At 34.2% G+C, this 57671-nt stretch carries 51 protein-coding genes and 4 pseudogenes; 32 read left to right on the forward strand and 23 right to left on the reverse strand.

Translation table 11 applies throughout. The features are described from left to right. Positions 1-74: 74 nt before the first annotated feature. From ACQKOG_RS03850 to ACQKOG_RS03860, 3 genes are all read right to left on the reverse strand, one after another. Positions 75-731 (reverse strand): GAP family protein, encoded by a 657-nt coding sequence (locus ACQKOG_RS03850; protein ID WP_427445112.1) that lies wholly within the window; start codon positions 729-731, stop codon positions 75-77. 13 nt (positions 732-744) lie between these two features. After that, positions 745-1503: a MerR family transcriptional regulator gene (locus tag ACQKOG_RS03855; RefSeq protein ID WP_370083502.1), complete on the reverse strand. Its 759-nt coding sequence runs from the start codon at positions 1501-1503 to the stop codon at positions 745-747. A gap of 65 nt (positions 1504-1568) precedes the next feature. Beyond that, positions 1569-1712, reverse strand: a complete 144-nt coding sequence (locus tag ACQKOG_RS03860; protein WP_370083504.1) for a hypothetical protein — start codon at positions 1710-1712, stop codon at positions 1569-1571. Between the two features lie 179 nt (positions 1713-1891). On the opposite strand from ACQKOG_RS03860, the gene ACQKOG_RS03865 reads away from it, so the two are divergent. Further along, positions 1892-2560 (forward strand): DUF4097 family beta strand repeat-containing protein, encoded by a 669-nt coding sequence (locus tag ACQKOG_RS03865; protein WP_427445117.1) that lies wholly within the window; start codon positions 1892-1894, stop codon positions 2558-2560. A 599-nt stretch (positions 2561-3159) separates the two neighbouring features. Here the strand turns inward: ACQKOG_RS03865 and ACQKOG_RS03870 are convergent. The 3 genes and pseudogenes from ACQKOG_RS03870 to ACQKOG_RS03880 all read right to left on the reverse strand — a co-directional run. Beyond that, the gene (locus tag ACQKOG_RS03870) at positions 3160-3435 is read right to left on the reverse strand and encodes a gamma-type small acid-soluble spore protein (protein ID WP_370082536.1); all 276 of its coding nucleotides are present in this window, start codon (positions 3433-3435) and stop codon (positions 3160-3162) included. Positions 3436-3728: 293 nt separating this feature from the next. Continuing rightward, complete coding sequence (locus ACQKOG_RS03875; RefSeq protein WP_370082538.1) at positions 3729-3848, reverse strand: YjcZ family sporulation protein; 120 nt, start codon at positions 3846-3848, stop codon at positions 3729-3731. 225 nt (positions 3849-4073) lie between these two features. Beyond that, positions 4074-4145, reverse strand: a pseudogene (locus ACQKOG_RS03880) (YjcZ family sporulation protein); the annotation flags it as partial. Positions 4146-4317: 172 nt separating this feature from the next. Between ACQKOG_RS03880 and ACQKOG_RS03885 the strand changes: the two are divergent. Together ACQKOG_RS03885 and ACQKOG_RS03890 are read left to right on the forward strand one after the other, a co-directional pair. After that, positions 4318-5850, forward strand: a complete 1533-nt coding sequence (locus ACQKOG_RS03885; protein ID WP_370082540.1) for a thiol-activated cytolysin family protein — start codon at positions 4318-4320, stop codon at positions 5848-5850. Positions 5851-6465: 615 nt separating this feature from the next. Next, positions 6466-8403 carry an LTA synthase family protein gene (locus tag ACQKOG_RS03890; protein WP_427445121.1) on the forward strand — a complete coding sequence of 646 codons (1938 nt, stop codon included), beginning with the start codon at positions 6466-6468 and terminating at the stop codon, positions 8401-8403. A 101-nt stretch (positions 8404-8504) separates the two neighbouring features. Here the strand turns inward: ACQKOG_RS03890 and ACQKOG_RS03895 are convergent. Then, positions 8505-8658: pseudogene (locus ACQKOG_RS03895) on the reverse strand (MarR family transcriptional regulator); the annotation flags it as partial. A gap of 746 nt (positions 8659-9404) precedes the next feature. Here ACQKOG_RS03895 and ACQKOG_RS03900 point away from each other — a divergent pair. Beyond that, the gene (locus ACQKOG_RS03900; protein ID WP_427445124.1) at positions 9405-10859 is read left to right on the forward strand and encodes an alpha/beta hydrolase family protein; all 1455 of its coding nucleotides are present in this window, start codon (positions 9405-9407) and stop codon (positions 10857-10859) included. 388 nt (positions 10860-11247) lie between these two features. Here ACQKOG_RS03900 and ACQKOG_RS03905 read toward each other — a convergent pair whose 3' ends face one another. The 4 genes from ACQKOG_RS03905 to ACQKOG_RS03920 all read right to left on the reverse strand — a co-directional run bounded on the left by ACQKOG_RS03905 (position 11248) and on the right by ACQKOG_RS03920 (position 15768). Continuing rightward, entirely contained in the window at positions 11248-12549 is a 1302-nt protein-coding gene (locus ACQKOG_RS03905; protein WP_427445127.1) for a dienelactone hydrolase family protein, read from the reverse strand. A 567-nt stretch (positions 12550-13116) separates the two neighbouring features. Continuing rightward, entirely contained in the window at positions 13117-13548 is a 432-nt protein-coding gene (locus tag ACQKOG_RS03910) for a DUF3021 family protein (protein WP_370082548.1), read from the reverse strand. 12 nt (positions 13549-13560) lie between these two features. Then, positions 13561-14010: a LytTR family DNA-binding domain-containing protein gene (locus ACQKOG_RS03915; protein ID WP_370082550.1), complete on the reverse strand. Its 450-nt coding sequence runs from the start codon at positions 14008-14010 to the stop codon at positions 13561-13563. Between the two features lie 816 nt (positions 14011-14826). Then, complete coding sequence (locus ACQKOG_RS03920; RefSeq protein WP_427445132.1) at positions 14827-15768, reverse strand: DMT family transporter; 942 nt, start codon at positions 15766-15768, stop codon at positions 14827-14829. Positions 15769-16542: 774 nt separating this feature from the next. Here ACQKOG_RS03920 and ACQKOG_RS03925 point away from each other — a divergent pair. From ACQKOG_RS03925 to ACQKOG_RS03940, 4 genes are all read left to right on the forward strand, one after another. After that, positions 16543-17457 (forward strand): Nif3-like dinuclear metal center hexameric protein, encoded by a 915-nt coding sequence (locus ACQKOG_RS03925; RefSeq protein WP_427445134.1) that lies wholly within the window; start codon positions 16543-16545, stop codon positions 17455-17457. A gap of 304 nt (positions 17458-17761) precedes the next feature. Next, entirely contained in the window at positions 17762-18298 is a 537-nt protein-coding gene (locus ACQKOG_RS03930; protein WP_370082554.1) for a PadR family transcriptional regulator, read from the forward strand. A gap of 24 nt (positions 18299-18322) precedes the next feature. Further along, a complete protein-coding gene (locus tag ACQKOG_RS03935; protein WP_427445138.1) occupies positions 18323-20062 on the forward strand; it encodes a DHA2 family efflux MFS transporter permease subunit in 1740 nt (579 codons plus the stop codon). A 594-nt stretch (positions 20063-20656) separates the two neighbouring features. Beyond that, positions 20657-22135, forward strand: a complete 1479-nt coding sequence (locus ACQKOG_RS03940) for an Lsa family ABC-F type ribosomal protection protein (RefSeq protein WP_370082558.1) — start codon at positions 20657-20659, stop codon at positions 22133-22135. 321 nt (positions 22136-22456) lie between these two features. Here the strand turns inward: ACQKOG_RS03940 and ACQKOG_RS03945 are convergent, their stop codons facing one another. Then, the gene (locus ACQKOG_RS03945; protein WP_402874825.1) at positions 22457-23305 is read right to left on the reverse strand and encodes an MBL fold metallo-hydrolase; all 849 of its coding nucleotides are present in this window, start codon (positions 23303-23305) and stop codon (positions 22457-22459) included. Between the two features lie 646 nt (positions 23306-23951). Here ACQKOG_RS03945 and ACQKOG_RS03950 point away from each other — a divergent pair. Together ACQKOG_RS03950 and ACQKOG_RS03955 are read left to right on the forward strand one after the other, a co-directional pair. Then, positions 23952-25931: a cation:proton antiporter gene (locus ACQKOG_RS03950; RefSeq protein WP_427445142.1), complete on the forward strand. Its 1980-nt coding sequence runs from the start codon at positions 23952-23954 to the stop codon at positions 25929-25931. Positions 25932-26283: 352 nt separating this feature from the next. Further along, positions 26284-26727 (forward strand): CoxG family protein, encoded by a 444-nt coding sequence (locus tag ACQKOG_RS03955; RefSeq protein WP_370082564.1) that lies wholly within the window; start codon positions 26284-26286, stop codon positions 26725-26727. A gap of 222 nt (positions 26728-26949) precedes the next feature. Here the strand turns inward: ACQKOG_RS03955 and ACQKOG_RS03960 are convergent, their stop codons facing one another. Next, positions 26950-27729 carry an alpha/beta fold hydrolase gene (locus ACQKOG_RS03960; protein WP_370082617.1) on the reverse strand — a complete coding sequence of 260 codons (780 nt, stop codon included), beginning with the start codon at positions 27727-27729 and terminating at the stop codon, positions 26950-26952. Between the two features lie 604 nt (positions 27730-28333). Between ACQKOG_RS03960 and ACQKOG_RS03965 the strand changes: the two genes are divergently transcribed. The 5 genes and pseudogenes from ACQKOG_RS03965 to ACQKOG_RS03985 all read left to right on the forward strand — a co-directional run bounded on the left by ACQKOG_RS03965 (position 28334) and on the right by ACQKOG_RS03985 (position 32376). After that, on the forward strand, positions 28334-28771 hold the full coding sequence (locus ACQKOG_RS03965; RefSeq protein WP_370082619.1) for a hypothetical protein: 438 nt from the start codon (positions 28334-28336) through the stop codon (positions 28769-28771). After that, a pseudogene (locus tag ACQKOG_RS03970) lies at positions 28696-29286 on the forward strand (IS110 family transposase); the annotation flags it as partial. The gene ACQKOG_RS03965 and the pseudogene ACQKOG_RS03970, both read left to right, overlap by 76 nt. 607 nt (positions 29287-29893) lie before the next feature. After that, positions 29894-31321 carry an ABC transporter permease gene (locus ACQKOG_RS03975; RefSeq protein ID WP_427445146.1) on the forward strand — a complete coding sequence of 476 codons (1428 nt, stop codon included), beginning with the start codon at positions 29894-29896 and terminating at the stop codon, positions 31319-31321. Between the two features lie 10 nt (positions 31322-31331). Then, positions 31332-32018, forward strand: a complete 687-nt coding sequence (locus tag ACQKOG_RS03980; protein ID WP_427445149.1) for an ABC transporter ATP-binding protein — start codon at positions 31332-31334, stop codon at positions 32016-32018. Positions 32019-32064: 46 nt separating this feature from the next. Beyond that, positions 32065-32376, forward strand: a complete 312-nt coding sequence (locus ACQKOG_RS03985) for a hypothetical protein (RefSeq protein WP_427445152.1) — start codon at positions 32065-32067, stop codon at positions 32374-32376. Between the two features lie 369 nt (positions 32377-32745). Here ACQKOG_RS03985 and ACQKOG_RS03990 read toward each other — a convergent pair whose 3' ends face one another. Further along, the gene (locus ACQKOG_RS03990) at positions 32746-32907 is read right to left on the reverse strand and encodes a hypothetical protein (RefSeq protein ID WP_427445154.1); all 162 of its coding nucleotides are present in this window, start codon (positions 32905-32907) and stop codon (positions 32746-32748) included. A gap of 354 nt (positions 32908-33261) precedes the next feature. Between ACQKOG_RS03990 and ACQKOG_RS03995 the strand changes: the two genes are divergently transcribed. Continuing rightward, a complete protein-coding gene (locus ACQKOG_RS03995) occupies positions 33262-33924 on the forward strand; it encodes a response regulator transcription factor (RefSeq protein ID WP_370082578.1) in 663 nt (220 codons plus the stop codon). Then, positions 33917-35377: a sensor histidine kinase gene (locus ACQKOG_RS04000; protein ID WP_370082580.1), complete on the forward strand. Its 1461-nt coding sequence runs from the start codon at positions 33917-33919 to the stop codon at positions 35375-35377. The genes ACQKOG_RS03995 and ACQKOG_RS04000 overlap by 8 nt, the downstream gene beginning before the upstream one ends. A gap of 162 nt (positions 35378-35539) precedes the next feature. Here the strand turns inward: ACQKOG_RS04000 and ACQKOG_RS04005 are convergent, their stop codons facing one another. After that, the gene (locus ACQKOG_RS04005; RefSeq protein WP_370082582.1) at positions 35540-36046 is read right to left on the reverse strand and encodes a MarR family winged helix-turn-helix transcriptional regulator; all 507 of its coding nucleotides are present in this window, start codon (positions 36044-36046) and stop codon (positions 35540-35542) included. 157 nt (positions 36047-36203) lie between these two features. Here ACQKOG_RS04005 and ACQKOG_RS04010 point away from each other — a divergent pair, with 157 nt between their 5' ends. Further along, a complete protein-coding gene (locus ACQKOG_RS04010; protein ID WP_427445159.1) occupies positions 36204-37214 on the forward strand; it encodes a quinone oxidoreductase family protein in 1011 nt (336 codons plus the stop codon). Positions 37215-37563: 349 nt separating this feature from the next. Then, positions 37564-38061, forward strand: coding sequence for a S4 domain-containing protein (locus tag ACQKOG_RS04015; protein WP_370082586.1), 498 nt, complete (start codon positions 37564-37566; stop codon positions 38059-38061). Between the two features lie 191 nt (positions 38062-38252). Here ACQKOG_RS04015 and ACQKOG_RS04020 read toward each other — a convergent pair whose 3' ends face one another. Further along, on the reverse strand, positions 38253-38375 hold the full coding sequence (locus ACQKOG_RS04020) for a hypothetical protein (protein ID WP_370082588.1): 123 nt from the start codon (positions 38373-38375) through the stop codon (positions 38253-38255). Between the two features lie 495 nt (positions 38376-38870). Between ACQKOG_RS04020 and ACQKOG_RS04025 the strand changes: the two genes are divergently transcribed. Beyond that, entirely contained in the window at positions 38871-39695 is an 825-nt protein-coding gene (locus ACQKOG_RS04025; protein ID WP_427445164.1) for a hypothetical protein, read from the forward strand. 1066 nt (positions 39696-40761) lie between these two features. On the opposite strand, the gene ACQKOG_RS04030 is transcribed toward ACQKOG_RS04025, so the two are convergent. Continuing rightward, positions 40762-41397 (reverse strand): CotG/ExsB N-terminal domain-containing protein, encoded by a 636-nt coding sequence (locus ACQKOG_RS04030; protein ID WP_427445167.1) that lies wholly within the window; start codon positions 41395-41397, stop codon positions 40762-40764. 233 nt (positions 41398-41630) lie between these two features. Here ACQKOG_RS04030 and ACQKOG_RS04035 point away from each other — a divergent pair, with 233 nt between their 5' ends. The 7 genes from ACQKOG_RS04035 to fic all read left to right on the forward strand — a co-directional run bounded on the left by ACQKOG_RS04035 (position 41631) and on the right by fic (position 49988). Then, positions 41631-42722 (forward strand): CotH kinase family protein, encoded by a 1092-nt coding sequence (locus tag ACQKOG_RS04035; RefSeq protein WP_427445170.1) that lies wholly within the window; start codon positions 41631-41633, stop codon positions 42720-42722. Between the two features lie 679 nt (positions 42723-43401). Beyond that, positions 43402-44073, forward strand: coding sequence for a lipoprotein BA_5634 family protein (locus ACQKOG_RS04040; protein ID WP_427445173.1), 672 nt, complete (start codon positions 43402-43404; stop codon positions 44071-44073). A 397-nt stretch (positions 44074-44470) separates the two neighbouring features. Further along, positions 44471-45178 carry an ABC transporter ATP-binding protein gene (locus tag ACQKOG_RS04045; RefSeq protein ID WP_370082601.1) on the forward strand — a complete coding sequence of 236 codons (708 nt, stop codon included), beginning with the start codon at positions 44471-44473 and terminating at the stop codon, positions 45176-45178. A 2-nt stretch (positions 45179-45180) separates the two neighbouring features. Further along, a complete protein-coding gene (locus ACQKOG_RS04050; protein WP_427445177.1) occupies positions 45181-47160 on the forward strand; it encodes an ABC transporter permease in 1980 nt (659 codons plus the stop codon). Positions 47161-47245: 85 nt separating this feature from the next. Then, complete coding sequence (locus ACQKOG_RS04055; protein ID WP_427445180.1) at positions 47246-47944, forward strand: response regulator transcription factor; 699 nt, start codon at positions 47246-47248, stop codon at positions 47942-47944. 1 nt (position 47945) lies between these two features. Further along, positions 47946-49184 (forward strand): HAMP domain-containing sensor histidine kinase, encoded by a 1239-nt coding sequence (locus ACQKOG_RS04060; RefSeq protein WP_370082607.1) that lies wholly within the window; start codon positions 47946-47948, stop codon positions 49182-49184. Positions 49185-49385: 201 nt separating this feature from the next. After that, complete coding sequence (gene fic, locus ACQKOG_RS04065; RefSeq protein ID WP_427445184.1) at positions 49386-49988, forward strand: protein adenylyltransferase Fic; 603 nt, start codon at positions 49386-49388, stop codon at positions 49986-49988. Positions 49989-50097: 109 nt separating this feature from the next. On the opposite strand, the pseudogene ACQKOG_RS04070 reads toward fic, so the two are convergent. Beyond that, positions 50098-50214 (reverse strand): annotated as a pseudogene (locus ACQKOG_RS04070) (RNA-guided endonuclease TnpB family protein); the annotation flags it as partial. 239 nt (positions 50215-50453) lie between these two features. On the opposite strand from ACQKOG_RS04070, the gene ACQKOG_RS04075 reads away from it, so the two are divergent. Then, complete coding sequence (locus tag ACQKOG_RS04075) at positions 50454-51473, forward strand: DUF418 domain-containing protein (RefSeq protein WP_370082611.1); 1020 nt, start codon at positions 50454-50456, stop codon at positions 51471-51473. Positions 51474-51583: 110 nt separating this feature from the next. On the opposite strand, the gene ACQKOG_RS04080 is transcribed toward ACQKOG_RS04075, so the two are convergent. The 3 genes from ACQKOG_RS04080 to ACQKOG_RS04090 all read right to left on the reverse strand — a co-directional run bounded on the left by ACQKOG_RS04080 (position 51584) and on the right by ACQKOG_RS04090 (position 53050). Next, positions 51584-51970: a DUF3021 family protein gene (locus ACQKOG_RS04080; RefSeq protein ID WP_370082613.1), complete on the reverse strand. Its 387-nt coding sequence runs from the start codon at positions 51968-51970 to the stop codon at positions 51584-51586. Positions 51971-51985: 15 nt separating this feature from the next. Then, on the reverse strand, positions 51986-52501 hold the full coding sequence (locus ACQKOG_RS04085; protein ID WP_402870449.1) for a hypothetical protein: 516 nt from the start codon (positions 52499-52501) through the stop codon (positions 51986-51988). Positions 52502-52582: 81 nt separating this feature from the next. Then, a complete protein-coding gene (locus ACQKOG_RS04090) occupies positions 52583-53050 on the reverse strand; it encodes a LytTR family DNA-binding domain-containing protein (protein WP_402870451.1) in 468 nt (155 codons plus the stop codon). A gap of 269 nt (positions 53051-53319) precedes the next feature. Here ACQKOG_RS04090 and ACQKOG_RS04095 point away from each other — a divergent pair, with 269 nt between their 5' ends. From ACQKOG_RS04095 to ACQKOG_RS04110, 4 genes are read left to right on the forward strand one after another with little or no spacing between them, the layout of a single operon-like run. After that, positions 53320-53970, forward strand: a complete 651-nt coding sequence (locus ACQKOG_RS04095) for a copper amine oxidase N-terminal domain-containing protein (protein ID WP_370083392.1) — start codon at positions 53320-53322, stop codon at positions 53968-53970. Positions 53971-53982: 12 nt separating this feature from the next. Further along, positions 53983-54225 (forward strand): hypothetical protein, encoded by a 243-nt coding sequence (locus ACQKOG_RS04100; protein WP_370083393.1) that lies wholly within the window; start codon positions 53983-53985, stop codon positions 54223-54225. Positions 54226-54238: 13 nt separating this feature from the next. Further along, positions 54239-55138 carry an FAD:protein FMN transferase gene (locus ACQKOG_RS04105; protein ID WP_370083394.1) on the forward strand — a complete coding sequence of 300 codons (900 nt, stop codon included), beginning with the start codon at positions 54239-54241 and terminating at the stop codon, positions 55136-55138. Continuing rightward, a complete protein-coding gene (locus tag ACQKOG_RS04110) occupies positions 55139-55690 on the forward strand; it encodes a ferric reductase-like transmembrane domain-containing protein (RefSeq protein ID WP_370083395.1) in 552 nt (183 codons plus the stop codon). A gap of 56 nt (positions 55691-55746) precedes the next feature. Here the strand turns inward: ACQKOG_RS04110 and ACQKOG_RS04115 are convergent, their stop codons facing one another. Further along, positions 55747-56982, reverse strand: a complete 1236-nt coding sequence (locus ACQKOG_RS04115; RefSeq protein WP_370083396.1) for a sensor histidine kinase — start codon at positions 56980-56982, stop codon at positions 55747-55749. Further along, the gene (locus ACQKOG_RS04120; RefSeq protein ID WP_370083397.1) at positions 56982-57653 is read right to left on the reverse strand and encodes a response regulator transcription factor; all 672 of its coding nucleotides are present in this window, start codon (positions 57651-57653) and stop codon (positions 56982-56984) included. The genes ACQKOG_RS04115 and ACQKOG_RS04120 overlap by 1 nt, the downstream gene beginning before the upstream one ends. Positions 57654-57671: the final 18 nt, after the last annotated feature.

Below are 57671 nucleotides of genomic sequence, written 5' to 3' on the forward strand. Positions count from 1 at the left end.
CCCTCCGTTTTGATCAATCTTTTTTTCAAAACGGATTCTTTTTATTTATTTTTAAGGGGATTTTATTTAACGCCCTACAAGTAATCCAGGCTATTGAAAATTAGGATGATTCCAACAATACACATTATCCAAGAAAGGGCTGACCCTGTATTATTTGCTATTTTTACCCGAAGTTTTTTAAGAGGTTTTTGCATCCTCCAACCAAACAGGAGATAGAAGAGAAACAGCAAGAGAGAAGGCATCACCATGATAAAATTGTATCCAGCTAAAATAGAAGACCATTCCATCCATGATAGATTAGAAGTAGTCATTATTCCAATTGCTGCAAAATAAGGGAATGCCGTACCTACTTCAATTAATGAAGTAGTGAATCCAAGAGCTACAATTGAAAGAATGCTTTTTGATTTTGGAGAAGGCAGGTCTGAATTTTCCTTTGTTGGAACATAAAAACTTGCGATGAACAAAATTGCTCCAATAATAAAGACTATCCAGCTTACAATTCGATTTTGAAATACGCCAGAAATAATCTCAAGCAAAAAACCTAATCCTAACATGAATGAAACTCCAACAGCAAAATAAAATCCTGCAACCGTCAATAAATAAATCAATAAACGTTTATTAAGTTTCTCTTTATCTGTTAAAAGTAAATATACCGTTACCCCTAATGTGGCAGGGCTTAACGTATCCAGTAAAGCCAAACCTCCTATCAGGAGAAGTAGTTCTGTACTCACTGTTCTTTCCCCCTTATTCCGGTTGAGGATTATTCTTTTCAGCTATAAAAACTACATATGCCTCGTTCAACAACTCAAGTACATCCTGATCAATCGGATATAATCCCAGTTTCTCTGACTGCTTTTGCGACATCCTTATTTCCCACAGCTTATCTAAAAATTCATCCTCACCATCAAATTCCTCTAAACGCTTTTCATCCATTCTTCTAATGATATTTTGAACTTTGGTTGATTTAGGACCGTCCTTAATATAACGCTTTAACTGACCTATCAGAGCAATCCATTCCAGTGAATCAGAACTGTCACTTGTCATATTGGGAACCTTTTTCCATAGCTTTATTTCTCTTTCTTTAAATATAGATTCTCGATAATTCTGCTGTATTTCTTTATCTTTACTGGATAATTGCATGATCTTCTGAATCGCAACCCAGTTTTCTTCACCTTCTATAGCAATTCCATGTATCAATTCCCGTAAAGACTGCTCTATTTTCTTTAAGTTTTCCTGTTCGTTTATGACAAAAGATAATTGACTCTTTAGACTATCCGACCAATCCCAATCACTAGAAGCGAGCATGTTCTGAATCTCATTTAAGCGAAATCCAATCTTTTTTAAAAATTGAATCTGCTGTAGTTTTTTTATTTCATTATTCGTATATAAACGATGACCACCTTCTGTTTTGGATGTTGGTTTTAATAATCCGATTTTATCGTAGTGACGCAGTGTTCTTACTGTAACACCTGTCAGCTCTGCCACTTTGTTAATGTGTATCAACTGATAAACCTACCTTCCTGTACGTTAATACCTTATTGTTAACAACTGTTTTATTCATTCCACTTTTATTCTTCTTTACTAGAAAGAGATTTAAGTAAGTACCCTGCTCCCAAGCCAATCAGTACACCAGGAAATGCATGATCCATAGCCAGTCCAATACCAGCACCTATAATGACACATCCATAAATAATTATATCTCCCTGTTTCATCTAATCCTCCTTATTTTTCTAATTTATTTAGATATTGCAAAAAGTAGTTACTTAACAGTATACAAAATGACGTAACGTAAGCTTCAAGGTTTTTTACCTTTATTAATTAATTTATAGAAACCTTGAAACTGACGAGGGGTCAGCTTCTATAATGGTATCCAAAGAGAGGAGTGGTGAATATGAAGAAATACTGTATAGTTATGTCGGTTATTCTTACTATAATGTTTTTAAGTGCCTGTGTGGGAGGGGAGGAAAGCGAAGACATTCAAATGGCTTCCCTTAAAGATATAGATAGCATTTATATAGAAAATGGAAGTGTCAATTTAGATGTAGTATCAGCGGATATAGAAGAATTGGAGGCCAACTTATTTTTATATGACAATGGTCCGGGAATTGTAATGGAAAAAGGGAAACGAAAATTAACGATTCGATTAAAAAATGATATAAGCCGTCTGTTTAAAATCGGGCGGATGCCTCATTTGGAAGTTCGAGTTCCTACTGAATTCAAAGGGGAAATCATTGTTAATGGCTCTTCTGGTAACGTCGTTGGAAAGAATCTGCAAACGCATGATCTCCAAGTTAATGGTAGCAGTGGTAGCGTAAAACTTGACTTCCTTGACTTTCATAGTGAGGTTCACGTTACTACAACAAGTGGAAAAGTGGACATTGCATTGAATGAGGATGAACCTAATGCCACGTTCCTTCTCAAATCTAACAGCGGAAGACGTTCAGTTGGCATTGTATTAAATGATAAACAACAAAGCAAAAAAGAAACAAAAGGAACGTCTGGGACTGGAGATTATGAAGTGCAGTTGGAAACCTCTTCAGGAAATATATCATTGAAATAAATACGGATACTTCTTCAAAGTTAATGCATAGTTAAATAACATGAGACCTTTGAATGAAGTGCGTTTTGTAGAGGACACTATAAGTGTAAGTGATAAATTTAAATGAAATTGATTTGACCTAGCTCCGAATGAGAAAGCCCATGCAGGGTGTAGCCCGTCGTCTTTAGACATGGGATGAAAGTTGAGGTCAGACAAGAGGTAGCTTTTACTTATCTTAATTGTCTGAAAGGGTGTTATACTCCATGTATAGATAAGTAAAAGTCTTTAAAACACGCTCGTTAATTGAAAATTGGATATTGTATAAAGTTCGATAGCCTAATACATGCTATTGGTAAAACAATATGAATTAAAAAATGTCTGCTAATGGTGGAAGCAGGCTATCCCGAAGCTAATGAGTATGTAAAAAACATTACAATATAAAAAAATAATAAATAATAAAACTTTACGGCGAGTTCGTTACGGATAGGCATTACAAAAATTTTATTTTAACCATACTAAAGTAAACAGAAAAATTAATATTCTTCGGGTTGATATAGGGATGATGAGAAAGATAGAAAAAAACGGAAAAAAAGGGTGCCGGTTGAGGATGATAATTTAACTTATTTTGTACCGTTTTCGTTTCCATATCGACCAGAAGCTTGTTTTTTGTTAGCTTCTGCTTGTTGGATTTGTTGTCTAATTTGATTAACATCAGTCTCATTCCCAAATTCTTGGTTCATCGAATTCATTGCTCCAGAAGCTTGTTTTTTGTTAGCCTCTGCTTGTTGGATTTGTTGTTTAATCTGATTAACATCAGTCTCATTCCCAAATTCTTGGTTCATCGAGTTCATTGCATTTGGGGTTTTTTTGTTAAAGTTTTGGTTGTTGTTATTCATGGATTTCTCCAAGCATTATTTAATAGCGGTATCATCTTTGATATATAACTTTCAACCATGGAGTTGTATTTAAAAGTAAAAGACTTAAACAATTAAAGATCATAATGAGAACTATAAACTTAGTCACATAAAGTTTGGCTTTTTATTATGTCTTGGGAGGTTGAGAATGATATTGAAAGAGGAAATATTAAAGGGTCACCGGAGGATTGTGACCCTTAGTACCGATTCGAAGGTGAAAGGTATAATTAGTATTACCTTACAATAGTTATGAGCATTATAGGCGGTGTTAGGTATTAATAACCTTTAGTCATGAAAGTAGCGCCTACAATAATTAAAAGAATGAATAGAACAACAATTAGCGCAAATGCTGAACCTGTGCCATAACCACTACCACTACCATAGTATTCAGACATAGTAATTTCCCTCCTCTCTATAATTTTATAATATGTAAAGTTTTCAAAAGGGATTGCGATATTTATCTACTTACAAAATTTAATTTTAAAAATAATTTTCAAATATTTTAATGATAAAGAGGTCACTCTTGTAAAAGTGACCCTTAAATAAGGTGATTTAAAGCTAAATAAGCTTTACCCATTATTCTCGCTATTTGTGATAGGTATTAACAATGGCTCTTTAGATTAATACAAGAAAGTAGCGCCGATAATAATTAAAAGAATAAATGGAACGACAATTAGAACGAATGATGAGCCACCATAATCTTAGATGTCACACAGTAATTGTTAAGTCTATAGTAGTTAAAATCGGAAATTAGAATATACTATTTTTACTATATATACTCTTCGGCAAGTTGGGTATGAAACTAAACTACTGTATTTTAAAAATTAATTTCGTGGTATAATTTCCTAAAAAAGGAGTGGTTTTTTGGGAATTCGAAATTATTTTAAAGTAATAAAAATTCTAGTATGTTTATCTGTTAGTTTATGCATCATTAATTACCCGATTATTTCCTTTGCTGCAACACTTGATCCTAATGTAGCTAGTGAAAAAAGCAACTCTAATGACATTGATACTGGTATAGCAAACTTGAACTACAATAACAGAGAAGTTTTAGCGGTGAATGGTGACAAGGTTGATAGTTTTGTCCCAAAAGAAGGTATTAACTCAAATGATAAATTTATAGTGGTTGAACGTAACAAAAAATCACTTACAACTTCACCGGTAGATATTTCAATTATCGACTCTATGGCGAATCGTACATATCCAGGAGCATTACAACTTGCCAACAAAGCTTTTGTGGACAATCAACCTAGTTTATTGGTGGCCAAAAGAAAACCGCTAAATATTAGCATAGATTTACCTGGCATGAAAAGGGAAAATACTGTGACTGTGGAAAACCCAACATATGGTAATGTATCTGGAGCAGTAGATGAATTAGTATCTAATTGGAGTGAAAAATATTCAACAACCCATACTTTACCTGCAAGACTACAATATTCAGAATCTATGGTTTATAGCAAATCTCAAATAGCAAGCGCTCTGAATGTTAACGCCCAAGTTCTTGATAATTCTCTGGGAATTGACTTTAATGCAATTGCGAGTGGAGAGAAAAAAGTGATGGTTGCGGCATATAAACAAATATTTTATACCGTAAGTGCAGAACAACCTAACAATCCATCAGACCTTTTTGATGATAGTGTTTCTTTTGAAGAGTTAACTCGTAAAGGGGTAAGTAATAATGCTCCTCCCGTTATGGTATCAAATGTAGCGTATGGCAGAACAATTTATGTGAAATTAGAAACAAACTCTAAGAGTAAGGATGTACAAGCTGCTTTTAAAGCCTTACTGAAGGATGTCAATACTAATGTAGAAACTAGTGGACAGTACAAAGATATTTTTGAAGAAAGTTCCTTTACTGCTGTAGTATTAGGTGGAGATTCACAAAAGCATAACCAGGTTGTCTCAAAAGACTTTAATGATATTAGAAAAATAATTCAGGATAATGCAGAATTTAGTCTTAAAAATCCAGCATACCCAATATCCTATACAAGTGTTTTCTTAAAGGATAATTCAATTGCTGCTGTCCATAACAATACAGATTATATCGAGACGACAGCTACAGAATATTCTAAAGGCAAAATCATCCTTGATCATTATGGTGCATATGTTGCTCAATTTGAAGTAGCTTGGGATGAATTTTCATATGATGAAAACGGGAAAGAAGTACTAACCCATAAAACGTGGGATGGAAGCTGGAAAGACAAAACAGCTCATTTCTCTACAGTAATACCACTTCCGCCTAATTCAAAAAATATAAGAATTTATGCAAGAGAATGTACAGGTCTTGCATGGGAATGGTGGAGAACGATTATTGATGAATACAATGTTCCATTATCTAATGAAATAAATGTTTCAATTGGAGGAACTACATTATACCCAACAGGTAATATTAATTAGGTATAAACTTCCGCCCTGGAAAAACAAACGGCTGAGGCTCTTGTTACACAAGAACTTCCGCCGTTTTTATTTCCTCAAACATCTAGCCGGATTTATGAACACCAATGACTCTACCGAGTGCAATTCCACCATAATGGTAATCCCTTTTTTCTATGAACTGAATATGAATTTAATACTCGATTTATTATCAAAAGATTTACTCCGAGATATATTTAACCTTAAATGTTCAATAACTCTTGTTTAAATTTATTGAAACTAAAGCTTACAAAATTATAAGTTTCATGTAACCAAATTTAATTGTTAAAACTAAAATTGTGTTTTAAAATTGCTATTGTTGAAAATAATGAGGTATTCTTATGGTTTAAAATCCCCCGTAAATGTTAGTTGAAAAACGCATATGCGGAGGTTTTTTACGAAAGGTGATTTACACTAGTAGGGAGAAATGTACTAGCTGTCTGCAATTATATTTTACAACTTGACAGAAGTCTATATGGGGAGTAGTATACAATAGCTACGAAAAAGATACTGTGAAATAATATATTTTGAATGCAATATATACTTATAATCTAAGTTAATATACATCTAGATTTAAAAGTAAGTAAACGAGGTGCAAAAATGAAAAATTTTTTAAGTAAAAAAGATAACCTATTAAACAAATTTTTAGGGATATATTTATTAGCTGTTTTAATGTTATGGATTAAAACATACATCGCTCAAACAGCACAATTTAAACTAGGAGTAGAAGGATTCCTTCAACATTTCCTTTTACTATTAAATCCACTAGGTTCAGCAATGCTGTTTCTAGGAATATCATTTTTATTTAGAGGAAAGAGAAAATATACATCACTAGTTGTAGTGTATACTCTGATGTCTATTCTTTTATATGCCAATATTGTATATTACCGATTTTTTAGTGATTTCATTACATTACCTACAGTTACCCAAACGCAGAACTTCGGAGATTTAGGTGGTAGTGTTCTTACTTTAATAAAGCCTTATGATTTCTTGTTCTTTGTGGATGTATTCGTAATGTTTTACTTACGATTCTCAAGAAAAATACAAAAAGATAGCAATCGTTTTGGATATAAAAAAGCAACGGCAATCATTACTTTTGCATTAGCAATATCAATCCTAAATTTAGGACTAGCTGAAGCTGATCGTCCGCAACTATTAACTCGAGGTTTTGATAGAAACTATATTGTGAAATATCTCGGAATGTATAACTATACGATTTATGATTCAGTAGAAACGATGAAAGCATCTTCACAGAGAGCTTTGGCGGATAGTAGTGATATTACAGAAGTGATGAACTATACAAAATCCAACTACGCCAAACCTAATACGGAATATTTTGGTAAAGCAAAAGGAATGAACGTTATCTATTTACATTTAGAATCATTCCAAAACTTCCTTATCGACTATAAGTTAAACGGTGAAGAAGTTACACCATTTTTAAATTCATTAACAAAAGATAAGAATACATTGTATTTTGATAATTTCTTCCATCAAACAGGTCAAGGTAAAACTTCCGATGCAGAATTTATGCTGGAAAATTCTTTATTTGGATTACCACAAGGATCTGCTTATATTACAAAAGCACAAAATACGTATCAAGCAGCCCCTAGTATTTTAAAAGATTATGGTTATACATCTGCTGTATTCCATGGTAACAACGGAAGCTTCTGGAATCGAAATGAGATTTATAAATCATTTGGATTCGAGCACTTCTTTGATGCTAGTTATTATGACACGGGTTCTTCAGAAAACATGGCTGAATACGGATTGTTAGATAAACCATTCTTTAAACAATCTGAAAGTATGTTAAGTTCGTTACCACAACCTTTCTATACGAAATTAATTACGGTAGGGAACCATTTTCCATATAAAATGGATCAAAGCTTAGTTACAATTGATAAAGCTAATACTGGAGATTCAAGTGTAGATAATTATTTCCAAACAGCACGTTATGCAGATGAAGGGATCAAACAAGTATTCGACCAATTAAAAGAATCAGGATTATATGATAATTCGATGATTGTTCTTTATGGTGACCATTACGGTATTTCAGATAATCATAATGATGCGATGGAACAAGTCATTGGAAAAGAAATTACACCATATGAAAATGCTAATTTGCAACGCGTACCATTATTTATCCATGTTCCAGGAATGCAAGGTGGAACTAACCATACTTATGGTGGCCAAACAGACCTTCTTCCAACGTTATTACATTTACTAGGAATTGATACGCAAAAATTTGTTCAATTTGGTTCCGACTTATTATCAAAAGACCATGATGAAGTTGTACCATTTAGAAATGGCGGTTTTGTCAGTCCTACTATTTATTCGGTTAATGGGAAATTTTATGATAATAAAACAGGTTTACTACTAGATGATAATCAATTAGAGTATGCGAAAACTCTTAAAAATAATGTAGATCGTAAATTAGAATTATCTGATAAAGTTGTGAATGGTGACTTATTGAGATTCTATACGCCAACAGATTATACTCCGGTTGATCGTTCTAAGTATAATTACTCGAAAGATAAGTAAACTTTTACAGCGGAATTAGGAAATTTTACATCAGAAAAGCGCGGGAAATCAATGTTTCTAAAATTGATTTCCCGCGCTTTTTAAGGTTTTGACCAGTTTTATTCCAGCCTCTTGTTTGGTTTCTGAAAACTTTTGATTAAGCCTTTTTCCATGAGTTTCTTAGCTATTTTACTTATGGCACTTCCTATAAGGACTCTGTAAGTTTTGTCACGTTGGGATCTACATTTTTTCAATACATTCGATACAGTATACTTTATAAAACTGAAACTTAAATCTGCTGGATAAGAATCCATTTTGAATAATTTTTTTCAAAGGGGTTCTTTTTAATTTATCGTAAATTAAGGGTTTATGAGGTGTATTTGATTAAACTTTACTTATAGTTACACTCGAAAAGATTAAATAAGTAATAGAGAGTATTTCAGCTTGAGCAGTTTACACAAAGTACTTTAAAAGACTTATTTTAAGGTTGAGCTGTTTTTTATTAAAGAGTAGGCACCTACCTAACACTTTTCTATCCCAATTTCATAAACTGTGCATGATATTAACCTATTCATTAACTTCTTTCAGCAATATTTTTTTGTATTGAAAGTGCGACGGCAGTTACAATTATTTTCTGTACCGAAAGCATAGCGAAAGGTACGAAGTCTCCCATTCCTATAGTTGTGAGATGAAGCGGGTTTAAACTTACTTTTCAGCAGGTGTTCAAACATTCGCTGAAAGAAGTTAAAGCCTCCGGCGGATGTCACGGAAATCGGCAAGGAGTTCATAAAGGATTTTAGCCTAAATCGCATCCATGCGATAACTGCTAACTGGCCTGCATCGGTGCCGCTGTAGCTACACTTTCGCGCAAAAAACATCTTTTGCTGCCGCTACGTTAACACTGCGCTTTCGCACAAAAAACATTTGCATGCCTAAGTGCAAAGCTGATTTCGGACGCAATGACGCCGAGGCATAATTGATAGAGTAACATGAGAAAAATATTTGGAAAGTAGGGGGAGAACATGTACGACCAATATCTCAAGCACTATTGGTATTATGAATACCCAGTTAGCTTTATGAAACCAACACTTCATATTTATGCACCATCAGCAGTATCTCCGGCATATGGAGCTCCAGTAAATGCTGGGAGGTATGTACCATCCTCAGTATTTCCGGTGTATACAACCCCAGTAAATGCTTCGATGTATGAACCATCCACTAAAAAGGAAATTGATTGTCAAAAGGAAGCTTTTGTAAAGAATTTTTTTTTCAAAGATAAATCATTTAATTTCGAAACGTTGCGTGCAGCTGGATTCGCAGTTGACAACGGCGCTGATCTAAACGAAGTGTTCTTGACCGCTGCGGCAATCCCCGAAGGTGATGAAGAAGCATGGATGATGGAGTGGAAAGCTATCGCAGACAGAATTTATGTACGCGGGAAAGATTCCTTCGAGCATGGAGACAAGATTAGCGCACGAGAGGCATTCTTGCGTGCTTCAGCCTACTATCGTAGCGCTGAATTTTACCGTCGCAAAGATCCAATAAACGATCGGCACGTTCTCGAGCTGTTCGGTCTTTCTCGCGAGGCATTTGTGAAGGCGGGCAAACTGCTGGATGGCCCCTTCGAGGAGATCTCCATCCCTTACGGCGAAGATAAGCTCCACGGATACCTGCTCCTCGTGGACGACAGTGGGAAACCCCGGCCGACGATCATTTACACTAATGGATTTGACTCAACGACAGAGGAAGGCTACTACGTCATTGGCGCAGCCGCGTTGCGGCGTGGTTTCAACGTGATCCTGTATGACGGTCCCGGTACGGGTCGCATGATCCGCGAGAAGAAAGTGCCCTACCGTCCGGACTGGGAAGCGGTACTCGGTCCTGTAATGGATTACGCTGAGACACGTCCTGAGGTCGACAAGTCCAAAATTGTGCTATTTGGGTATAGCATGGGTGGATATCTGTGCGCTCGGACAGCGGCTTTTGATCATCGTCCAGCAGCGATCGTGCTTGACGACGGTTTGACGAGCTTTTTCGCGACTTATCCTCCGCTCCCGGAATTCCTCGTAGAGTGGATCAAAGCCGGATACGATGAGCAGGCGATACCCGTACTCGAATGGATTAAGAAACACGACACCTACGCTCGTTGGGCACTGCAGAATGGTGTATGGGTGTTTGGCGCTTCGAATGAACCGGAATACATCCGTAAGAGCGAGCAGTTTGCTCTCACCACCGAAGACATGCATAAAATCAAGTCCCCTGCTCTAATTCTAGAGGGAGAGAACGATCTTGTGTTCAAGGGGCAGGCAAGTAAGCTTGCGTCCGAGCTAAAAGCTCCGCATAAGCATGTCGTGATGCGGAACGCTGATGGTGCAGGTGAACACTGCCATATGGGCGCAATGCGTTTGCTTCATCAGACAATCTTCGACTGGCTCCACACGACCTTGGGAATCGTTAGTTGGACAACAGGACTATGAGCAAAACAAAAAGGCAGTTACAGATTTTTCGACCGAGAAAGACCTTGCAGGGGTGTAGCCAGTCTTTAGACATGGGATGAAAGTGAGGTCAGACAAGAAAGTAGTCTTTACTATCTTAATTGTCTGAAAGAGTGTTATACGGATAGTGATCTATTTTTTTGTGATTCAAAAAATGCCGTGTAATACATTTTGATTCCAATTTGTAATTTGGTCTAGAAAAGCTTGAGCACTGGCGCATAATAATAAGTTTCACTACAAGACATTAATAAGAGTAGTTCGATAGAGGAAGCCCAATTAGACTTTGTCAATGGGCTTCCTCTATTAAAATGTATACAAGTATTTGACAGGGGGCGCCGTATCCTATATAACGACGAAAAAAACTTTGTGTTCAATATGTCTCTTTGGGAGCGAAATGGCCGATTCCCTTTAATTCAAAGTCAAAAAATTTAAGGATTAGTTCATTTTCAGTTTCAATACAGTAATATTTATCAATGTCGGCTTTTCCTCCTTGTAGAATATTTGCAAGTATAGGGGAGAAAAGCGGTAAATCGGTTAAGCTTAAATGTTTTGCCCCTTTAAAATGAGTAGTATATGCTCCTTCGAACTGTTTATTATTGAGTTTGTTCGCTACATAAACAGGAGTACGATTCAGTTGACGCCAAACATCGTCTGAATAAATGTTAAAAAGAGGGGTTGTGTAGGCTTTGCTGCTTGCCATAAAATTATCATCAGCTTTGTTATAAATAAGTTCACTAAAGAAAGGGGCATCGATATTTACTACTGCACTTACATCATCGCGTTCTCTACCTAGCAACACACTTGCAGCACCTCCCATTGAGTGCCCAAACACACCAATTTTCTCTGTATTGATATGTTGATAAATAGGGTCATTGTCACTTTTAGCTTTTGTAAGTATTGTATCAATGACAAAATTCATATCGTCTGTTCGTAGTTTCATCCATTTTTGAATGATATTGTACCGTTCTTCGTTCGAATAAAGACCTTTATTCGTATTTTCGACTTCATTTTTAAAATCTGGACTGATCATAGTTACTATCCCATCCTCTGAACGAGTATAGAAGGAATGATAAGGATGGTCGATGGAAACGACTATATAACCGTGGCTTGCCAGCTCAGTATAAGTAGAACTGTTGCTTGTCTTGATACCATATGCTCCATGTGAGAATACTAATAGAGGGTATGTTCCATCTGCGTTTTTGGGATACCAAAATTCCACATTAACAATTCTGTTGTCCCCCTTGTCAGAAAACTCCTCAATACGGCTCTTGTCAATATATGTGTCAGTAGCGGTTGCGACTTCATATTCTCCTGTCACTTTTGGTGATTGATACTGTGGAAAAATAATGACAGCTGAAAGTACAAAGACAAATATCAATATCATCATAATGGACTTCCACACAATGGTAGAAGTTTTGTATTGTTTGATATTCTTTTTCTTAAGGATAAGAGATACTGTCCCATATACGGCTAATAAGAAAAGTAGGATAGCAAGCATTATCCAGCAAAAACTCCAGACAATCACCGATGAAACAGTGAGTATCACAAATACAATAAATACAGTAATCCTAATCCAATTCTTTAATTTTTTATGGTTTTGCTTAGTTGCTATGCAGTAGATTGCAAAAGCAATCTCGAAAATCACAGCTATTAATAATAGTAAAATTCCCATAGTCGTTCCTTCACCTCATTGGAAAAATTTTTATGAAATTATCATAATAAACAGATGAAAGGATGTATATGGAAAAACGGTAAGTTGTATTTATAAGCCAATAAGATGCAAAAAACGGTAAGCTCAAATGCTTACCGTAAGATCAATTTCGCCTTGGCGTAATTGCCGCTGACGCTCCGCTTTCGCGCAGTAAACATTAGTAGCTGTCGCTTTGCTTTCGCTACCGATAAACAATGTGTCCGGATTTTGAATTGTGCCCAGGCCTGCACGAGGGCCGACACGATGTCGGTCATTTCGGTAATGCCACAGGACGTGGCGTTTTACCGATGCAGGTCAGTTAGCCGTTTTTGCAGGATGCGAAGGTTTTAGGCTAACATCCTTTATTCATTCCTTTGAAAATCCGTGACACCCGCCGGAGGCTTTATCTTCATTCAATAGGTGTTTGGATACCCACTGAAAAAGTAATTAAAATCGCATTCATCTTACCACCTATAGAGGTGGGAGTCTTTCACTGAATGAAGATAATCTGTTGCAGCCAACTACTGTACTGCTTATTGAATTTCTTGACTACTCACCAAAGTCTTTCTTAAATGTCTTTAGTTTTTCATTGATTTTTTTTGCATCTTTTTTATCATTTTGCCATGACAGTAGATGAACAATGATATAGATTACCGCAATTTGCAGTGCAAGAATGATTAGCCCCGTACCAGTTACAAGATTCATAGCGCTGCCAAGGACAATCAATAAAATCTCCAAAGTGAAGAAATGAATAATAATCCTTATACGCATTTTCTTCTCACTTAGATCATCAGGAGAATATAAAATAAATCCCGTTAATGCACCTAAAAATGAAAATGCCATAAGGATATAAATTGACTTCAAATCGAAGGCCATGTCAGGATCATAAATTTGTCGCAATATAGTAATAATCATGATTATGGATCCGAAGATAATAAAGAAATTCTTAATTATCTTTTGTACAAATTCAAAAAAATTCATATGTATCCCTCTTTACAAACCAAGCATATTTTTAAGGACAGGTACATACTGCCTTGATATAACAGTACGTTCTCCGTTATCCAGGACAGCTTCGAACCGACCACTAATAGTCGGATAAACAGATGAAATTTTGGCGATGTTCAAAATAGTTGATTTCGATGCGCGAAAACAGTTTTTTCCTTTACATAATTCCTCTAACTCGTACAGTTTTTGTTTCACCTCAAAAACGTTGTTCCTGCAGTACATAAAAATTTTTCCATCGACTGCCTCGAAATAATAGATATCACTGAGCCTAATGCGGTGAATACTATCTTGCTGATGTCCGAGTAAAATAGGATTTTCAGATTTCAGCTTGTTTAAGATTTCATTTATTTCTTCATCAACCTCATGACACCTAATAAGAATCTCTTCTTCTAATTCTAGGCTTATTTCTTCTATTGAAATTTTGATATTATCACCCACAAAAATTCAAATTATTTCAGTTTTACTCGAATTCTGTATAAATTTGCAAATGAAACATAGCTAAAAAAGGTTTATTTATTCTAATGATAACAACTTCATATACAATCCTTTTTTACATTTTATCAGGTTACCGTTTTGATTTTATTTTATGATAGTATCCAGAATCTGCTAAGTCAAGTGCAGGAGAACTTGGAGAGAAAAGAAACTCTCACTCGTTATGATGAGTACCTTTTCTCTCCAAGTTCTCCACTTTTCGTTTTAATTGCTCTATATCTCTTATTTTAGTTATTATGAATTTAATTGATAAATAAATAGCGAATATTAATAAAATCAGTATAATTGCGATAATAATTGACTCCAACATTAACATCACATACCTTTCTTACTTTTTCACTTTTTTAAAAACATATTAAGTAATGACTCCTTACAGTTCAATATTACTAAACAACAACATGCAAGTAAAATGAATATACAGAATTGTTCTGTATTTGTTTTATAAATTCAATATAGTAAATGAACGAAGGGGGAGAGCGTGATAGGATTGAAGAATATATTTATTTTTGTGGGAGGGAAACTAAGCAACAATATTTGGAATAAGTTAAAAAGTAACCGCTGTCTTTAAGGATTTACTTCGAAGTGAAATGAAACCATTTCCTATAGAGGATGTAAATATCTCAAACAAAGTATTATTAATTGATTAATATAAATAATGTCTGCTTATGAGGGAAAGCAGACAGGAAATTATATAATGATAGGAGGGGTACTAACAGTTTAAAAAACAATTGAACTTATTCGTTATTTCCATAAGAATTCGATTTAAAATACCCTGATTAAAAAAACACCAACTATCATAACAATTAAACCAAATATTTGTATTGGTTTAATTTGATTTTTCGAAGAGTTAAATAATCCGAATTTTTCTACCATCAGGCTACCAGTGATTTGACCAAATAAAACAAGGACTACAGTTTGCCCGTTTCCGATTTGATCAACGAGAAATACATTTATTAGAACATAAGACCCCCCTAAAATACCTCCAATCCATACCCACCAAGGAGCCGACTGTTTAATAGGCTCTTTAATATTTGTGTAAGAACGATCCATGACCCCAACGACGATAATTAACGTAATGGTACCTACCAAAAATGAAACAAAGGCTGCGTGGGAAGAAGAATTCAGAACTTTTCCTAACTGACCATTGATAGCAATTTGTATAGCCAGTAATATTCCTGACATTATTCCTACTAAACGCCAAATCCATTGATTTAACATGTTTTTCTTAGTTGCTTCGGAAGGGTCTTGGTTAGTTTTCATACTCGGTAAAGCCACAGCTAAAAAAACGCCTATAATGACTAATAATACTCCAAAAACTCGGTTCAAACCGAAAGAATATTGCCTAGAGTTAATCCAGCCATAATTGTCTATTAGCATACTCATCAAAGTCATTCCTAAGATTGGCATTATCGCGGTTTGTACACTTCCTAATTTAGGGAATAAAAGTATATTGGTAGTTACAGCAACTGCACCACAGATTCCTCCTAGCCATATAAAAATAGGTTGGCTTAAGAATAAATCAAATGGAATACCTAATGGTAAACCACTAACTAATATTGTAATCGCTAAAAAGATTACCCCTACAGAGAAGGAGATCATTGAAGCTAAAAAAGGGGAAATCACGAATTTTCGTAATTGAGCATTGATCGCTGTTTGCATAGCAAAAACAACTCCAGTGCTTATAGCTAACAGTATTGCAAACATAAGAATTCACCCCAAATCTTGTTGAATAAAATTTAGTTTATTTTACTGAGATATTGCCCTTCTCATCACTAAAAATGAAAAAACGCCGGTATCGACTAATCAAAACCGCCGTTTGGCATATTGAATAAATTTTTGGCACGAAAGTTCGGATTTGATCACTATTCAAAAAAACGAATGTTTGCTCTTTTCAAGGAAGTTCCGCTGTTTTTGGCTATATGTTACATATGAAATCATTACTAAAATCCATTTTTAAAAAAAGGCAATAGTTAATCTATGATTGTTCATGTAATACGATTATAAAATGATTACACATTTTTATGAAATAAAAAAAGACGGAAAATTGGTTTAACAGGTCTACTTTGGAGGTGCAAACAAGTAAAAAACAAGTGAAAGCACATACGAATACACAAAGATGAACTCTAATGTGTTTTTGATATCCATTATTAGAATACTATGGTAGTGGCAAAAAGGGGCGGTAATATCTATGCAAACTTCAATCCGAAGTATGCTCAGATGGCTGTCACCATCCTGCGATAACCTTTGCTTAGGGATGAAACAAAAGGAAAAGGCGAATTAACTCCTGCTCAACAGCTTGGCATTACGGATAAACAATTTACCTTGAATGATATTTTGTATTTCAAGTAAAATCACTCCTTAAAAAAACAGGAGTAATTTTTTTATAAGTAAAAATGAAATTTTATGTTAAAATATTTTCAATATTTAGTCATGTTTATTCTTTAAGAAAAAAATCCATTTATTTTGGGGGAATATTTTATGGTTGAGCTAAAAGAAATAGTGTCTAAATTAGATGCTGAACTCGATATAAATTCATTTGGAAAGGATGCTTCTTTTAGTCGGTTCATTCCAATGGTTTATGACCCATTAAACTTTGATTGGCAAACAGCTTTCGAAAAAAACTTTGTGGAATTATTTAATGGTCTGATGTTAAAAGGGAAATCAACTGTCGAGAAAGTTTTTCTTGCAGTTTTCCCTACCGATAAAGTATTGGAACGGTTTTTAGAAGCAAGCAATAGTGGAGATTTATTATTTATGCACCATCCCTTGTTGATGGAGTGCGGAGACCCAAAGGGGAATAGGGGACAAGGCTTTGTACCAATTAAAGAAAAATACATCAACAAAATCAAAGAAAAAAATCTATCAGTTTATACTTGTCACATTCCTTTGGATTGTCATAAACAATTGGGGACAAATATTGCAATGGCAAAAGAACTTAATGCACAAGTTCTTGTTGATGATACATTAAATGCAAAAAATGAATATGTCTTATATTGTAATATCGAAAAAACAAATACCACCAACTTGATTTCCGTCTTAGAGAATACTTTTGAAATCCCTTATGTTGATTTTGAGGGTCAGGAATTAGATAACATTCAAAAGGTTGCGATTGTTGCTGGTTGTGGTGATGTAGTTGATTGGATGAAAGAAGCAGAAGAAAACGGTGTCCAAGCCTATATTACTGGAGAAATTCATTGCCATATTGATAATGATTATGGAAAACAAAAATATAAACAAATGATGAAATATGTTTCAAATACTTCGATGTCTTTAATTGGTGTTTCCCATTCGGCATCAGAATATCTAGTTCACAAAACCTTGATGAAGGATTGGTTCGAGAAAAACTTTAATATTGAGACAGTTTTAATCCCACAAGAAAAATGGTGGTTATAAAGGCATTAAACGATATTTAAAAGAGCTTGGTAGCCCAAGCTCTCTTTTTGCGTAAAAAAATTATGTGTTTTAGCCTTTGAATTTCATTGTGAAATGTAATTTTGCACCCCAAAAGTAAACCCGTTAATATTGTTTTCAGTCTTTTTTTGTTAAACAGAATTCATTATATTCAGTGGCTATATCTTTCTACTTTTTAAATTTAATGGATAAACTTTACAAACGAATAAATAAAATATATAATCAATAATCATATTAACAATGTTTATATGGTTGTTGATTATATTTATTATGTGAGGTGCTTATTTTGAAAGGAAGAGATGTTGTTTTAGGATTACTCATGGAAAAAGAATTATCTGGTTATGATATAAAAATTGTTTTTGAAGATGTATTCACGCATTTTTTTGATGGCAGTTTTGGAATGATTTATCCGACTTTAAGACAGTTGGAAAAAGAGGGGAAAATAAAAAAAGAGGTTGTCATGCAAGAAGGTAAGCCAAATAAAAAAATGTATTTCATAACAGATGAAGGAAGAGAAGAGTTTTATCAATACATGAAGACAGATGTAGAAAAGGATGTTCTACGTTCTGACTTTTTAATGAGGATGTATTTTGGGAATTATAGCGATAGCAATTCAATGAAGAAGTGGATTGAAGAAGAAATTGAGAGAAAAGAGGCGTATGTTGCAGATCTTCTCTTAAAATATGAAAAATGGAAAGAAGGCATTACATTTGCGGAAGAGATTTCATTAGAGGTTGGGATTGCATCTTATATGGCTCAAGTTAAAACATTAAAAGATAAATTAGCGCAATTAGTAATACAAGAAAAAAGAGATGAATTGTAAAGTTTCGTGAAAGTGGGGGGATTTATGGAACAACCAAAAGGAATCAAAATCGTTTTCTTAATGTGTTTAGGGATTTTCTTGTGTATGATTGATACGACAATTATGAATATTGCCTTACCAGCAATACAGACTGATGTGAACACATCTTTGGAGAAAATGTCTTGGATATTGAATGTCTATACGATGTCTATTGCGGTATTAGCGATACCACTAGGGCGAGTCGCTGATATCTATGGAAAGGCAAAATTATATATTATAGGCTTAATAGTTTTTGGAGTTGGTTCAGCGTTATGTGCATTTGCAAATACGGGGGATTTTCTTATTTTTTCTCGTTTTGTTCAAAGTATAGGAGCTGCTGTTTTGTTTCCAACAAGTATGGTAATTGGCGTCTCGGCAGTTCCGCTGGCAAAAAGGCATGTTGCGTTGGGGATTTTAGGGGTGACACAAGGGGTATCGGCAGCTATAGGTCCTGTACTAGGTGGAGTTATTACACAAAATTTAGGATGGAGATGGGTATTCTTTGTGAATATTCCGATTTGTGTAATTGGTATTGTGTTATGTTTCATTATGTTAAAGATAAAGAATGAGGAACGCGTAGTTGCTAAAATTGATTGGACTGGATTAGTACTTTCTAGTTTTGCTATTTTCTTTTTCACACTTGTTTTAGTTAAAGGGAATACATGGGGGTGGATGAGTAACTTTGCATGGATGTGCTATATCATCAGTGCTACTTCTTTTATTCTATTTATCTTAGTTGAAAGAAAAGTTACATCACCGATGGTAAATTTGCAGCTATTTAAAGATCGAATTTTTGTTGGAGCTTCTATTGTAGTTATACTTAGTAATTTATTTTTAATTGGTGTAACTGTTTTGCTTCCAACGTTTCTCACAAAAATACAACACCGAACAGAAATGGAAGCAGCTTTTTTAGTGACACCTATTTCTGCTATGATATTTTTAGTTTCTCCGTTTGCTTCACTCGCTATGAAGAAACTTGGCAAGGTTCAGGTTATTTTAGTGGGGTTTATAGTTATGAGTTTTGCTTATTATTGTTTACAGATGATAGGAGCTGAATCAACAAATAAAGAAATTATCATTCCGTGTATGATTTTAGGTGTTGGATTTGGTTTAATTGTTGGGCCAATTACTATGTTAACAGCCTCCACATTTGAGGGGGAATTATTAACCGCTTCTCAAAGTGTTGTATCCATGCTCAGACAAATTGGAATTGTCTTGGCTGTGGCTATTTTTGTCTCAGGCTTAACTCATAATTTATCCATAAATAAAGAAAATGTTTATCACTATGCGGAAAAAAAGGTGCATGAACTTCATGTTGATCAAGCGGAGCAAGAGCAAATATTAACAGTAACAAAGGAAAAAATACAAAACAAAGACTTAGAGTCGAATATTGAAAAGAATCAGGGAACTGATCATATTGGCATAAATCAACAACAAAAGGAAAGCATGATTAAAGAGAAAGTAAATAATGCTTTAAATGAGGTTCCGGTAGAATACAGAGAAATAAAACGGGTAGAAATTACAAACCAAGTAACAAAAGCGGTTGGAGAAAAAATAGAGGACATAAATAGAGAAATTAATACATTCTCGAATGATATTAGTCATTATGCTGAAAAAGAGATGGCAAAAAGTTTCACAGATTTATATAAAGTAAGTGTACCAATTATTTTGCTCTGTAGTTTAGTGTCTTTTATGTTTCGCAATAGAAAATTTGAAGTTAATAACAGAAAAAGACAAAATGTATAGTAAAATTGTTGCCCCATGATTTTGCAACGAAGTTTCAATCTTATAACTTTAAAGGGGTTACAGAAATAATTTGGAATCGATATAGATGCTACTTGTGTCAGAAACAGTACTTTTGGGTAAAGATGATGTTTGAATTGTATTTCAGGGAAAAATTTGTTAATATACAAATACAATGATGAGAGGACTGATGGATGGACATGATTAACTAATCTGTATTTTTATTTGAAATGAAAAACTTCAAACTACAAAATATAGGATTAGTCTGTCCATTTTTATAAATCAGTTTACACTTTATTTGTCATGGTTCCAATGGCAAATAAAGAGCTTATTTAATATAAGTAAAAGACTAATCCTTCCAATTTACAAATTGGGAGGATTTTTTATTCTCTCATGGTTAAGATCTATTGATTTCTGTACCTTAATTTAATAAATAAAGGGGAGTGGAAAATGAGCGATTCAGACACTATTGTTACGCATGTATTACTCCGTACAAGTCGTTAATATCCATCACTTATACGGAGAAATTTAGAATGGATGGATATGCCGACTTTGTATAAAAAGTAAAAAGTATTGATATACAAAGGAGGAATTATCATGTCAATGATACAAGTTCAAAATTTAACTTTTTCTTATCCAAGTAGCTTTGACAATATTTTTGAAAATGTAAACTTTCAAATAGATACGGATTGGAAACTTGGATTTATCGGTAGAAATGGACGAGGAAAGACAACATTCTTTAATTTATTATTAGGGAATTATGAGTATAGTGGGAAAATCAATTCTTCGGTGGAATTTAATTATTTCCCTTATCCAGTTTCGGATAAAAACAAGTATACTCATGAAATCATGGAAGAAATTTGCCCCCAAGCAGAAGATTGGGAAATTCTTCGTGAAATTTCCTATCTAGACGTTGATGCCGAGGTCATGTATCGACCTTTTAAAACATTGTCAAATGGAGAACAAACAAAGGTGTTGCTTGCTGCACTTTTTTTGACGGAGGGTCAGTTTCTATTAATTGATGAGCCAACTAACCATCTAGACACGGAAGCACGAAAGATGGTCTCTGAATATTTAAGGAAGAAAAAAGGGTTTATATTAATTTCACATGACCGAAACTTTTTAGATGGATGCGTTGACCATATCCTATCTATAAATAGGGCCAATATTGAAGTTCAAAGTGGTAACTATTCTTCTTGGAAATTAAATTTTGATAGACAGCAGGAACACGAAGAGGCAACTAATGAGCGTCTACAAAAAGACATAGGGAGATTAAAACAGTCTTCAAAGCGTACATCAGGTTGGTCAAATCAAGTGGAAGCTTCCAAAAATGGGACGACAAATTCGGGTTCTAAGTTGGATAAGGGTTTTGTAGGACATAAAGCGGCAAAGATGATGAAGAGAGCAAAGAACATTGAATCAAGGCAGCTAAAAGCTATTGAGGAAAAGTCAAAACTGCTAAAAAATGTGGAAAAAACGGAGTCATTAAAATTAGAATCATTGGCGTTTCATTCAAATGAATTGATTGTTTTGGCTGATGTGTCTGTTAAATACGATGACCAAATTGTGAATAAGCCAATAAGCTTTAAACTGGAACAAGGTGAACGAATTGTGCTAGATGGAAAGAATGGAAGCGGAAAAAGTAGTATCCTCAAACTAATTCTAGGAAAACCGATACAGCATACAGGCTCGATGTATGTAGGTTCAGGTCTCGTTATTTCCTATGTCCAACAAGATACTTCTCATTTGAAGGGAATGTTATCGGACTTTATTGAAGAGCATGGGATTGATGAAACGTTATTTAAATCTATTCTACGTAAGATGGACTTTGACCGAATTCAATTTGAGAAAGATATTTCTCATTATTCTGGTGGACAAAAGAAAAAGCTGCTTATAGCCAAAAGTTTATGTGAAAAAGCGCATATCTATATTTGGGATGAACCGTTGAATTTTATTGATATTTATTCGCGCATGCAGATTGAAGAGCTTATTCAAGAATTTAATCCCACAATGGTGATTGTTGAGCATGATCAGGCATTTCAACAAACAGTTGCAACCAAAATTATATCTATGTAGTTAATATGAAGAACTGAAAATATAATCAGTTAATCAGGTATTAAACTATGGTGCATTAGTTAAAGAACGTAGATAAAATAATCAACCTCTTTGTGAAGACCTAAACATAAATATATAGAGAAGAATCCATTTTGATCAATCTTTTTTTCAAAATGGATTCTTTTATTTATCGTAAAATACTGGATTATGAGGTTTTTTGAACAAACTTTATTTTAAAGCAACAATAAAAGGAATGGGTGATAAAGGTATCAAATTAACAACAATTCAGTATGGTGAGAAAACTGGTATACCAAAAGGCTGAAGGAAGTGGCTATTAATCAATTATTGTGATTGAATGATGCGGTCATTAACAAATGCTTTTAAGAAAAATAATTCATCATCATTGGGGTCTCTTTTATTTTCTACTTTAAAGCACTTAATAGCATTTTCTAGTGAGGTGGATTTTACAGCTCGACTTGCTGTTGTTAACTCTTCCCAATATATAGTCATTTCATTGGAATCACAGATCGATTCATGACCAAGTAAGAACATTTCAGCATCATATTTTTTAATGTCATTAATCATAGGCAATAACAATGATTGCTTGAAATGAAATAGGGAATTTGTAGTTGTACAATATGCAGAATCACCTAAAAAAACAACTTTTTCGTCAGGAATATAAATAATTGTAGAGTCGTCTGTATGAGTACTTCTGATTCTTTCAATTAGGCAAACTTTATTACCTAAATCAATAGTTAATGTATTTTCAAAAATTACATCTGGAGAATTCAATTTAAAACTACCTCTGTTAGGTATACCAGCTTGTATAATCTCTATACACTTAGCATTCATCTGATTAGTTTTCACATACTTTTGCAGTGAATTATCATCAAACCTATAACTTTGCCATTCTTTTAACAATTCGTTTGTTCGACTATTAACTATAACAGTTGCTTCAAATTCATTCATTCCAAGGAAGTGATCCCAATGCGCATGTGTAATTACCAAATATTTGATAGGTGGTACACTTAGTTTCTCGATTTCTAGTAAAAAGTCTTTAGCATGTTGAGTTGAATTGCCAGCATCTATAATTAGACTAAATTGGTCACCACATACCAAACCTAATGTTGGCCGTTCGTTATCTTCTTGATTTGGTAAATAATAAATAGTATCACTTAATTTATTTAACATGTTATTTCTCCTCTACTTTAGATATTAATTCTATGAAAGAGAAAATCTACATGTTTGTTGTAAAAAACTAAAACATAATTTAAGATTTTCTCATTTTACTTTTTTACCATTGGACTGTACCTCCTTTTTTTACTAAGGAAAAGTATAACACAATAAACGGATTTTTGCGAAAATTCGGAATAGTGGTACCCATATTTTATTTAAAGTGCACACTTCGTCAAAATAACAGACAAAACAAGCACTCTCTATTTTGTAATAATAAGCACTGGATAGGGAGGGGGAATGGGATACCCCATGTGAAAATAATTTCTTTCCGTTATCCAATAAAAACAAGGTCTGTTTGGAAGGAGGTTATTCTATAGGAATAATTTTATCTTTGATAGACAGCAGTATTTCTAGTTGCTTCAAAACTCTTGTAGGAAATAAGGAGGCTAAAACCCAGCCATATAAAACCGGCGCCTGTTAGCGTCCCACCCGTGTAATCTTTCATTTGTTGATGAAATAAGGGTTAAATTGAGTCAGTGGACAAATACTAACTGTGAAAAGGCTGTATTTTATAGAACAGCAAACCTTATTTATTTATAATTAGTAGAGTAAAATTTGGTTGACCTTAAGAAACAATATTTCTTAGAAAAGGAGGTCGTACATGGAGCTCTTAATATCGATATTGATTCTACTTGTATTATTATTAGTGACAAATGTACTGGCACATTATATTTCTTTCATCCCGATTGCTTTAATTCAAATTGCAGTTGGAATTATAGTTGCTTTAGTAGCAAAGAATTTTACCATTGAAATTGAAGCGGAATGGTTTTTGCTATTGTTTATTGCACCGTTACTTTATCATGATGGCGCACATTTTCCTCGTGAACAATTATGGAAAATGCGATTACCGATTTTAGGCAATGCGATTGTATTAGTACTTTTAACGACTATTGTTGGTGGTCTGTTTGTGCACTGGATGATTCCGTCGATTCCTTTAGCGGCTGCCTTTGCTTTAATGGCTATTTTATCACCTACTGACCCAGTGGCAGTAAATGGCATCGCCAAAAGAGTTCATATTCCAGATCGTATTATGAATTTAGTTCGCGGGGAATCTTTAATCAATGATGCATCGGGGTTAATCGCGTTTAAATATTCAGTAGCGGCGATTGTAACCGGTTATTTTTCATTGAAAACAGCAACAAGTGATTTTCTTTATATGTTTTTTGTTGGTTTACTTATAGGGATTTTAGGTGCATTAGCAATATATTGGATTCGACTTCATCTTCGCCGTATAGGAATAGTGGATTCAACATTTTACGTCTTGCTACAAGTTCTAACACCATTTATTTTATATTTGATAGCAGAAGAAGTATTTCATGCATCAGGGGTAATTACAGTTGTAACAGGTGGAATTATTGCGGCAATTGTTAAAGAAAAGACCGAAAGTTTCATTGCACAGGAACAGGTGGTAACAGAACATGTTTGGTCAATTGTGACTTTTACATTAAATGGGGTTATTTTCCTCCTGCTTGGGCTAATGCTACCTTCTGCCACAAATTCAATACTAGTAAGCGAGGAAATTCATAATAGTATCCTTATTTTATATGTGCTAGCAATTGGTTTGATGGTGTTAGTCATCCGTTTTGTTTGGGTGATGTTCTTTCATGTAGTAGATAAAAAAATATTTAAGAACGAAGATACAGTGACAATGAAAGATCATATTGTGACAACGCTTGTTGGCGTTCGAGGTACGATCACGATGGTAGGTATATTATCATTACCTCTAGTAACTGATCTAGGAGAATTATTTCCGGATCGTCAATTACTTATCTTTTTAGCTGCAGGTGTTATTTTATTCACCTTGATAATGGCAACCATATTTTTACCTTTATTAAATGATCAAGAAAAAGCCCAACAGCCAAATATAATGAATGAAAAAAGAGAAATGTTAAAACATGCGATTCGTAGTATTCAACGTGAAACAGTTGAAGAAAATGCTGCTATAGCTCTAAAGTTAATGAATCAATATAACGCAATGTTAATGAATGTTGAGCGAAAACAGTCAGAAGAAGCATTTCAAGCATATAGGCAACAAATGTTGGAAGTTAGAAAAATTGGGTTGGAATTAGAAATAATTTATACGAAGCAATATATGACTGAACTTGGATTAAACGAATCAATTCAACAGGAAATTGATTATATTCTTAAAGAAAGAAAAGATATGTTAAATAATCGAACATTTACTTTATTAAAACGTAGTTTACGTCATTTTTTACGTGAACGGAAGATGAGCAAACTACCAGCCAATGTTGTAGAACAAATTAATAAAGTAAAAAAAGATTTAAAAGATCATGTGACATCATCAATTATCAAGCATGTTCAAGAAACGAATGAATATTCTATAGATATTGCTCAAAAAGTGGAAATGTACTATCGTCACTTACAATACTCATCTTATAAAATGGATTCTTCAGAGCAAGAAGAACAAAAAGAATACTTAGCTTTAATAGCCATTGAAGCACAAAGAAATCTTATAAATGAATGGTATCTGGCCGGTGATATAAATAATGAATTAGCTAAAGAGTTAAGAAGATTTGTGAATAATTTGGAAAGTGTTATTTTACTTGAAGAGGAAGAATAAATGGTGACTGCCTAGCATAATTTGCTGGGCTTTTATGTGTTTTGTTACTTTGAGTTAGCTACGGTTAATCAGTCAATAATGCAATTGGTAATGCTACTGGTTCAGAGGTATTTTTGCCTGGATAGGCCCGATACCAGCCGTAAGAGAATCGCCTATCCCCAGATAACATAAAGGATTGAAATCCATATTTCACCTCAAATGATTAATTGTATTTTTATAGTATTCAGTTCAGTTACGATTAGAAACTATTTGGTTGTCATACAGCCAGGCATGACGGACAAATCCCGCTTTGTTGGAACTAACATATACATATATAAAGTACTTACTATTGAGATGGAAAGGGGGAAAATCAATGCCGCGCGGAACGCATCAGGTAGAGGTGGAGTTACCGATAAATAAGATTTGGGATTTTGTTAAGGATATGGATAACTGGGCTCCACTTATTCCTGGATATATTCAACACCGAAAAATTACTAACCGCCAGTCCACTTGGGAATTTTATAGTAACATCGGATTCATAAAGAAAAAGATTAATCTAATGGCCACTATAGAAGAATGGATTGAACCGACAAGGGTTACTTTTAATTTAAAGGGTTTAAATGAGGAACTTTCAGGCGGTGGCTATTTCCTGGCAGAAGTAATAGCTAAAAATAAAACGAGGATAACAGGTTTTCTTGAGATCAATGCTGGTGGTGCATTGGGACCGCTGGTTAATGAGGTATTAAAGTCTTATCTTCCTAAAGTAACAGAAGAAATGACGATTGGGATCTCTACAAAATTGGAGGAGCTTAATTAAAAAATGTTGCATAAAGTCATTGCTACACCACAGAAAATGAAAGATTATTACGTTCTTTCATGGGAGTTCAATAAGTAAAAAAGAGCTGCATATGCAACTCAATGTTATACAAGTAAAGCCCCGAATAATCTCACCTGCTCCTCAAATTAGCCCTCATCTATTTAAGATGGGGGCTATTTGACGCTTACGAATTATTTGCGACAATGTTGCTATTCCGAGTCGTTATGCAAAAGAAGATAATAATTGGTTGAATCTATCGCGCTCCTCTAAAAAAGCGCAATGGCCGCTGTTTTGGAACGGAACTAGCGTTGAATTTTTGATCAGCTTATTTGTTTCCTCAGCTTGAGTAAACGGAACGACTTTATCGTGAATTCCGTGAATAATTAATGTGGGTACATCGATCTGACCAAGATCGTTGTAAACATTTTCATCCCTAAGCGTGACCATAATGGCGGAAGTCGCCCAATTCGCCGCTTGTAATCCCATTAAAACGAACCAATCGGATTTCAGTTCGGAAATATACTGAAAGAAAAAAATTCGCGTTTGGTCTTGCAACATTTGCGGTCGGTCATGATTTGTATCCTCGATGATTTTATTTGTAAATTCTTTTGGAACGCTAGATGGAGAGGCAGCGTCGACCAGGACGAGTTTAGATACCCTATACCCTTTGTAACGAGCCATGTAACGGATCGAGATTGCACCTCCTGTAGAGTGCCCTACCAGTGTTATGTTGCTTAGCTGTAACGTCTCGATGACCATGCGGACATCATCTGCTAATCTATCGAAAGAATACCCGCTAAAAGGTTTATCCGATTTGCCATATCCCCTCCAGTCCATTCCAATACAACGATATCCAAGCGTTGGAAGGAAATTGAACTGATATTCGAACTGGTTATGGTTTAGCGGCCACCCATGAATAAACAGAATCGTTTTGTTTCCCTTTGGATTGATGTCCTCGATAAATACGTTGACGCCTGGTTCGACAGTTACAAAGTATCCCAAGTGTATCACCCCATTTATTAAAAAGTAATTTCCCATTAAGATATTCACCTAAGGCAGAGTGTATGCCTAATATCGGCGTTAAACTTTGTTGAGCTAGTGCGAAGTTCTGATGAATACAAACTTAAGAAACGCCCAAGGATGGTAGGGGGATTTTTCGATTTTTAATGCAATGGCGGAAAGCCCCTTTCCTCGTTGAAGCAGCATATTAGTATTGATATTTTCGCTCTATAATAACGCGATTTCAACAGTTGAATTCGCTTCAAAAGGTTAAGCAACAAACCAGAAAACGAGCGCTGATTCTTGTTACATAATCGCGCCCGATTGTTGAAGATCGTTATTCAACTAAAGCCCCTGTAGTTAAAATCAAGAACTTTATAAGAAGATTAACTAAATTCAAGAAACTACTCTAAGATATTCTTATACTGTTTTGCTGGTAGTGGTGCCGGTGTCTTTGGTGCTGACTGTGACATCGTGATGAACGGTGGGGAAATAACAGGCAACCGTGCGAACAACAGCGGTGGCGGTATTACCAATAGCGGGAGGGAACAGACTGGGTTCCACCCTTACCATTGACGGAGGAATAATCACCGCTAATTCTACCGTGGTGGCTTTCGGTGACGCAGGAGGTATAAACGCGTTTGACACCATCGTTACAATTCAAAACAGTGAAATAAGCAACAATTCGGCCGACGGCAATGGCGGCGGCATCTATTCAATGCCACAATCTTTGGGTAGCAATGCAAATGCGCTTGTTATCATGAACAGCACAATAATTGGCAACAGTATAAGAAATTTCGGCGGAGGTATTAGGGTACAGGGTGTTCTAGGCGAATTTTCAATTACAAACTGCTTAATTACTGAAAATAAGGCAGTCAGTGTTATAGCCGGCTCAAATCAAGGCGGTGGCATTTACTTCTCCAGTGGCTCCACCCTTACCCTAAGCGACGGCCAGGTGACCGGAAACATGAAAAAGCTTTACAGCTTAAAGCCGCTGCAGCTCGTAATCCTTTTGAAAAGACCGTTTACCAGAGTCATATTTTAAGTCTTGATATGTATATAAAGATCCTTCTTCAATACAAAGAGCATCTATCAAAGTTAGAGTCAGAAATAGATGCCCTCGCAAAAGAAATTGAAGAATATAGTATTATCAAATCTATCCCAGGTATCGGTGAAAAAATCGCTGCAACGATTATTTCTGAAATTGGTGAAATAGATCGATTTAACAACCCTAAAAAGCTTGTGGCTTTCGCTGAAGTCGACCCGAGTGTTTTCGAATCAGGTAAGTTTTCAGCAACCAAAAATCGAATTACAAAACGAGGTTCAAGTAGACTTCGTCATGCCTTGTTCATGGCTGTTCGTTGTGCAATACGAGATTGCAGGAAAACTAAAACAGACGATAAAATCATTCCTCGAAACAAGAAATTGCGTGAGTTTTATGATAAAAAACGTGACGAAGGAAAACCTTTTAAAGTAGCGATAGTAGCTTGTATTAATAAACTATTACATTGGATATTTGCCTTATTAAAAAACAGAACTACGTACCAAGATTTAGCTTGATAAGTAAGTACAACTAAATTAAACAAAACCTTCCAAAAAACAAACTTTAGGAAGGTTATTTGTCATGCATTTTTTTAGTATAGCACGTACCTATTAAACTTTTAACAGAAAATTATTGACAAACTATTAGCTGGTTTAGTTTAAGTACATTTCTTCACAATATTTACATTAACTTTAACATAAATATCCAGTAATGAATCACCTCTAAGAACAACTAAAGAGGTCATTTTTATCAAACTTTATTAAAATTATCAAACTTTATTATAAACAATCAAACTTTTTTACAAAGCTACACTTAAATATTCCAATTTTCATTTTTGCTCATAAAAAAGCTGAACTAATTTGTTTGAATTAATTCAGCCTAAAAATACCTATTATAATGTTACACATTTTATGAAGAATACTGGTGTATAGATAATACGTTAACTATTGACTTTTAATAAAATCGAATTGCTACTTTTTTATTATATATAATCGTTTCTCCCAAAATATAGCTCGGAAATTGATTCACTTAAACTCCCGTATTTCTCTAGATAAACTTCGCAGTATCTCCATATAAACTACAGATTATCCTTCTATAGTTGAACTATCAAGGAGGTAATAAAAAATGAATTTTATCAAACGTGCATTTTTAAGTGTTAAAGCAAGGAAAGGCAAATCGCTAATATTATTTACTGTATTTCTAGTAGTTTCTAATCTAGTATTAGCGGGTTTTGCAATTCAAAATGTCTCACAAAAGGCGAATGATCATGCTAGACAAACATTAGGTGTAGACGTAAGCCTTAGAATCGATGAAGAGAAGCTTATGGAAAATGTGGCAAAACAGCGAGAAGAGAATCCGAATGGAAAAATAAAGCATCCGGAACTTTCGGTAGAAGAAGCAGACCAGTTAGCTAAATCACCTTATGTAATAGACTACAACTATTTAAAAAGTGACATGCTTGTAGCAGATGATTTTGCACCTATTAATAGTGAAAAAGATGAAGAGGGGGTAATTGGAACAGTAGGCGGTAGTAACTCTGGAAATATGAAAATGCCTAATACATTTATCCAAGGTGTAAGAAGTTCTGATTTAATGCAAGATTTTACAGATGGAACGAATGAAATTATTGACGGTCGTCCAGTTACATCAGAGGATGCGAATAAGAAAGTAGCTCTGATTGAAAAAAGATTAGCTGAACAAAACGAGCTTCAAGTTGGTGATAAGTTAAAAATTAAATCACCCGAAGAAACATCGGAGGTTGAATTAGAAATAATAGGGATATACAAAAATTCTGGGATAACTGACTTCGAGGAAAATTTACCAGCTATGATGCATCCATCGAATAAAATATACACTACTTATGATTCGACGAAAGAAATGGAGAAAGAAAATGATAAAAAGGATGTATCTATTAACGAAGCAATTTACTATTTAAATGATCCAGAAAATATTGAGGATTTTAAAGCAGACGCAAAGAAAACAAATATTGATTTCAATCTATTTAAGTTAGATGCGCATGACGCTTTATATCAAAAAATGGTAGGCCCTATCGAGAATATTGCCGCTACTTCTAAAATGATTGTCTATTTAGTATCCATTGCAGGATCCATTATATTAGGTCTTATTATTATGTTGACCATAAAAGAGCGACGTAAGGAATTAGGTATTCTATTGGCTATCGGTGAAAAAAAGAGGAAATTGATAGGACAACTGTTAGTAGAAGTACTTTGTATAGCTGTACTAGCATTTGGCAATTCTATCATTACAGGTAAAACAGTGTCGCAAAAAATGGGAGACAGTTTATTACAGCAAGAAGTTATTGCTGCTGAAGATCAACAACAAGAATCAAATACTTTAGGATTCTCGTTTGGAATGATGAATAAACAAAATAAAGATGTTGAACCTATCGACAATATTGATGTAAATATATCATCACAAGATGTGTTGAATTTAGGTGGATTAGGGCTATTAATTGCGATTTTATCAACACTGCTACCAGCATTATCAATACTTCGTTTAAATCCAAAAGAAATACTATTAAAAGATGAGTAGGAGGAGTCATATGGACATCATATTACAATTTAAAAATTTAAATTACTATTATCAAAGTAATAATGGGAAGAACACTTTATTAGAGAATGTTAACTTTACCTTTGAAACAGGATGTTTCTATAGCATTTTAGGTCCATCAGGTTCAGGAAAAACAACAGCACTTACTTTAGCAAGTGGATTAGATAACCCTAAAGAAGGACATGTGCTCTACAAAGGAAAAGATATACGGAAAATTGGTTTAGATAAATATAGAAATAAATATGTTTCGATAATCTTTCAATCTTATAATCTCATTACGTATATGACGGCTCTTCAAAATGTCGTCACGGCAATGGAAATTACAGGGGTTAACATAAAAGATAAAAAGAGAAGAGCTCTTGACTTATTAGAAATGGTTGGCTTGTCAGAAATCGAAGCAAAAAGAAAGGTTTTACAGCTTAGTGGCGGTCAACAACAGCGTGTAGCCATAGCCCGTGCATTATCTTGTGAAGTAGATTTATTAATTGCGGATGAACCGACTGGTAATCTAGACGAGAAAACTTCGGATGAAATTGTAAAATTGTTCAAAGAACTAGCGCATAAAGAAAATAAATGTATCATCGTTGTCACTCATTCCCAAGAAGTCGCTAAACAGTCTGATAAGGTAGTTTATCTTGAAAAACGAAATTTAATTTGTAAGAATTTAGATAAAAAATAGCAATAAAATTTTATTGTAGATGAAATATTAAATTGGAGTGAAAAAAATGTGGACAAAAGTAGCAGCATCCATTGGCTTAGTATCTATCGGAATAGCAATTGGTTTATTTGCAAATTTGGCGAATTTAGGTGGTGACTCGGATCAAAATGAAACCAATATGTTTCAAGACAAAAACACGTATTCAGAAGAAAAGATTCCCAATCAGAGGCAATGGGAATCTCCAAACCCAAGAGGAGAAATGACGCCAGAGCAGTGGGAGGAGTTCTCATCAAAACCAGGTGAACATACACCAGAACAGTGGGACCCTTTCTCATCTAATTCAGAAGAAGATATGATACAAGGTTCTACATCTAATTGAATTGCTTTCATGCATTAGATAAATTCTAGGATACTATAGCCCGACAGTTTTATCGCCAAGCAGAAATGAATTATACCTTAAATAAATAGTTATGAATAACGTATGTTCCCCCTAGGATAAACAGGTGAAAATTAAAACTTGTTTATCTTAGGGGGAACTTTGTGTCTTAATCAAAATTTTATATAAAAAATCTATCAGTTGAAGTTTTTAGAATTGAACCTTATATAAAAATCTTATGCCAAAGGATGAATTGTTATCTTTCATAAGTGGAAAATACTAAGTTTACATATAAATCTTTAAATGACTAAATAAGAATCCATCTTTTTTCAAAATGGATTCTTATTATTATCATCATATTAAAAAATACTTTTAAAATATTTTAATCATTGTCATATTGACAAGTGACTTCATACATTTAAAAAAGATATCCTCGGCTCCTAATGCTTTAATGGATACGTATGTCAAACACGAACACAATAACAACATAAATACGACCAATAACAACAACGGACGTAGATTAATTTTATACATAAAAGCTTCTCCTTAGTTGAGTAAGTTGAAAGAAAGCGGCTGTATAAACATATAAATCTAGACGCTTCATTCTATTGTAAGTACAAATATAATAGAATTAATTCTCTTCCTAACAACTAATGTACATGACCAATCTGGTATTTGTGTGAAGATATTGAGGTGTTTATGTAGAGAAATTAAACTCAAAAGCTTTCCTTCCAGTCGATTGTGGTAATCACATTGATGTTACAAAACAAAGTCGCAAAGAACCTCCATATTTGTAAATGAGATTGTCTAATATAATTTTAAAAGGTGAGGCATCTTCACATAAACTACAAATTGAACGGTTATAATGGCTACAAGGGGGATCTATCGATGAACTATCATATTCTTGTAGTAGAAGACGATTTAGAAATTCAAGAATTAATTAAACAGTTTTTAATGACACAAAATTATTCCATAGAGGTTGCATCAGATGGGTTAGAGGGAATGAAGCGATTTAATACACAATCGTTTGATTTAATTCTTCTTGATGTAATGATGCCCAACCTTAACGGGTTTGAAGTTGCCAAAATGATTCGTAGTGAGTCAAGTATTCCAATTATTATGTTAACAGCTTTAGAAGAAGAACAAGATCAAATGAAAGGTTTTGATCTAGGGATTGACGATTATATAACAAAACCATTTTCATTTCATGTATTGATTAGACGAGTACAAGCGGTTCTAAGAAGAAGTTATTGTAATAATAAGGAGAATCATTTAAGTTTTAATGAACTAAATGTCGATCGTGATGGATATAAAGCCTTTGTAAATAAGATTGAAGTACCATTAACAACAAAAGAATTCGAAATTCTACAACTACTACTTCATAATGAAAAAAAGGTGCTTACTAGAGAAATCATCATTGAAAAAATTTGGGGATATGATTATTCAGGAGAAACACGAATGATTGATACACATATAAAAAATTTAAGAAAAAAATTAAATATACCCTACATTAAAACAGTAAAGGGTATTGGATACAAAATCGATGAATAGGATTGTTAACATCATGAAGATGAAAAAAATAACCTATAAACTCTTTATGATCACTTCTCTCATTTTGTTATCTTTTGCAGTCTTGATTTATTTAACTTTATATTTCTTCCTTCCAACATTTCATGAACAATATAAAACTAATCAGCTCCAATCGGGAATAGAGGAAATAATCCATAATTCTAAAAATTTAACATTAACAAATGCGATACCGCTTTTTGACGACTACATCAAAAATAACAATGCCTTCATTTACCTACAAACTAAAGAAGGAACTATTATATATTCGCCTAATTTTTTGATGCAGGGAATTTCGCAACCACCGAATGCAATTGCAAAAACTGCATTAATACAGAATGAAGAAACACCTAAGAATGCATATTTTGTTACTTTGCCGATTCAATTTCTAGATGAAAGTAATTTAACGGTTACTGTATTCGCAACATTTCAACCTATTGATGAAGCGTCGCAGGTCTTAGTACGTTTTCTACCTTTTATAAGTATCATTGTAGTAGTTATTGGATTGGGGAGTGCCTATTTATATTCAAGGTTCATTACAAAGCCTCTCATCTACATTAATGAGGGGGCGCAAAAGATGGCGAACCTGGATTTTTCCGAAAACATTGTAGTTCGTTCAAATGACGAATTAGAGGAACTATCCAGTAGCTTGAATGAAATGTCGAATAATTTGCAACAAACAATGCAAGATCTACAAAAAGTAAATGAGCAATTAAAAGACGATATTGAAAGAGAACGAAAAATCGAAACAAAACGTAGAGAATTTTTCGCAACTGTTGCACATGAATTAAAAACTCCTCTCACTGTGATGAAGGGATATTTAGAAGGGATGATTTATAATATCGGTCCTTATCAAAATCGAGACTTCTATTTAGAAAAAAACCACGAAATAATCGAGAGAATGGAGCAATTGGTTCGAGAAATTTTAAGTATGTCAAAGCTTGAACAAGATACCTTTAAACTGCAATTGGAAGAAGTTAATCTTTTAGAATTATTTGATGCAATAACGAAAGATCTCGGTTTTTTTGCTTCTAAAAAAGACATTCAGATAATAAAACAAATTTCTTCTTACATGAATATACGTACAGATCATGACTTATTAGAAAAAGCCTTTAAAAACATAATTCATAATGCGATTATGTATTCACCGCAAGGAGAAACTGTCTTTATAGAGGTAACTGAGCTTTCAAAAGAAAGTCAGATTGAAATAAAAGTGATTAATACAGGTGTTAAAATTAAAGAAGAAGAAATCCAACAATTATTCGAGCCATTTTATCGAATCGAAAAGTCAAGGAATCGAAATACAGGTGGAAGCGGACTAGGTCTATATATTGTAAAACAAATTTTTGAAGCTCTATCTGTCACCTGTTCAATAAGTAATATCGAAAATGGCGTTCAATTTTTAGTTCATATACCTCGTTTCGATTGTAAAGGTTAAGACGTAAATAGAGGAATTTTCTATCAACATAACCAGGCACTGAACTGCTTCATTAGACAACGAGAATAATAAAGATGTTTTAAACGGCTTGAGTCCTAATTCTAAAGGACTCAAGCCGCATAATCGTTTCTGGTAGCCATAAGGAAGGGAAGTCAGGGGAGTTTACTCCTCTATTTGAACCAATGACTGTTTTAAGATATCTTCTAATACTCTAGTTAAAAAATCCAATTCATTAGATTGGTATTTATTTAAAAAATGAATTACATTCTTTTCTATATGCTCATGGAGGTCCTTGTGAACCTCAAACAATTCATATCCGAGTGGCGTAATAGAAAAGAGAATTTCCTTTTTATTATCGGGCAACTGCTCTTTTTTTATGAGGTTCAAACTCTCTAACTTGCGCGTAATTTTTGAAACGGTTCCTTTGGGAATTTCCATTTCTTTGGAAATCGTAATGCCATTGACAGGCCCGAATTTTCCAACTGCTTCTAAAACATGTAACATCATTATCGTTATATTCGGCAAAAGTTGTCTTAAAATTGGATTTTTAATCTTTTGGGCCATCCACTGTTTTTCCTCGTCATCTCCGTCTGTAAATCTTTTCGAAATTTGCTCTGTTAATTTAATGATTTGAAAAACAAGAGCATCCTTTTCTGTGTTATCGTACATCGTTTATTCACCTTTTCATAAATTTATTAAGAAATAAGCCTGTTTCTATAGTATACAAGAAAAAAGCAATCTCACAAAGTTTCTTGGAAACAATATTGACATTAATTCATAAAATGGTAATATGGTTTCTAGGAAACAATATGGGGGAGAGGATAAAATGAGAGATCAAGAAAAGATGCAAGTTGTTCGTATTTATGAATATGGCGGTCCCGAAAAAATGCAATTAGAATGGCTTGATATCCCTGAAATAGGTAAAGATGAGGCGCTCGTCAAAGTAAAGTTTGCCTCTGTGAATTTCCTTGATATTCAGATGCGACGGGGTGACCTGATAAAGCAAAAATTTTACGGAAAGGAAGCAGGTTTCAATAGTAACCTGCCGATTACGATTGGTAGTCAATGTATGGGCGTTGTTGAAGCGGTAGGTGAAAATGTTGACCATTTAAAACCTGGAGATAGGGTAATCTGTGGAGGCGCGGGAACCTATGCAACCCATGTAATTTCTTCAGCAAAGAGAATGATTCCAATAAATATAGATATTCCTGATCAACAAGCAGCAGCCGGACTGACACAGGGATTTTTGGCCTATGCCTTTACACATAAAGCTTATCCTATCCAAGAAGGAGAATGGTGTTTAATTCAAGCAGCAGCTGGCGGACTTGGAAGTTTAATATGTCAAATGGCGAAGCTTCGAGGAGGAAAAGTAATTGGTGTAACATCAAAAGAAGAAAAGGCGAAATTTGTGCTTGAAGCTGGTGCAGATATCGTTTTGATTTCCTCAAAAGAGAACATTCCTGAGAGAGTAAGAGAAATAACAAATGGAGAGGGTGTCCGTGTAGTTTATGATGGGGTTGGAAAGGATACCTTTGAATCAAATTTGAACAGTCTTAGTTTAGGAGGTTATCTAGTGATGTATGGTCAGTCAAGTGGATATGTTCCGCCACTTGATATAATGAAACTTCAAGAAAAAGGATCTCTGTTTTTAACAAGAACAAATGGACTTCCGTATATGAAATATTGGCCCGAATATATGGAGAATTTCCAAAAGTGGGTAGCAAATGACGATTTTTCAATAAAAATAGACCATGTGTATGCCTTAAAAGATGTAGCTAAGGCACATTCTGAAATGGAAGATAGAAACTCGGTTGGGCGAATTTTGTTAAAGCCTTAAGTAATTGATAATGAAATAGGGTATTCCATTTGTATTTTTGTGTAATTATATGGTAATATAGGATAAATCTATTTGGATGGAAAGGATACAGGAGAACACGTATGCCAACATTTACTTTGTGATGATCAATAAACTGGATAGCATTGCCCTCAAAAAAACAATGTTTTTTTCAAGGGGGTAGTATGCCCATTTTTCTCATTACAAAGGAACCGAGCAACCCTGTAGTCTCAATGCGTCAGGAGGTCCTTGTGTAGGATCTTCTTTTTTAATTATACAATAAATTTTACATTGTACTGCGAGATATCCAAATAGATGCTTGCGTACCTTTATCTTAAGAGGTGAAGGATTAATGTTAAATATTACATTCCGCTGGAGGCTTTCTCAAATACCAGAACGAACTGTCAAGAAGCACTGCAAAATGTGTGGGAAATTATCTGTTTTTATGGATACAAATGTACGAAGGCATAACGCAAACGGAAAAAATATATACCAATTTGCAATATATAAATGCGAAAAAAATCATACGTGGAATAAAAAGTTAGCTATTTATAAAACGTTCTCAGAGCATGTGGCTGAAGTTGAGGAGCAGAAAGAAGAATCTTCAATATTATCAACGATTCCGATAATCAGCTTAGTAGAACGAGGAATAAAGGTGATACACATTGTATTAGATGATGTGATTGGAAAACATCGAATTGATAAAGTGCTTGCAATCCAAATTGAGGATTGGAGTCGATCACAGATCATAAAGAAAATTGAAAATGGAACGATTCAATTAAATAATCAAATCATTAAACCTAGTACAATATTGTCAAAGGGCGAACGTATTTCCATTTTCATTGACTAAATAAATTTCTTTCAAGGTCGCAACATGGTGAAGGGAGACATTCCCTACACGGTTGCGACCTTTTTGTTTGGGTGAAGGAGATATCGTAACAGGGTAGAGTCATTCAATCTTAATGGCTATTTGAATAGTTCAATATCAATTGTTTACATGGAGCAAGGATCGACTTTTTCTAATTTTTTTTACAACCTTGTTTATTTACCTAACGACTTCAACTGCTCGCTGATTATCATCGGGAATTCAGTTAAATCTAAAGGTAAGCCGTAAATCTCTACTCTTACGAAATAGTTAGAATAGAATAATAAATAGTTAGACAATAGTCATTCACCTGTAAAGGAAAACTTGTCTATAATTCAGACATCAAAGTATTAGAAGAGAAATCAAATGAAAAAAATTATAGATTTAGTTTTATCTAATTGATCTGCATCGTGTTGTTGTTGAGGCTTCGCTTCCGCACAAAAAACATTTGCCGGCTTAAGTACAAAGCCGATTCCGGGCGTAATATGCCGAGGTATCAGTGATTATCCTTAAATTGGAATATTTTGAAAAACGATGAAACTTATTGTAATAATTCGCGTCTACTAACCGAATCATAATTTTAGGAGGTAAAAATGTGAATTAAAAAAATCTAACAACTTCAGTGTTTAATAGATTAATTGATGACAAAGCTGCTTTTCTTGCTTGAAAATAAAAGGTAAGCTTAGTTTTCTTACCGCAAAGGATAAGTATTACGATATGCTTGGCCAAAAGTTTAAAATAACAAAAAGTTTTAGTTGATTAAGGATAGGGAAAAATTGAAGGGGGCTAATGCCATGAAAAAAATACTATTCACTTTCATGCTTTTAAGTTTCAGTATAATAAGTGCATGCTCTGATAAAGAAGAGCATGTGAACAAGTTACAAGAAGAACAACAACTTAACGTGCCAAACAAGCCACAAGAAGAAGAGCGTCCATCACATGAAAAACAGCAGGAACCGTCCAAAACAAATACGGGAAACACAGTAGCATCTAATACACAGGCTGGGGCATTAAAAAATATTAAGGACCAGCTTAAAACTAATTTACCTATAATTTTACCAAAAGGGCTTCCGATAACAAAAGGTACATTTTTAACGGCAACAACGAAGAAAGAAGCTAATCAAGTTGAAGTACAATTTTTTGAAAGTAAAGAGGTTTTGCCAATCAATGATAAGAAGCTTAACAATTCACAGACAGCTATGATTATTGCAAGACTAGTAGTAAAGCAATATCCGAATGCTAAAGAAGCAAATGAGCAAATTTTATATCAGAACTTTAGTCAAAATGGTGGTCAAAAGGTTGATCTTGGCTATAACATTAAAGGTTATCAGGATGCTGGAGCGGGTTCGTTATGGACTGGTTGGAATGTGGGAAGATGGGCATTAGCGACACATACACGAACAGACAATCCAGAAGCAGGTGTGAAGCTTGCTAAACAGGCAGTCCAATTTTTAGAAACACATATGCTTCCTATTCCAAAACAAAATGGTTTTGCGCGCTTAGATGTTTATAAATCAGGAAATACAATTGTTTGGCAGGACGAAAAACTTGTCTATACGCTTGATTCAATCAAAGAGCCACTAAAAGCACTTGAAATTGCCGCAGGTTTTTATCATTAATAGTATTCTAAATTTGGTGCTAGATAAATTCGCAAAGACGGATGCTATGTATTAAAACTCTTTTATTTATGTTAAGCGCCTGAGGTTGAATCGACTCAGGCTCTTTTGTTGAGTATTGCCTATAGCAACTTGCAAAAAGTACATTACACCGTTATTACTAATTAGTTAAGTTGTATAGAAAATTATGGTAGCTACTAGCGTCATTGCAGTAGTGGGTATTGCAAGATCAAGTTAAGATTTCGCCACATCAGAACATATGCTGCAACACATGCTAATCCAATATATATAAAACATGAAGTGGTTTATTAACGAATGTGTATGTAAGGAATAAAGCCCCCATTAGCCATCCATGAAGCGCAAAAATAAGCACTTCACCACAGGAAAAGTTCTTTCATTGGAGTTTAAGTGTAATAATTCATTTATTTCTTCTATATGCATATCTTCTTTAGTTTTATTTATTACAGGAATGCTGCCCCTTCGTTCAGGAAGAATTTTCAACTATAATCGAAATCGCATATATTTTTAGTTTACATAACAACAGACATGGTAATGAATACTTGGTTCTAGATGCCAATTGGAGAGTAGTTATATAGGTAGCGATTTGAGGAACATTCCAAAATCATTACATACAAACCATGCAAAGATCTCAAATATGGGTCTTAGTCTAAGCCTCTTCATTAATTAAACATATCCTTTACTAAATCCTCAGAATGGAGGTGAAAAGTGTTAAATTCAATGCATTTTAATATAGGACATCAAATGTTTCCCGGTTTTCATAGATACAAAGGAATAGGAGGATCCCGTGACGGTTAAACAATTCTGATAGATGCTATGTAATACACAACGATAACAATTCACCCCGAAGAATATACATAAAAGAAAAGATCAGACGGAACCCACCCCAGCTGTCCCTTTCACTTTTCTTTCAACCTTGGACTTCGATAGGAATAACATATAAAAAGTTAACTAGTAAGACTAGTTAACTTTTTATACAGACGCACTCAATAGTCCATTGAATAACATTAAGTGTCATACTCTTCAGATAGCGGAAAATCACCTGAAGTTTTTAAAAAAATAAGTCATTCCAAAAGGAGTTTCTGCTCGTGCGTCGTTGGATTCGCGAAGTACGACGTAATCTGCTCGTGCGTCGTTGGATTCGTGAAGTACGACGTAATCTGCTCGTGCGTCGTTGGATTCGCGAAGTACGACGTAATCTGCTCGTGCGTCGTTGGATTCGCGAAGTACGACGTAATCTGCTCGTGCGACGCTGATTTCGCGAAGTACGACGTAATCTGCTCGTGCGTCGTTGGATTCGCGAAGTACGACGTAATCTGCTCGTGCGACGCTGGTTTCGCGAAGTACGACGTAATCTGCTCGTGCGACGCTGGTTTCGCGAAGTACGACGTAATCTGCTCGTGCGACGCTGGTTTCGCGAAGTACGACGAACCCTGCTTGTGCGTCGTTGGATTCGCGAAGTACGACGAACTCTGCTTGTGCGTCGCTGGTTTCGTGAAGGATGAAATACCTTGCTAGAGCGTCGCTGGATTCGCGAAGTACGACGAACTCTGCTTGTGCGTCGCTGGATTCGCGAAGTACGACGTCTCCTGCTCGTGCATCGTTCGTTACTAATAGGATCTTGGTGCATGAAGTGACCTAACCCTGAGTTGTTAGCCATTTCTACTGCATTCTGTATAAGTGACATATTCAGACCTCCTTTCAACTTTATTAGAGAAAGAAGGTAGATTCCTTATTCAAAAAGAATCAAACCCATGCCTCTGCACATTCTTTCCCTAATCGTAATATATGAGGTTGCACTAAAGACGTTAGAGTCAATCACATAGTTTTCGAAAGGAAAATATAAACTCTATATCTTTTTGTGGAATCTTACATTTTGTTTTAATACGAATAATTTAAAAATGAAAGGAAAGAATTCGCGTGGATAACGGCACAATAATACCTGAATATCATCTTTTTATTCATCCTTTAGATTTAATTGAACTTAGGAAAGATATATGGTGTGACGATCCTATCGCTGCCAAGCTAACGATTAACAAAAGAAAGTATGATATTGATATCGCCTATCGTGGCTCCCATATCCGGGATTTTCGAAAGAAGTCGTATCACATTTCGTTTAATAAGCCAAGTACGTATAGAAATACTAAAGAAATTCATATCAACGCAGAATATAAAGATCCTTCTCTATTAAGAAATAAACTATCGCTCGATTTTTTCAACGAAATAGGGTGCTTATCGCCAAAGTCCCAATTTGTAAATATGAAATTGAATGGGAAAAATGAGGGGCTTTATTTGGAATTAGAATCAGTGGATGAGTATTTCCTTAAGAATCGACAACTACCGCAAGGGCCAATATTCTATGCGATTGATGGCGATGCTAACTTTTCGTTGATGAGTGATCTTGACAAAGAAGTAAAGAAATCACTTAAGGCTGGCTATGAACTAAAATATGGGACAGAACAAGATGAATTTCATTTACAAAAAATGATTATTGAAATTAATACCATTTCAAGGGCAGAATTTGAAAATGAAATTGTGAAATACTTCAATGTTAATCAGTATCTTAGCTGGTTGGCTGGCGCTGTTTTCACCCAAAATTTTGATGGTTTTGTTCATAATTACGCATTATACCAAAATAGCGAAACTAGGCAATTCGAAGTCATCCCGTGGGATTACGATGCAACATGGGGAAGGGATGTAAACGGGAAAGTGATGGAGGAAGACTATTTACGAATCGAAGGATTTAATACGCTTACCGCAAGAATTCTCGACGTAAAAACATTTCGACGTCAATACAAAAACTTGCTAAAAGTTATTTTAAACAACCAATTTAATGTAAACTATTTGAAACCAAAAATACAAGGTATGCATAATTTAATAAGACCTTATATTCAAAAAGATCCTTATAAAAAAGACGATATCCATTTATTTGATAAGGAACCAGAGTATATATTGGATTATATTGAAGCACGGGCGAAATATATAAGAGGGAAATTAGATTCATTAGATTAAGTTGTTACATCATCTTACAAAACCCTCTTTCCATGTGATAAGAGGGTTGTTGTCCCTTGAATTAGCACACAATTATCTGTACTATAAATATAGTAAAATCGTTTAAGTGGTGTTCTTCTTATGTGGTCATATTATTTAATTTTAGTTTTAGTTCATCAGCTAAGCGAGTTACACGGAGGTTATCCCGTGTAATAGTGAAGTCATTTTAGCTTCCTTTCTTCAACTAAACTGTACCGTACCCTGAATAACCACATCAATTTTTTTTGCTTTTATACGACCTCTACCCGTGAATTGAAAATAAAGTCGTACCGTTTATAAAAATTTAATAAAACTCCATTTTGATTAAATTTTTTTCAAAATGGAGTTTTTTGCATTTGCCCTTAAATAAAGGATGAAGGAAACTCTTTATCAAATAAAACGATATGAAGTATGCCTTTTATGTTTGGATATTAGTAAAACTTTTTAGTGGCTTAAGGATGTTAGTATCTATAATAGCACTTTCAATCTTAATTCCTCCTGCAAAAAATAAATACATTTTCTAATATACATAGAAACTATTTATCTTCTATTCTTACTAATGAGTAAGAATAGAAGATAAATAGTTAGACAACAGTTATTCAATTATAAAGAATATCTAGTCTATAATTTAGACATCAAGTAAACGAGGAGAAATAAAAAAATGAAAAAAATTATAGGCTTAGTTTTAGTTATCGCCATTTTTATTGGTATAGGATTTGGAGTAAAACGTCTTATTGAAGGTCCACCACAATCAGTCAATGGAATTTTAGTGATCGGCACAGAAAAGGATGTCAATAAAGTTAAGCAGTTGTATAAAAATATAACTAAACAAACAGTTGACTACAAAATGAAGTTCATAGTAACAAAAAAAGGTGAATCAAATTTAAAGTATGCAGTTATTAACAAAACTACTGCTGAACAATTAGTTAAGAAAGGAATTATTAGGGCGAGAAAAGATCCAAACAGTACGTCTATCATTTCAGAACCTGTTCATGAAATTAAAGAATTACCCGGTTCACTGAATTTGTTCTATTCTTATAGCGATGGGGATATGGAATTTAACCAAATAGATTTGAATGGACAAATGATACCTGTACATTATCTTAAACATCAAGCATGGATCGGATATATTCCCAAGGATCTTGTTATTCTAAATGACCAAACTTATGATGAATTAGCCGATTCTGAGTCTATGCTCACATTGTTTCAGTTAAATGGTGGTAGTAAATTCGATTATAAAGATAAAGAAAAGATAAACCAAGTTTTCAAAGAAATAGAGAGCGTCTATCCAGATAGCGAAGACAAAGTAAATTTTGTAGACATACAAGATTAACTTCTTTCAGCAAATGTTTTATGTAGCGAAAGCAAAGCGGCAGGTACAAATGTTTTATGTAGCGAAAGCGAAGCGGCAGGTACAAATGTTTTATGTAGCGAAAGCGAAGCGGCAGGTACAAATGTTTTGGTAGCGAAAGCAAAGCATCAGCTACTGAAAGAAGTTAAAGCCTCCGGCGGATGTCACAGAATCGGAAAGGTGTTAATAAAGGATGTTAGCCTAAAATCATCGCATCCATGCGATAACGGCTAACTGACCTTCATCGGTAAAAACGCCACGTCCTGTGGCATTACCGAAATGACCGACATCGTGTCGGTCCTCACGCAGACCTAAGCACAAAGCCGATTCTAGACGCAATTAATCCGAGGCATAATTGATTGAGGAGAGGTTGGGTTATATGGAAGTTGTACGTATGGAAAATGTAGTGAAAAGTTACGGGGAAGGTAATAACAGGGTAGATGCATTAAAAGGGATTGATCTTTCAATTCAGCAAGGCGAATTCGTCTCAATTGTCGGTGCTTCTGGTTCTGGAAAAAGTACACTACTACATATTTTAGGTGGGTTGGATCACCCTAGTTCAGGAAAGGTATTCATTGGGGACAGTGATATTTATAAATATACAGATGATGAGCTTTCCATATTCAGAAGAAGAAAAGTCGGGTTTATTTTTCAATTCTTTAATTTGATACCAGTATTAAATGTCCAGGAAAATATTGCTTTACCTACATTATTGGATAGTGAATCTATAGATATGGAATATCTAAATGAAATTATTAATATCCTTGGGCTTCAAGAACGTATGAATCACTTGCCTTCCGAACTATCTGGAGGGCAACAGCAACGGGTTTCAATTGGCAGGGCGCTTATTAATCGTCCGCATTTGATTCTTGCTGATGAGCCTACTGGTAATTTGGATACTCGAAATACGAAAGAAGTGATGGATTTATTAAGATTCACGGCAAAAAAATACAATCAAACCATTGTCATGATTACTCACGATTTAACGATAGCATCGGCTTCGGATCGGATCATCACAATACAAGACGGTAAAATCATTTCTGATCAGCGACTGACTGAGAAAAAGTTTCAGACTGGAGGACAATAATTTTGATTCATAGTTATCAGCAATTAGGTACCAGGTATTTAAAGAAGAATATGAAACGAACTATTTTGACCTTGGTTGGCATCATACTCTCTGTAGCGTTAATTTCAACGATTGGCCTCTTTATGAAAGGATCACAACTTACCCATATTGAGAATAACAAGAAGTTAAGCGGAGTTTCTTTTCATGTAGGTATTTCAGATTATGACGAAGAGCTTTTAAATAAAGTCAAATTTAATCCCCAAATTGAATCGTTTGGTTTAATGTCTAAGGGAGACATCGTTCCTGTTGGAGATGTTTCTGTGAAAATGAATTTCGCGGATCATGACGCCTTGAAATTTTTAACCTATAGCCTTCTTGATGGCAAATTACCAACCAATGACGATGAGGCAGCTGTAGATTCCTGGGTACTATCTTATATAAAAAAAGATCTTCAAATCGGTGATTCATTTGAACTGGATGGAAAAACATATCAACTGGTTGGTTTACTGAATAATAGTGAGTTTACACAGAAAAATAAAGAGGGACGATTATTAACATATAAAAGTGAGTTTGCTATTGGAGAAGGAAGGATATTAATTGAAATTAACGAGAAAGCAGACTTTAACGAGGTTTTAGCCGAACTTAAATCAATGACTGAAGACAATAACATTGATATTAATACTCAATTGATTCAAGCTTTGAAACCGGAATCGGATCAATCGCTCCTGGCCATTCTTGTTATTGTTGTCAGTATAGTTGTCATTTCTACAATTGTTGTCATTTATAACGCCTTTCAAATCAGTGTCGTAGAGCGGATGAAGCAGTTTGGCTTGCTGAGAAGCATCGGCGCTACGCGAAAGCAAATTAGACAAATTGTTATGAAAGAAGCTGTTGTGCTGGCTGTCATCGCTATACCAATTGGGATTGTATGCAGCTTATTGGCACTTGCTATTCTCCAAACTATTTTCTTGATTGTATTAGAAAATGGTCAGGATATTTCGATATTCAATGTCGATTGGAAGATAATTTTAATTAGTTCGCTTCTTACCCTGATAACTGTTTTAGCGTCTAGTTATTACCCTGCTTTTTTTGCAGGCAAAATATCTCCATTGCTAGCAATCAGCAGCAGACTGTCAATTAAAAAAGAGGCAATCAAAAAACAAAAGAATACCGCTCTGAAAAAGCCTTTATCTTTCCCATTGAGCATGGCCTTGAAAAATGTAAAAAGAAATAAAAATCGTTATATGGTTACCATTTTATCAATTATTATAAGCAGTGTATTGTTTATTACTTTTTCATCGTTGATGGATATCGCATTTTCATCCAATTTTATGAACGATTCTTCCACTAAATCGGATCTTACAATCTATCTTCCAAATGACAATCAAGCATCTTCTGAGAACCTGCAAATTATGGATCAGTTAAAGTTAATTCAAAATGTATCCGAAGTTTACGAACAGGACTTAAGTTTTGAAATTGTATTGAAGGATACAGCTCAATCTCTCGCGACTGTTGAGGACATCCAGGAGACTTTTGGAAATAAACACTCCATTACAGTGGTTAATCACTTAGAAGAGAATAAAGCCAAGAAGGAATCCGTTCTCGTGACCAAAATTCTTGTCTATGCTTTTATTGTGGTCATTGCTTTAATTGGCAGTTTAAATATCCTTAATACGATTACTATAAGTATCATGATTAGACGAAAAGAACTGGCTGCATTAAAATCCATAGGCATGTCCCAAAGGGATTTGAAAAAAATGATTATCTATGAAGCACTGATTTATGGTTTTTCTGGAAGCTTGCAAGGCATTTTCTTCGGATGCATACTTTCATATATTATTTATTTGGCTGCCTCCGGTGTCTTGAAGGTTGCATGGACGATTCCCTATGAGGCTTGTTTCATTACGTTTGCTGCCGCTTTGTTCATTAGTTATTTATCTGTTTTGCTACCGCTCCGAAGAATCCAGCAGGATAATATTATAGATACGATAAGGGAAGAATAATACGAAAGGCCTGGCTATTTATAGTCAGGCTATTCTGATTTGGCGGTAACTGCTAATATGGAGTTAGAGGAAGGAGAGGGTATTTTTGAATAAAATATTACTGGTTGAAGATGATGAGGCTCTTGGTTTAGCCATCGAGTTTTCATTAAGAAACGAAGGGTATGAGGTGATTAGAGCTTCTAGTGTAAAAGAAGCGAGAAACCAGTTTGATCATACTATTTTTAAGTTGGCTATATTAGATATCAACCTTCCAGATGGAAATGGCTATGATCTATGCATGCACTTTAAAAAACAAAACGATGCCATGTCTATTATTTTCTTAACCGCCCTTGACGAAGAAGTGAATGTAGTAATGGGATTAGATATTGGTGGAGACGATTATATAACAAAACCTTTTCGAGTTAGAGAACTTATGTCGAGAGTAAGAGTGCAATTACGTAAACAAACTAAGTTAGAAGAAGCTTCATTGATTTTAACATCTGAGAATATAAAAATTGATATGAATCAAGTCAAGGTTTATAAAAATCAAGAACTTGTCCCAGTAACGAATTTAGAATATAAGCTTCTGTTAACTTTTATGAAGAATGCTTACAAAGTATTAAAAAGAGATGAAATTCTTCTGGAAATTACGGAAGGTGATGAAGTGTTTTTTGATGAAAATACGTTATCTGTATATATAATGCGCTTAAGAGACAAAATCGAAGATAATCCAAAAAATCCACAGTTTATCATCACCCAACGAGGATTAGGATATCGTTGGGATAAGGATGTGTGCAGACAGTAACATGATAAAAAATACTGAGATAAAAGGCTATATGATCATAATGTTCGCTTTATTTTTTCTATTTATTATCTATCAGTATATGACACATCAACTATTTTACGATCATTTAAAAAGTGATTCGATTACAACCTGGGGGGAAATTACCGCCAGATTGGTTGAACAAAATCCTGAGAATGAAGCAGAAATTATGAAAGTCTTAACAAGCAATTCTTCTGATTCCAATGAGTATCAGGAAAAAGGAAGAGAAATCTTTAAACAATATGGATTATATGAAGATTTGGAGACAGAACTTTTTCCACTTTTAAATAACAATATTTTTAGCCATAATCAATCAATTTTTTTGGGGTTGATTATTTTCGGATGTCTATTGTTTTTGGCAAATTACATACAATACACTATTTTCTTCAATAAAATCAAACAACTTACTTCGACTGCCAAAAAAATAATCGAAGGGGATTACTCGGTTACAATAAATGAAAATAAAGAAGGCGATATTGCCAAACTAGTAATTTCTTTGCGTTCCATGAAAGATATTATTAGAAAAAGCATGAGTGATTTGCTTGAAGAAAAGAAGTTTTTAGGTCAAGTATTACAAGACATATCCCATCAGTTAAAAACACCACTTTCGACGATATCCATCTACAATGAATTGTTATTGAATGAAGACTTGCCCCGTCAGCAGCAAGTTCAATTATTGCAAAATAATGAAGTTCAAATCAGCAGAATGAATGTCTTGATTCAAAACTTGTTAAAAGTCGCGAAAATTGATGCCAGAGCTATTACATTTGATAAAGAGCCGTTAAACTTGGTGGAAACGATTCATGAAGTTTTAAATCGTTTGGAAAATATGATCAATGAAAAAGATTTGTTAATTGACTGGGATGAGCCGGAAGAAATAGTAGTTTTCCACGATAAATTATGGATGCAAGAAGCTTTGGTGAACTTGTTAAAGAATGCGATTGAGCATTCCAAAAATGGTGATAAAATCACACTTCAACTCAAAGATACACCCATTTATACGGAACTTGTGATTCAAGACTTTGGAGAGGGGATTGCAGTTGAGGAATTACCGCATATCTTTAATCGATTCTACAAAGCAAGTAGTTCTAAAAAACATGATTCGACGGGGATTGGCTTGGCGTTAACAAAAGCAATTATTGAAGCGCATCAAGCCTTAATAAAAGTTGAAAGTGAGAAAAATGCCTATACAAAATTTACAATAAGCTTCATAAAATTTTAGAATGAATGAGTATACTTACAATAATCTCATGGGTTATTTTCGTTTTTAGTGCTATAGCTGGTATCTATGCTATTTATGCTATAATCAAAAACAATCATACAAAGAAATATCTCTTATGGCTGCAATATTGTAGGCAGTCATAATTTGCTTATACTTTCTAGAAAGTGCGAAAATTAAAAAAGAATTAAGGGGAGTATGACGATGCTTGAAAATAAATTAGGTATCACAAATCAACTTGATTTGAATCGAACAGAAGAACGGCTTTCAAAGAAGAAAGCTAAAGAGTTATACGATTCAGGGAAAATAAATAGCTTAGAAGTAGGCACTTTCAAGGGTCTTTCTGAAATTCATCGCTATCTATTTGAGGATATTTATTACTTTGCTGGAAAGGTTCGAGAGGTCAATATAGCAAAAGGGAATTTCCGATTTGCTCCAATCATGTATCTTAGAGCATCTTTAGAGCATATCGATACGATGCCACAAACAACTTTTGATGAAATTGTTGAAAAGTATGTTGAAATGAATATCGCTCACCCTTTCAGAGAGGGGAACGGTAGAGCTACTAGAATTTGGCTAGATTTAATCTTTAAAAAAGAACTTCAAAGGGTTGTTGAATGGAATAAGATTGATAAGGAAGATTACTTGTTGGCGATGGAACGTAGTCCGATTAGAGACGTTGAAATTAAGCAATTGCTCCAACAAGCATTATTAGATGAAATTAATAGCCGTGAAGTTTTCATGATGGGTATTGATATTAGCTACTATTATGAGGGATATACTGAATATGATATAGAAGATTTATAATAGAAAGGGCTGAAATTCAGTCCTTTTTTACTTTTTAATAGGGGCAAAAAAGGAGCTAACTAAATAGCTCCTTTTATTTATGATTAAAACTAAGATGTTAGGTATCTTTGATTGAAATGTGCGCGAAATCAAAAGAATAGTTTTGGTTATTCCGAAAAGACACTGGCTTCTTTAACACAGGAACAACCTTGTATTTATTTTTCTTCACTTTCTTAAACACACTTTTAACCGTATCCGACCTCACTCACATCCCACACCTGAAGGAGTAGGCTTTCCCGTTTGGAAAATCAAGTTTTACAATTTAGTAAGATTAAAAGTCATATTGTAAGGGAACAGTCATTCATTTATCAAAAAATAACGTTTATGTTTAAAGTATCAAAAATAAGGAGCTGGCAAAATGAAAAAAACAGTAGCTTTTTTATGTATTAATGCTAAAAAATATAGTTTTCTATTAGGAGATTCTGAATGAATAAATTAAATACGTATGAAAGAATAGACACTATGGATTACTTACGAGGGTTTGCCTTGCTGGGGGTACTTCTTGTGAATAGCTTTCAGGTTATGGATTCGTCCAACTATAATGAATTACACGGAGTATTATATTCTATATTCAACAGGGAATTTTACCCTATTTTATTCTTCTTATTTGGATTTGGGTGTTATCTTTTTATGAATCGATCCAAACAAAAAATAAACAATAGATACCTTTTGTATTTCCGCAGAATCGGTTTTTTATTTGTACTAGGACTGATTCATACATTATATGCACCGCCAGGGATTACCGATGTATTAATGGTGTATGCAGTACTTGGCCTGTTTATGGCAATATTTTTTAAAAGAAGTAAATGGAACAACTTAATAATAACGATTTCACTAATAGCCTTATCTATTGTTACAGCTTTTTATCAACCGTATTATGGTGAGAGAATAGTATGGCTAGATTTACTATCCAACATAAGTAAATGGTTTGCACCGATGATGCTAGGTTTTACGATGGGGCAATTTAATTTTTTTGAAAATATGCATGGGAGATTAAGGTATATTTCGGTTTTTTTTATAGTTAATATTTGTACTTATGTATCTTTATTTTATATAAAGCTGTCAATTGACATTACTCCTGCAGGAACAGAAATGCTAGAAGATTATATTGTTCCTTTTATGATGATGAGCAGTTTCCTTATTATTTTACAATGGGATAGAGCAAAAATGATATTATCTCCATTAAAATTTTATGGACAAATGTCTTTAACAAATTATCTTGCGCAAAGTGCCTTACTAATTGTATTTAGCTTCCTAATTGGTATGACACCTATTCATTCATTAATAGTGTGTTTCTTAATCCACGCTATTTTAATTACTTTTAGTATAGTATGGTTAAAGTATTTTAAAATGGGGCCAGTTGAATTGTTATTACGATACTTTACTTATTGGGCGAAAGTTCCGAATAAGAAAAAAATCATTAAAGAGAGTTTTAATGAAGCTTGATTTACCTAATTACCGTAAAATATGCTGAAAAAACAAAGTTTAAGTTTATATTCGTTTGCGTGATAGGGCATTAAGGGGTCACTAGACTAAATGTGACCCAATGCATCCCTTTAAAAATTTCTTATCTGTTTTAGTAAGGAATTGAGTTCATTCGCCTCTTTTTTAGTCTTAATCAGTGTTATGATCCAAGCAAACAAATAGAGTAATAAAAAACCACCAAGGAAATCTACGCTTAGAAAATGATCTGACCACTTGTTATATAAAGATATAGAAAAGACTACTAGAAACATCATGATAAAATGAATGACTAAAGCAAACAAATAGTTCATTTTTTCAATGTCAAAAATGATTGTAAAAATACCTGCGCAAGCTGAGATTATGAATACACTAATAATCTCAGCTTCTGAAGAAATGATATTTTTTCTCGATAGTAAAACCATCATATAAATAAATGCACCAGTGCCTAAACCTGAAAATAGTCTGTTTTTTAATTGCAACGAAATGTCTTCCTCTCAAAATAAGATAGGCTTGTTTAATTCTTTTTGTACATAATATGTATAAAGAATTCCTCCGAAGAAAAGTCCGATAGATAGTCCATTTATGGCAGAATAAATGATATTAAATGAAAGGTCATTATAAAATGATGGCGAGATGCCTAAAGTTACATTTAAGAGATACTTCACTAAAAAATTTATTAGAATAATGATTAATGGAAGATAGCACTTCTTTCTGATGATTACTGATTCCTGTTTGAGGAACATTTGATATTTTTTGTACAACAAATAACCAATTAAAGTCCCAGGAAATATGAAAAAGAAATAGCTAATCAAACAAATTTCTAAGTGAGAAAATTGAGAGATCATTTTTTCAAATCCCCATATCATAAATATGAAAGGAACTAAAAACATTTTAGATAAATTGATTGGCCTTTCCTGGGAAATAGCGATACCTCTTTTTGTTAAAATAATTAATAATATCCATACTGACAATGGCGTTCTTAAAACTACTTCTCTAATGATGTTATACATTCTTTATTGCCTCCTTTGATGTTATTCATAATGGCATCAAAGAGGGAATAAAGAAATACGTCTAAACATATGTGGTGAAAATCAATACATAAGTGGGCTTTTGGAATATCTTGTTAGTGTCTTTTTCAAAGAAGATACATATTTTCTTGACACAATTACTTTCTCTTCATTCGATAGAATTGCTTCAAGATTACCGTTAGGTTTAACCGAAAATTTATTTAAAAAATGAATATTGATCAGGATCGTTTTTGAGATTCTGATGAAGTTATTGGGAAGATCATGCTCCAATTTATATAAAGGGCTTTTTGTTTCAAAAATAGTATCATTTGTATAAATGAATATTTTTCGTTCAAGATATTCTAAATAAAATATATTGGAATAAGGAATTTTTTCTTGTTCGTTTTTGGATGTAGACTTTGCTAGTAAATAGTTGTCGGAGCTTTTTTCAAGAGTTGATACGATATCTTGAATAAAAGACGTTACTTTGTGAATGTTAAATGTACATGATTCTTCTTTAAGTTTTTCTATAATTTTAATGTTAACCTTCATTTAAGACATATTTTCCTTTCAAAATTGGTTGTTAGTAATTTAAAGTGAATGTAAAGAGTATATCAAATGTTACGCTGATTTTTATAATTGTAGGATAGTTTTTACCAAGATATACAAAAGAATCATAGATTTATGAACTAAGCTATTTCTAAGCAGAGGAATCTGTCCGTAGAAATGGCTTTTTATTGTATGTAAAAATTTGTTTGAAAAATTCAGTCTTATATCATTTTTAAAACCTACAATGAAGTCAAAGGAAAGGAGTAGTGTAGATGAAAATGAAAAAAATTAGTCTTGTTGTAGTTCTTATATTGACAGGTTTTATAACAAATGACGTAGTCGTACATGCAGATGATCACGAACATAAAGATAAAAAACATGAAAAGTATAAAGAATATAAGGACTATAAAGACGACGATGATGATGACGATAAGAAATATTACTATGACGATGAAGAAGAAGGGGAAACTTATTATTTTCAAGACGCAGTAAGTGCGAAAGGTACTTGGAATATTTGGACACGAACAGTTGCTGCAGATAAAGAAGTGCTACCTTTTATAAACTCTCAAAAAGTCACGTTAAAGGTAGAAGGGACAAATAAGGAGCTAAGCTTTTTTATTGTACCAAAAGACGGTGAATTTTTTGTACCGGGTAAAGCAGTAGCACAGGCCCTAGGAGCAAAAGCGACATTTTACAAAGAAAGTAAAATTTTAGACGTCCGAAATGGAGCAAATGAATTAATTTACCGAGCAGGAACTAACGTTGTTTATGATAACAATGTGAAAACACCATCTCCTGCACAAGTATTTTACATGAATGAAGAATTATATGTACCGATTAGTACAATAACGAATGGCTTAGGCTATATAGCAGAGTGGCAAGAAAATAATCAAACATTTGTCTGCCAACCAATTACGAATTAGGGGGGAAGCACTATGAAAGATCCGAAAAAGGCAAAATGGGTATTAGGGGCGTCAGGGATACTTTTATCTGCAGCGATACTAACCCAAATTAACAATCCAACAGAAGCCGAAACTACACGTACAAAAAATATTCAGGAAGTAGATCAGAAAAATATGACGGAAAAAGAAAAAGAACTAGCTCAGCTGGATTGGACAAACTTTGAAATGACAAGTCAGCCTGCTGTTAAAAGCGAGCGCAAAACGAAAAGAACTTAATGGAGTTGGTCGTGTGGATACACTAACTTTGCAAATAATGAATACTGAATTTTATATAGCTATGCCAAAAGGTGTTTATTTCGTATGGAAAGATAAAGCGGAGAAATGGCTTCAATACGTAGCAAAAGAATGGTCAAGATTTCAAGCGAATAATGAATTATCACAACTAAATGATTTGAAAATTGGAGAAACGCTACGCATTAATTCGTTACTGTATGATTGTTTAATGCAAGCAAATCAATATTATCAACTTTCTAACGGTTTATTTTCACCGTATCTTAAACGCCAATTAGAACAGCATGGCTACAATCAATCTTTCCCATTTGATTCAGCTAAAAGCAAGGTATTTCAGAACAAACCTCTTATTGCTAATCAACCATTTCAATTTCTAGGCGATGAGCAAGTCATGAAGGTAGCTCAGCAGGAAATTGATTTAGGTGGATTTGCCAAAGGGTATGCCATTGAAATATTGGCGAAGTGGCTTGAGCAAGAGATATCTCCCGATTTCGGACTAATAGATGGGGGAGGGGATATGAAAATGTGGTCTTCTGGGGAAAAAACTTGGACAATTGGTGTTGCAGATGCCTGGGATATCGACAAGGAAATTAGCTCCATCAAAATGAAAACAGGTGCTATCGCTACATCCAATCGAGTGTATCGAAGCTGGATGCAAGGATCCATGAAGAAACATCATTTATTAAACGGACAAACAGGTGAAATAGCTAATACAGAAGTCTTACAAGCTTCAGTCGTAACGTCCTCATTATGTGATGCAGAGGTTGGTGCCAAACTATGCTTTCTTATGGATGAAGGTGAATTGCAGCAATGGTTCGAAAATAATTGTCAACAAAGTGCCCGCTTCATTGTTAAAGAAGGGCAAGTAGCAAACTGGAGAATGACGGGGGTGAAATAAATGATCATCAGTACGTGGGAATGGATTCGATTATTAGGGTTTTTAGCGTATTTTTATTTTACAATTTCCATTATATTTGGTTTGTTGAGAAAAGCAGCATTTGTCAAATCCCATAAAAACTTAATTTATCATATACATCAAAATGCTGGATGGCTAGGATTAATTACCGTAATTGCGCATATGTTAGTGCTTTTAATCGATCATTATCAGCCTTATAGTATAATGGGGATTTTAATTCCGTTCTCCGCTAAATATCAGTCTCTACCATCGGCACTTGGAACAATAGCATTTTATTTATTTTTAATGGTAGTCATGACATCGGATTTATGGATTCGAACAATGAATCGCTCGTTATGGAAAAAGCTACACTTTCTTGTGTTACCAGCATGGGCATTATCACTTGCTCATGGAGTGTTAATAGGAACGGATACAGAAAATACGTTGATTATTATGTTTTATGTAGTTTCTGGGGGAATTACCATGTTAGTGCTGGTTGCAAGAACAATAAGCCAGTTCATGAAAAAAGTAAATATTTCAACGTCACAACAATAATTAAGAGGAAGCGGGGCTGTTTTAAAAAGCCCCGCTTCCTTTATGTTGAATAATGTTTATATTGGGAATTCAATATGAAATGTAGTGCCTTTATCGACTTTACTTGTCGCATAAATTTCCCCCTCATGCTGCTCCACTATTGCTTTTGCTATGGCAAGACCTAAACCAGTACCATTTCGTTGACGAGCAGCATCACTTCGGTAAAATCGCTCAAACACTAAAGGTAATTCCTGTTCAGTCATACCAACGCCGCTATCAGCAACAGTAATTTTTACAGAATCTCTATTTTTTAAAAGCGTCAGTGTTATTGCTCCACTATTTGTATATCTTATCGCATTGTCTAAAAGAATATAGAGCAGCTCTTGTATCTTTGAAGCATCACCAAGCAGCTCGATGTTTTCTTGGATTTCAGTAGAAAACTGTATGTCAGGAGGCATAATCCTTTGAAATTTCGTGCTCACTTTTAGGAGTAATGTTGATAATGGTATGCTTTCTTTTTGAATGGAAACCTGCTGCTGATCGTGTCTTGCTAAGAACAGCAGTTTATCTATGAGCTCTTTCATTATTTCAGCCTCATCTTTTAAGTCCACAATTAATTCCTTCCCAAAAGGGCTTAATTGCTTTTCTTCTTCCAATTCTAAAATTTCAAGTGAACTATAAAAAATACTTAATGGTGTTCGTAATTCATGGGAAGCATCGGATACGAACTTTTTTTGTTTATCGAACGACCATTGAATAGGGACCATCGCTTTACCAGCTAAATAATAGGCCAATAGACCGATTAAGATCGTAGAAATACAAGTTAATACTATTAGTAAATACTTTGTCATCTGGAAAAAGTGATGCTGTGACGTCACAGATTTACCAACGAAAATATAGCCTGCTACAGTATCATCGTTGTAAATTGGCTTTTTCAAAATTAGAAAATGCTCTTCTTGCCATTCATAATGTTGTATGAGCTCCTCATCAGGATTTTCATTCCCAAACGCTTTTTCAATCTGATTCTTCAGACCCTTGTAAGATTCATCACCATGGACAAACTTATGATCTTTTGTGTAAATATAGTAAAAAAAACTGCGATTTGGGTCAAAATTTAAAGTTTTAGTGTCTGCATGAACATGTTCAAAGAAATCATGCTCTTGCTTACCATAAAAGTCTTCTAATTCGTTTATTTGTTGATTTTCCATTAATTTTACGAGGGAAAAGTATATAACAATAACGAATAGTGAAAATAACAATAAGTAAAGCGTTGCATACAAAAAGGATAATTTTTTTTTCGTTTTATGAAACATTAGTCTTCCCTCAGTTTATAGCCAATCCCTCTAACGTTTTGAATACGTGATTTGGATTGACCATCATCAATTTTTTTTCGAACAAGCTTGACTAAAGCATCTAAGGAATTATTCGAAACATCGTAATCGTAGCCCCAAATATAAATACAAATTTGTTCTCTAGTTAGTACACGACCTTTATTGATAAATAAATACTCCAAAAGTAAAAATTCATTTTTAGTTAGATCAACTACTTCATTATTGTACAAAAACACACGAGAATCTACATTCAGCTGTAATTGATCGATCTGGATGACCTGTTCTATCACTTTATCTTTTCTTCGTAGTAATGCGCGAACTCTTGCTAACAGTTCCTCTATTTTAAATGGTTTTACTATGTAATCATCTGCGCCACTATCAAGACCTTTAATGATGTCCTCTGTGTCGTCCTTCGCTGTTAGCATTAAAATACTACCATTGAATCCAGTGTTTCGTAGCTGCTGGCACACTTGAATTCCACTAAGGTGCGGCATCATCCAATCTAAAATAACAAGATCGTATTGTTCTGTAAGCGTATGGTCTAGCGCTTCCTGTCCATTCTCCGCTTCAGTCACATTATGAAATTCTTTCTTTAAAATATGAACGATATTTCTTCTTAACCGTGCATCGTCTTCTGCTAGTAATATTTTCAAAGCAGCTTCCTCCTATAT

It is taken from the genome of Lysinibacillus sp. NPDC093216, assembly GCF_050280325.1.
In the GTDB taxonomy this organism is placed as follows: Bacteria; Bacillota; Bacilli; order Bacillales_A; family Planococcaceae; genus Lysinibacillus.

What these genes read in the sequence shown, in the direction of transcription:
- ACQKOG_RS03860 (WP_370083504.1), bottom strand. Translation starts at nt 1,712, where the DNA reads ATGAAACAGGGAGATATAATTATTTATGGATGTGTCATTATAGGTGCT.
- ACQKOG_RS03865 (WP_427445117.1), top strand. Translation starts at nt 1,892, where the DNA reads ATGAAGAAATACTGTATAGTTATGTCGGTTATTCTTACTATAATGTTT.
- ACQKOG_RS03870 (WP_370082536.1), bottom strand. Translation starts at nt 3,435, where the DNA reads ATGAATAACAACAACCAAAACTTTAACAAAAAAACCCCAAATGCAATG.
- ACQKOG_RS03875 (WP_370082538.1), bottom strand. Translation starts at nt 3,848, where the DNA reads ATGTCTGAATACTATGGTAGTGGTAGTGGTTATGGCACAGGTTCAGCA.
- ACQKOG_RS03890 (WP_427445121.1), top strand. Translation starts at nt 6,466, where the DNA reads ATGAAAAATTTTTTAAGTAAAAAAGATAACCTATTAAACAAATTTTTA.
- ACQKOG_RS03900 (WP_427445124.1), top strand. Translation starts at nt 9,405, where the DNA reads ATGTACGACCAATATCTCAAGCACTATTGGTATTATGAATACCCAGTT.
- ACQKOG_RS03905 (WP_427445127.1), bottom strand. Translation starts at nt 12,549, where the DNA reads ATGGGAATTTTACTATTATTAATAGCTGTGATTTTCGAGATTGCTTTT.
- ACQKOG_RS03910 (WP_370082548.1), bottom strand. Translation starts at nt 13,548, where the DNA reads ATGAATTTTTTTGAATTTGTACAAAAGATAATTAAGAATTTCTTTATT.
- ACQKOG_RS03920 (WP_427445132.1), bottom strand. Translation starts at nt 15,768, where the DNA reads ATGTTTGCAATACTGTTAGCTATAAGCACTGGAGTTGTTTTTGCTATG.
- ACQKOG_RS03925 (WP_427445134.1), top strand. Translation starts at nt 16,543, where the DNA reads ATGGTTGAGCTAAAAGAAATAGTGTCTAAATTAGATGCTGAACTCGAT.
- ACQKOG_RS03935 (WP_427445138.1), top strand. Translation starts at nt 18,323, where the DNA reads ATGGAACAACCAAAAGGAATCAAAATCGTTTTCTTAATGTGTTTAGGG.
- ACQKOG_RS03940 (WP_370082558.1), top strand. Translation starts at nt 20,657, where the DNA reads ATGTCAATGATACAAGTTCAAAATTTAACTTTTTCTTATCCAAGTAGC.
- ACQKOG_RS03945 (WP_402874825.1), bottom strand. Translation starts at nt 23,305, where the DNA reads ATGTTAAATAAATTAAGTGATACTATTTATTATTTACCAAATCAAGAA.
- ACQKOG_RS03950 (WP_427445142.1), top strand. Translation starts at nt 23,952, where the DNA reads ATGGAGCTCTTAATATCGATATTGATTCTACTTGTATTATTATTAGTG.
- ACQKOG_RS03955 (WP_370082564.1), top strand. Translation starts at nt 26,284, where the DNA reads ATGCCGCGCGGAACGCATCAGGTAGAGGTGGAGTTACCGATAAATAAG.
- ACQKOG_RS03975 (WP_427445146.1), top strand. Translation starts at nt 29,894, where the DNA reads ATGAATTTTATCAAACGTGCATTTTTAAGTGTTAAAGCAAGGAAAGGC.
- ACQKOG_RS03980 (WP_427445149.1), top strand. Translation starts at nt 31,332, where the DNA reads ATGGACATCATATTACAATTTAAAAATTTAAATTACTATTATCAAAGT.
- ACQKOG_RS03985 (WP_427445152.1), top strand. Translation starts at nt 32,065, where the DNA reads ATGTGGACAAAAGTAGCAGCATCCATTGGCTTAGTATCTATCGGAATA.
- ACQKOG_RS03990 (WP_427445154.1), bottom strand. Translation starts at nt 32,907, where the DNA reads ATGTATAAAATTAATCTACGTCCGTTGTTGTTATTGGTCGTATTTATG.
- ACQKOG_RS03995 (WP_370082578.1), top strand. Translation starts at nt 33,262, where the DNA reads ATGAACTATCATATTCTTGTAGTAGAAGACGATTTAGAAATTCAAGAA.
- ACQKOG_RS04000 (WP_370082580.1), top strand. Translation starts at nt 33,917, where the DNA reads ATGAATAGGATTGTTAACATCATGAAGATGAAAAAAATAACCTATAAA.
- ACQKOG_RS04005 (WP_370082582.1), bottom strand. Translation starts at nt 36,046, where the DNA reads ATGTACGATAACACAGAAAAGGATGCTCTTGTTTTTCAAATCATTAAA.
- ACQKOG_RS04010 (WP_427445159.1), top strand. Translation starts at nt 36,204, where the DNA reads ATGAGAGATCAAGAAAAGATGCAAGTTGTTCGTATTTATGAATATGGC.
- ACQKOG_RS04015 (WP_370082586.1), top strand. Translation starts at nt 37,564, where the DNA reads ATGTTAAATATTACATTCCGCTGGAGGCTTTCTCAAATACCAGAACGA.
- ACQKOG_RS04025 (WP_427445164.1), top strand. Translation starts at nt 38,871, where the DNA reads ATGAAAAAAATACTATTCACTTTCATGCTTTTAAGTTTCAGTATAATA.
- ACQKOG_RS04030 (WP_427445167.1), bottom strand. Translation starts at nt 41,397, where the DNA reads ATGTCACTTATACAGAATGCAGTAGAAATGGCTAACAACTCAGGGTTA.
- ACQKOG_RS04040 (WP_427445173.1), top strand. Translation starts at nt 43,402, where the DNA reads ATGAAAAAAATTATAGGCTTAGTTTTAGTTATCGCCATTTTTATTGGT.
- ACQKOG_RS04045 (WP_370082601.1), top strand. Translation starts at nt 44,471, where the DNA reads ATGGAAGTTGTACGTATGGAAAATGTAGTGAAAAGTTACGGGGAAGGT.
- ACQKOG_RS04060 (WP_370082607.1), top strand. Translation starts at nt 47,946, where the DNA reads ATGATAAAAAATACTGAGATAAAAGGCTATATGATCATAATGTTCGCT.
- fic (WP_427445184.1), top strand. Translation starts at nt 49,386, where the DNA reads ATGCTTGAAAATAAATTAGGTATCACAAATCAACTTGATTTGAATCGA.
- ACQKOG_RS04075 (WP_370082611.1), top strand. Translation starts at nt 50,454, where the DNA reads ATGAATAAATTAAATACGTATGAAAGAATAGACACTATGGATTACTTA.
- ACQKOG_RS04085 (WP_402870449.1), bottom strand. Translation starts at nt 52,501, where the DNA reads ATGTATAACATCATTAGAGAAGTAGTTTTAAGAACGCCATTGTCAGTA.
- ACQKOG_RS04090 (WP_402870451.1), bottom strand. Translation starts at nt 53,050, where the DNA reads ATGAAGGTTAACATTAAAATTATAGAAAAACTTAAAGAAGAATCATGT.
- ACQKOG_RS04095 (WP_370083392.1), top strand. Translation starts at nt 53,320, where the DNA reads ATGAAAATGAAAAAAATTAGTCTTGTTGTAGTTCTTATATTGACAGGT.
- ACQKOG_RS04100 (WP_370083393.1), top strand. Translation starts at nt 53,983, where the DNA reads ATGAAAGATCCGAAAAAGGCAAAATGGGTATTAGGGGCGTCAGGGATA.
- ACQKOG_RS04110 (WP_370083395.1), top strand. Translation starts at nt 55,139, where the DNA reads ATGATCATCAGTACGTGGGAATGGATTCGATTATTAGGGTTTTTAGCG.
- ACQKOG_RS04115 (WP_370083396.1), bottom strand. Translation starts at nt 56,982, where the DNA reads ATGTTTCATAAAACGAAAAAAAAATTATCCTTTTTGTATGCAACGCTT.